Genomic DNA, 57,671 nt, shown 5'->3' on the forward strand with positions numbered 1-57,671 from the left:
TTGGTGCGAGAGGGAAGGAGGGGGGATTGCGTTCGGGAGAAAAATCGAAGAGGGGGGAAGGAAAAGAAGTTCCCCCCCCCGGTGGCCCCCCCCGGGGGCCCGGCCCTCTTCCGGCAGGGTGGGTCAGCCCGCGCTCACGCCGTCCGTCTCACCGGCGGTCGCCCCGCGCTGCCCCGGCACCGCATTGGTCAGCTCGACGGGGTCGGCGCCCGCCGGGCCCAGCCGGGACTCCTGGCCGACGTTCCGGGCCTCGGCCTTCAGGGCGAGGTCGGCCACGGCGGTGTTGAACTGGTCGATGGACTTCGGCTCGTCCGGGCCCAGCAGATAGCGCTTGAGCTCTCCGCGGTCCTGGGCCAGCGGGTCGCCGGACGGGTCGCGTACGGCGTCCAGCAGGCCGTCCAGCTCGGCGGCGCTGTTGGAGAGGATCACCGCGGCGCGCACGGCCGTGTTCTGCCGCTTGAACTCCTCCACGCCGAGTGCGGCGGAGTCCGTGACCGCGTACGGCTTGCCGCTCGCGATGAAGTCGGAGACCACGGAGGAGATGTCCGAGACCATCGCGTCGGAGACGTTGAAGCAGTCGTACAGGCGCGGCTCGGAGCCCGTGACGACCCGGTGCTCGTGCGTCGGGAAGGAGCGCCAGTAGGCCTCGTTCCACTCGGCCCGCAGCCGGGCGATCTCCTCGTGCTTCCTGACGTCGACGACACCCTCGCGGGTGGCCTCGGCCTCGTCGCCCCTGTCACCGCCGGTGCCGGTCAGCTCGGCGATCCGGGCCTCGATCCGGGCCAGGTCCGCCTTCGCCCCGGCCTGGGCGGCCGCGTCGGCGGTGAAGCGGGCGTCCGCGGCGCGCTCGGCGGCGGCCTTCTCCACCAGGGCGGTGATGCGCACGTGCGCGGCGCCGGCCTCCTTGCTGACGGTGCCGGTGAAGGGGTGCGGCTTGTACAGGACACGGACCGGCGGGTCGGCCGTCACCAGCTTCTTCACGATGTGCTCGCCGGCGAGCACGATCGAGGTGTTGCCGGGGTTGCCGTCCCAGCCCTCCCAGGTGGGCGCGTACAGAACCGTCGGGCAGCGTCCGTCCACGGCCCCGCCGTGCGGGCCCCCGGGCAGGCCCTGCCAGGTCTGGATCGGCGCCAGCTGCGGGCGGCCGACCTCGACGATGTCGTCGTCACGGACGCCGACGTCGGCGATGGCGTAGCGGTCGCGGCCCGCGCGGCCGGCGGTCCACACCTCGTCGTACGCCTTGCTGTACGGGTTGACGCTGGCCAGCTTGTCGCTGTCGCCGTGGCCGATGAAGACGTGCTTCATGGTGGGCACGCGCAGCAGGTGGATGTTCTTGCCGACGTTCGCCGCGTAGAGGGCGACCCGCACGGTCGACAGGTCCAGGTTCATCAGGTGCACGCCTCCGGGCACGCAGATGACGGGGACCGTGGTGGGCGCGAGGTTGGCGAGGATCACGCGCTCGCGGAGGATGATCAGCGGCCGGGTGTCCAGCTGCTCCATCGTCTCCAGCCACATGTTGACCTGGTACGCGGAGTCCTTGGAGCCGGAGAAGTACAGGACCGTCTCGGGCTTGTAGGCGGCCAGCCAGTCGTCGACGGCGGCGAGGACCACGTCGGCCTTCGGCGGGGTCTTCCTGCCGCGCACGTACGGCAGCAGCACCGCCACGTACAGGCAGCCGAGGCCCGCGGTGAGGCCGATCCCCACGAAGCCCTCGACGGGCGAGTCCACAAGGGCCGAGACCAGGACGCCGACGACGGCGAACAGGTCGAGATGGAGCATCTTCTCCGCGGAGCGGTGCAGCAGGCCGCGCGGCGGGGCGTCCGGGATGCGGATGCGGGTCTTCAGGTCGATGTTGCGGGTGGCGACCGGCATCCGGCGGCGATTGCGGATGAGGGTGACCAGCGCGCCGTGCGGGGCCTGGAGACCGTAGAAGGCGATGAAGCAGGCGATCGCGCCGTAGAAGATCAGGTCGTCCGCGTGGGACAGGCGGGCCAGCAGCATGATCAGCAGCAGCTGCCGGATCAGGAAGCGGATCGACAGTCCGGCCCGGACCTTGCTGAGGCGGTTGATCAGGTAGCTGCCCTTGCGGTGCAGATAGTGATCCGCCAGGTACGTCACGGCGGCCGCGGCCGCGAAGGCGGGAACGCTCGGGACGAGCGCGGCCAGCATGAGCGCCGGGAAGCCCAGGATCATGAGGGCCGCCGCGGCCAGCTCGGCCGCGCTGCCCACCCGGGCGACGCGAATAGCGGTGGATATCACGGATAACCTTTTGCTGACAAAGAGGCCGGAATGTAGACCTTGCGGATGATCTGGGCGACTTACGGATTCAGGCCTCTGTGAATGCTCCGCATACGCGCAGCCACAGAGGCCTGAATTACCGATAACTAATTGATGCCGATTATGCCACGCCGTCCTGGCGGTCCAGAACACTGGCCAGCGCCTGCTCGAAGCCGGAGGCCTGCCCCGCGGGCGCCGTCGGGTCCTGCTGGCGGACGTCGATCACATGGCCGGTCAGCTCCGACAGCAGCACGTCGAGCGAGGTCCGGGCCACGGCCTCGGAGGAGAGCAGCGAGCCCGCCGGCTCCTGGCCGAAGGCCTTGGTGCGCATCGGGGTGGCGGTGCGCTCGGGGTTGATGCAGTTGACGCGGATGCCGTCGCCGGCCCACTCGTCGGACAGGGCCTGGGTGAGGTTCACCATGGCGGCCTTGGTGGAGGAGTAGAGGCTGTACTCGGCGCGGCCGCGGGTGTAGCTGCTGGAGGTGTAGAGCAGCAGCTGGCCCTTGGTCTCGGCCAGGTACTTGTACGACGAACGGGCGATCTGTACCGGGGCCAGGTAGTTGACCTTCAGCGCCTCCTCGATGGTGGCGTTGTCGGTCTCGTCGAGCCTGCCGATGCGCAGCACACCCGCGGTGTTGACGACGTAGTCGATCCGGCCGGTCTCCGCGTACGCCTTGGACAGCGCGTCGTCGACCTCCTCCGGGTTCTCCACGTGGGTGCCGGTGGTGGAACGGCCGAGCGCGTAGACGTGTGCGCCGTAGGACTCGACGAGTTCGGCGATGTCCTTGCCGATGCCGTACGAGCCACCGAAGATCACGATCGTCTTGCCGGTGAGCAGCTCGCGGTAGGCCTCCTCGCCGTTCTGCTCGGGCGCGGCGGTGGAGGCGAGCTGGAAGAGCTTGTCGGCGATGAAGACGTCGACCGGCTGCGTCACCTTCATGTTGTACTCGTCGCCCGCGACCACGTGGATCGGCACGTCGGGCAGGTACTTGAGGACCACCGAGCAGTCGTCCGTGGCCTGGAAGTTGGGGTCGCCGGCGGCGACCTCGTAGGCACGGCGGATCGTGGACAGCTTGAAGGCCTGCGGGGTCTGGCCGCGGCGCAGCCGGGAGCGGTCCGGGATCTCGGTGATGAACTCGCCGTCCTCGCCGTGGGTGCGGGTCACGATGATGGTGTCCGCGGACGGGATGGCGACGTCGACCGCCTGGAAGCGCTCCAGCGCGGTCACGCAGTCGTCGATGACGCGCCGCGAGAGCAGCGGGCGCACGGCGTCGTGGAAGAGGACGTTGACGTCCTCGCCCTCGGCCAGGCCCTCACCGAGGGCCGAGATGGCGCGCTCGGTGGTCTCGTTCCGCGTCGAGCCGCCCTCGATGATCTTCTTGACCTTGCGGAACCCGGCCTTGGCGACGATCTTCTCGATGTCCGGCACATAGCCCGGCGCCATCAGGACGATGATGTCGTCGATCGAGTCGGCGTTCTCGAAGGTGGTCAGAGTGTGCTCGATGACTGCCTTGCCGGCGATCTTCAGCAGCTGCTTGGGGATCGACAGACCCACCCGCTGACCGGTGCCACCGGCCAGGACGACTGCGGTGGTTCGGGGCTTGGCTATGTGCTGTGACACAGGCTGACCTACCTTGGGGCGACAGGGAACCGTGAAATGGTCCCACTTCGGGTAACCGCAGTGCAAGGTGAGTGACGTCCCATGCATATGTGCGCGCAACCTGGCATTCACCTGACCGTCCTGGTGATTGGGTGCGGGCGCCGTGGAACCCCCGTGGAATTGCTGTGAGTAAGTCCACAGGTGCCGTTCGGCACCTCCCGAGCCGCTTCGGACGGCGGGGGCCGAGGGGGCGCCGGTGAGGAGCGCCTGGGCGGGGCGGAGATCCTCGCGCCCCGGGACGCGGTGCTGCACGCGTTCTTCATATGCGGCACGGCACGGTTATATACGGCACGGCACCGTTGCGGGACGGGCAGGGAATACGGCTCGCCGGGCGGCTCATTGCCGCAGAATTCCCACATAAAGATTCCGCAGCATTTCGGTCTCGGCCGGGACGAGCGGCCGATTCACACCGTGCGGAACCCGAGTGCGCCGCCTCGGGCGGAGCTGACGAGAGCCTGGGACACGGATGCGTCCCAGGCTCTCGTCAGCTCGGCGTTATACGACGCTAACGCCCGGTTCGTCCGATTCCACGCGCAGTCGCGCCAGCGTGCTCGCGGTGGCCTGCGGCTTCACGACCGTGTCGACGATCCGGACCTGGGCGTCGATGCCGTCGCGGCGGATGTCGAAGAGGTGGTAGCCGCGGTGCGCGTCGATCACCTTCCAGTGCGGGTTGTCCGCCTTCAGCGGGTCCCACTGGGCATGGAAGGCGGCCTGGTCCTGGTCTCCGTTGCTGGAGATGGAGGTGCCGACGAACTCCGCGCCGACGACGTCGGAGTCCGGGTCGGCGAAGTCCTCCTTGAGGTCGCTGATCATCGTCAGGTGCCGGTCGCCGCTGAGCACGACCGGATTGCGGATGCCGGCGAAATCCTCCAGCAGGGCGTTGCGCTCGACCTGGTAGCCGTCCCAGGCGTCGTAGTACCAGAGCTTGCCCTCGCCGAGCAGCAGGTCGGTCTCGGCCATCATGATCTGCGAGGCGATCAGGTTCCAGCGGGCCGGGGAGTCGTAGAGCCCGTCCAGCAGCCACTGCTTCTGCTGCGCGCCGAGCATGGTCATCGACGGCTCCTCGGCGCCGGCCTGGCCGGTGGCCTGGTCGCTGCGGAACTGCCGGGTGTCCAGCACGTTGAGCCGGACCAGCCGGCCGAACTCCAGCCGGCGGTACATCTGGATGTGCGGGCCGTCCGGGATCGCGGTGGCGCGGACCGGCATGTGCTCGTAGTACGCCTGGAAGGCCGCCGTCAGCCGGGCGACGAACGCGTCGTGCGACTGCTTGTCAGGGTCCTGCGGGATCTCGCCGGCCCAGTCGTTGTCGACCTCGTGGTCGTCGAAGGTGACCACCCAGGGGGTGTTCGCGTGCATCGCGGCGAGGTCGGGGTCGGTGCGGTACTGGGCGTAGCGGTTGCGGTACTGGACGAGGGTGTACGGCTCCCCCTTGCCCTCGTGCCGCCGCACGGAGGCCGCGGTGGGCGCGGACTCGTAGATGTAGTCGCCGACGAAGAGGACGAAGTCGGGGTCCTGGGCGAGCATGTCGGCGTACGGCGTGAAGTAGCCGTGCTGCCAGTTCTGGCAGGAGGCGAGGGCGACGCGCAGCGAGCCGCCCTTGCGGTGCGAGTGGGGAGCGGTGCGGGTGCGGCCGGCGGGCGAGAGCTGGCCGCCGGCCCTGAAGCGGTACCAGTACGGGCGGTCCGGGCGCAGCCCCCGTACGTCCACGTGAACGCTGTGCCCGTACTCGGGCCGGGCCTCGGCGGTGCCTCTGCGGGCGGTTCTTCTGAACCGCTCGTCCTCGGCGATCTCCCAGTCCACGGGGAACACCGCGTCGGGCATGCCGCCGCCGTTCAGCGGGTCGGGGGCGAGCCGGGTCCACAGCACGATGCCGTCGGGCAGCGGGTCGCCGGACGCGACGCCGAGGGTGAACACGCCGTCGGGCAGCGGGGTGTCGGCGGCCCGGGCGGTGGCCGGCAGCCAGAGCTGGGCGGTGGCCGCGGCGCCGAGCACGGCGGCTCCGGCGGCCAGAAAGCGGCGTCGGTCGGGGGTCAGTAATCCGGTCATTCGCTAACTCCCTTGCCACGGGGGCCTCTTGGACTTCTCTCGCGGACCTTCGGAAGCTCCCACGGCCGGCCGGTCCGCCCGCTGAACGGGAGCACGCGCGTGCATGACAACTAGGCAGACAGCAGAAGACCCGTTGCGGCACCGGAACCACAGGAAAGCGCGTGATCTTGCCACAAACGGGTCTGATCGAAGTGTCAGGGGATGTTCACGGTAACGGGTGTTCAGTGGGTGAATCCCGAACCTATCCGGCCATTCCGCTCACGCCGGAGTACGACACCGGCGGACGCGAACGCACGAGGGCCCGGGGGCAGCAGCCCCCGGGCCCCGGCAAAACCCGGCCCGATTACTCGAACGGGTCGAACTCGTCGTACTCCTGCAGAGCCTCGTCCCGCTCCGCCTGCTTGTCCCGTCGGCGCTGCGCCGCAGGCCGCGGGGCGTCGAAGCGGTGGTCCTCGCCGCGGCGGCCGAGCATCTCCGCACCCGCCATGGCCGTCGGCTCCCAGTCGAAGACGACCGCGTTGTCCTCGGGTCCGATGGCGACGCCGTCGCCGTTGCGGGCGCCCGCCTTCATCAACTGCTCCTCGACACCGAGGCGGTTGAGCCGGTCGGCGAGGTAGCCGACGGCCTCGTCGTTGTTGAAGTCGGTCTGGCGCACCCAGCGCTCCGGCTTCTCACCGCGCACCCGGAACAGCGGCTCGTCGCCGACGTCCTCGCGGGTGACCGTGAAGCCCGCGTCGTCCACGGCCTTCGGCCGGATGACGATCCGCGTCGCCTCCTCCTTCGGCTTCGCGGCCCGCGCCTTGGCGACCAGCTCGCCGAGCCCGTACGACAGCTCCTTCAGCCCGATGTGGGCCACCGCCGACACCTCGAAGACACGGTAGCCGCGCTCCTCCAGGTCGGGCCGGACCATCGCGGCGAGGTCCTTGCCGTCCGGCACGTCGACCTTGTTCAGGACGACGATCCGGGGACGGTTGTCGAGGCCGCCGTACTGCCGCAGCTCCTCCTCGATGACGTCGAGGTCGGAGACCGGGTCACGGTCGGACTCCAGCGTCGCGGTGTCCAGCACGTGCACCAGCACGCTGCACCGCTCCACGTGCCGCAGGAACTCCAGCCCGAGGCCCTTGCCCTGGCTGGCCCCCGGGATCAGACCGGGCACGTCGGCGATGGTGAAGACGGTCGAGCCGGCCGTCACCACGCCCAGGTTGGGCACCAGTGTCGTGAACGGGTAGTCGGCGATCTTCGGCTTGGCCGCGCTGAGCACGGAGATCAGCGAGGACTTGCCGGCGCTCGGGTAGCCCACCAGGGCCACGTCGGCGACGGTCTTCAGCTCCAGCACGATGTCCTGGAGGTCCCCGGGCTCGCCCAGCAGTGCGAAACCGGGTGCCTTGCGGCGGGCGCTCGCCAGCGCCGCGTTGCCGAGACCGCCCCGGCCGCCCTGCGCGGCGATGTACGAGGTGCCGTGGCCGACCATGTCGGCGAGCACATTGCCCGCCTTGTCCAGGACGACCGTGCCGTCCGGCACCGGCAGGATCAGGTCCTGGCCGTCCTTGCCGGAGCGGTTGCCGCCCTCGCCGGGCTTGCCGTTGGTGGCCTTGCGGTGCGGGGAGTGGTGGTAGTCCAGGAGCGTCGTGACCGACTGGTCGACGGTCAGGATCACATCACCGCCACGGCCGCCGTTGCCGCCGTCCGGGCCGCCGAGCGGCTTGAACTTCTCACGGTGGACGGAGGCACAGCCGTGGCCTCCGTTACCCGCGGCGACATGCAGCTCGACGCGGTCCACGAAGGTGGTCATGGTTCGGTGCCTCCAGATGAGTACGGATATGTCTTGTGTTAACACGCGAAAGGCGGACCCGCCTTCCCGACCGGGAAGTGAGGTCCGCCTCGCGAAGTGAAGCGTTCGGTCAGGCGACCGGAACGATGTTCACGACCTTGCGGCCACGGTGGGTACCGAACTCCACCGCACCGGCCTGCAGCGCGAACAGCGTGTCGTCGCCGCCACGGCCGACGCCCGCACCGGGGTGGAAGTGGGTGCCGCGCTGACGGACCAGGATCTCACCGGCGTTCACGACCTGACCGCCGAAGCGCTTCACGCCGAGCCGCTGGGCATTGGAGTCGCGACCGTTCCGGGTGGACGATGCGCCCTTCTTGTGTGCCATCTGTTCTCAGTCCCTTACTTCGCAGCCGCGGGGATCTCAGTGACCTTGATCGCCGTGTACTGCTGGCGGTGGCCCTGACGACGACGGTAGCCGGTCTTGTTCTTGTAGCGCAGAATGTCGATCTTCTGGCCCTTGTGGTGGTCCACGACCTCGGCCTGGACCTTGATGCCGGCCAGCACCCACGGGTCGCTGGTCACAGCGTCGCCGTCGACAACGAGCAGGGTCGAGAGCTCGACCGTGTCGCCAACATTGGCAGTGGAAATCTTGTCAACCTCAACGATGTCGCCGACAGCAACCTTGTGCTGGCGACCACCGCTGCGCACGATGGCGTACACGCGGATCTCTCTTTCGCTCGATGAACGGCACCCCCGCAGGCCAGCCGCCCGGGAACACCACGGGCGACCTCTCCCGGCCAACCGTGTGCCCGGGAGGAAGAGGTTTACAGGGATGTGGCGTTTCAGTGGACACGCCGACGGTCAAGGTTACGGGGCCACGGCCGAAGGGGTCAAACCGGGTCGGGCCCCCGGGGTATGCGGCCGGTCACATGAACCGGCCGCATACCCCTTCGGGCGTCAGCCCTCGTCGGTGGCTGCGGAGACCGTGGTGGTCTTCTTCGCCGTCGACTTCGCGGCGGCCGTCTTGGCGGTCTTGGCCGCCTTCTTGGCCGTCGTCTTCTTTGCGACCGTCTTCTTGGCCACGGTCTTCTTGGTGGCCGCCTTCTTCGCCGTGGCCTTCTTGGCCACCTTGCGGGCGGTCTTCTTGGCCGGCGGCACGGCCTCCTCGGCCGCCTCCGCGCTCTGCTCGGCGGCGGGCGCCTCGGCGGCCGCCTCCGGCGCGGCGGCCGGCACGACCACGACGGCCGTCTCCTCGGAGGCGGTCGGCGCGGTGGCCTTGCGCACGGCACGACGGCGCGGGCGGGCCGGGGCGGCGCTCTCGGCGGGCGCCTCCTCGACCGGCGCCGGGGCCGCGGGCTCGGGCTGCTCGACCGGAGCCGGGACCGCCGGCGCGGCCTCGGTGACCGTCACCACGGACGCCTCCGCACCCGCCGGGGAACCGGCCGGCGCCGACACCTTCCGGGTCGCACGGCGGCGCGTACGGCCCTTGGGCGCGGCCTCCTCGGCCGCGGGCTCCTCGGCGACCACCGGCTCCTCCACGGCGACCGGCTCGGCGAGCGCCTCGGCGGCCGGCACCGGCTGCACGGGAAGAGCGGCCTCCTCGGCGGCCGTGACGGCCTGAGCGGTCGGTGCCTCGGCGACCTCGGCGGTCTCGGCGGCCTCGGCGGCCTGGGCGGCCTTGCGGCTGTCGGCCCTGCGGCCCTCGGCCTTCGGCGCACCGGCCGGAGCCGAGGCCCGGCGGCCGGCGCGGCGACGCGTACGGCCGCGGGTGGCCGCCGCCTCCGCCTCGGCGACGCTGCTGTACAGCTCCTCGTCCGGCGCGAACTCCGGCTCGGGCAGCGCGACCGGCTCGGCGGTCTCGGCCACCACCTCGGCCACGGTCTCGGGCTCCGGCTCGACGGCCTCGCCGGTCTCCACGGCCACGGCGGCGGTCTCGTGCTCGTGCACGTGCCCGTCACCGCCACGCCCGCGCTTCTTGCGCTTGCCGCCACCGCCGGCGACGGCGGTCGGCTGCTCCATGTGCACGATGACGCCACGGCCGTTGCAGTGGACGCAGGTCTCGGAGAAGGACTCCAGCAGGCCCTGGCCGACCCGCTTGCGGGTCATCTGCACCAGGCCCAGCGAGGTCACCTCGGCCACCTGGTGCTTCGTACGGTCGCGGCCCAGGCACTCCAGCAGGCGCCGCAGCACCAGGTCACGGTTCGACTCCAGGACCATGTCGATGAAGTCGATGACGATGATGCCGCCGAGGTCGCGCAGCCGCAGCTGGCGCACGATCTCCTCGGCCGCCTCCAGGTTGTTCCTGGTGACCGTCTCCTCCAGGTTGCCGCCCTGGCCGGTGAACTTGCCGGTGTTGACGTCGACGACGACCATCGCCTCGGTCCGGTCGATCACCAGCGAACCGCCGCTGGGCAGCCAGACCTTGCGGTCCAGCGCCTTGGAGAGCTGCTCGTCGATCCGGTACGTGGCGAAGACGTCGACCTCGGAGGTCCACCTCGACAGCCGCTCGGCCAGATCCGGGGCGACGTGCGAGACGTAGCCGTGGATCGTCGACCAGGCGTCGTCGCCGCTGACGACGACCTTGGAGAAGTCCTCGTTGAAGATGTCGCGCACGACCCGGACGGTCATGTCCGGCTCGCCGTACAGCAGCGTCGGCGCGTTGCCGCTCTTGGCCTTCTTCTGGATGTCCTCCCACTGCGCCTGCAGCCGCTCGACGTCCCGGCGCAGCTCCTCCTCGCTCGCGCCCTCGGCGGCGGTGCGCACGATGACGCCCGCGTCCTCGGGGACGATCTTCTTGAGGATGGTCTTCAGCCGGGCGCGCTCGGTGTCGGGCAGCTTGCGGCTGATGCCGGTCATCGAGCCCTCGGGGACGTACACGAGGTAGCGGCCCGGGAGGGAGACCTGGCTGGTCAGACGGGCACCCTTGTGCCCGATCGGGTCCTTCGTCACCTGGACGAGGACGGACTGGCCGGACTTCAGGGCGGCCTCGATGCGGCGCGGCCCGTTGGCCATGCCCAGCGCCTCGAAGTTGACCTCACCGGCGTACAGGACGGCGTTGCGGCCCTTGCCGATGTCGATGAAGGCGGCCTCCATCGACGGCAGCACGTTCTGGACCTTGCCCAGGTAGACGTTGCCGACGTACGAGGTCGACTGCTCCTTGTTGACGTAGTGCTCGACGAGCACGCCGTCCTCGAGCACACCGATCTGCGTGCGCTCGCCGTGCTGGCGGACGACCATCACGCGCTCGACGGCCTCGCGGCGGGCGAGGAACTCGGCCTCGGTGATGATCGGGACACGGCGGCGGCCCTGCTCGCGGCCCTCGCGGCGGCGCTGCTTCTTCGCCTCCAGGCGGGTCGAGCCCTTGATGGACTGCACCTCGTCGGACGGCTCGGCGGCCTTGCGGGGCTCGCGGACCTTGACGACCGTGCGCTCGGGGTCGTCGGCGGTCGGCTCGGCGTCGACGCCGCTGTCACCGGCCCGGCGACGACGGCGGCGGCGCCGGCGGCTGGAGCTGGAACCGCCGGACTCATCGTCGCGAGCCTCCTCGGCGTCCTCTTCCTCCTGCTCGGCGGTGTCCTCGGCGTCCTGGGCGGCCTGCTCCACGGCCAGTTCGTCGCCCTCGGCGTCCACGCCCTCGCCCTCGCCGGTGTCACCGCGGCGGCGCCGGCGGCCGCCCCGGCGGCGACGGCGGCGCGAACCGGACTCCTCGTAGCCGTCCGCGCCCTCGGCGCCGTCCGCCTCCTCGGCGTCGGCATCGGTGTCGGCCTCGGTGTCGGCGAGGTCCTCGGCGGACTCCTCGGGCTCCCGCGCCGGCTCCTCGTCCCGCGCGGTGGCCTCCACGGCCTGCGTCTCCTCGGCGACGGCCCGGCGGCGACGGCGGCGGCCACGCGGGCCGGACTCGACGCGCTCCTCCGCGTACTCCTCGGGCTCCTCGGGCACCTCGGGCTCTGCGGCCTCGGCAGCGGCCGCGGCGGCGGCCCGCTCCGGGGTCTGGAACCTCGGCTCGGCGAACACCGGTGCCTGGAACACGGCCACGGCGGGCCGGGCCGGCCGGCGCGGCGCCTCGGCGTCCTCGGCCGAGGGCTGCGCGGGGGCGGAGAACCCGGCCGCGGCCTGGCGCACGACGCGACGGCGGCGGCGCGGGGCCGCACCCTCGGCGGCGGCCTCGGCGGCGGGGGCCTGCGGCGCTTCGGCGGCGGGGATCTCGGCGGCGACAGGCTCGGCGGCCTGCGCGGTCGCGGCGGGCTCGATCTCGGTCTCCTCGACGGGCTGGGCGGCCTCGGCAGCGGCCGCGGCGGCCTCCTCGGCGACGGGAGCACCGGCCGGCGCGGACACCCGACGGGTGGCACGGCGACGGGTACGACGCGGGGCCTCCTCAGCGGGGGCCTGGGGCTCTTCGGCGGCCGGAGCCTCGGCAGCGGGGGCGGCCTCGGTCTCCTCGACGGGCTGGGCTGCCTCGGCAGCGGGCACGGCGGCCTCCTCGGCGACGGGAGCACCGGCCGGCGCGGACACCCGACGGGTGGCACGGCGACGGGTACGACGCGGGGCCTCCTCGGCGGGGACCTCGCCGGCATCGCTCGCCTCGGTGACGGGCGCGGTTTCGGGGGTGGGTACGACGTCCGCAGCGGGCGCGGCCTCGGCGGCCGGGGCCTGCGCGGCGGGCTCGGACGCGGGCGTCCCGGCGGCCTTCGGCGCCCCGGTGGGAGCGGAGGCACGGCGGGTGGCCCGGCGGCGCGGACGGCCGGCGGACGCGGCTTCGGCCTGCACGGCCTCCGTCTCCGCCGTCTCCTCTGCCTTCTCCGCGGCCTTGCTTCCGGCCTCGGCGGCGATCGCGGTCTCGGCGGCGGCCGACGCGGCGGCGGGCAGCACGGACTCCGCCGTCGCCGGGGTTCCGGCGGGCGCGGAGGCGCGGCGGGTGGCCCGGCGCCGGGTACGACCGGCGGGGGCGGGCTCCTCGGCGGGCTGCACGGACTCGACCGCCTCGGCAGGCTCCATGGATCCGGCGGCCTCGGGGGTCCCGGAGGCCTCGGCGGCCTCGGCGGCCTCGGTCGTGGCCGTGGCGGCCGGTACGACCGTCTCGACGGTCTCCGCGGACGTGGGCGCACCGGCGGGCGCGGAGGTGCGGCGGGTGGCCCGGCGGCGCGGGCGGGCGGCCGGGGCGGGCTCTTCGACGGCGGCGGGCTCCACGGCCTCGGCTGCGGTCTCGGCCGCCTCCTCCGCCTCCTCCGCCTCGGTGATCTCGTCGGCGTCCGCGGCCGGTATGGCCGGCACGGTGACCTCGGTGGGAGCCTCCCCCGCGGCGGGCGGGCCCGCCGGGCGAGAGGCTGCACGGCGACGCCTGCGCGGCGGCAGGGTGTCGCTGGGAGTGTTCAGTTCGGAACCCTCAGTGGGTTCGGTCGGCTCGAGCATGCGGGCGTTTCTCCCGTCAGGCTCCCGGGCGCCGCACCTGGTCCGGCGCCGGTCACGGTGGACCGTTCGCCGTTGACGTCCGCGGCCCGCGCGATGCGCGATGGCCGCCGTCCGGGGCGCGGGCGCCGCACGGGAGCACTCTGTGTCCTGTCTCGCCGGTTCCGTACGCCTTGTCGGTACGGCCTGGCGAAAGTCTTCTGGTCGGTGCGCTGCCCGACCCAGGTGGCTCCCGAGTACAAGGGCTGCGCTTCGACGTCCGTCCCTACGCGGAACCTTCCGGCGTCGGCGCCGTCGCGGCGGCAGCCGGTGCGGCCTTCGGGGCCTGGGCTGCCTCGCGGTCGGGCGCGAGCGGGTCGGTCACCGTGCCGGTCTCTTCATCGAACAGCCCCTGCGCCAGCCTGGTCACCGCTGCGGGGACCGGCGGCGCCAGGTCGGCCACGGCGCGGAGACCGGACAGGACGTCGTCGGGTCGTACGGCAGGCGTCACGTGCCGAACAACCAGCCGCAGTATCGCACAGGGCTGGTCGGTCGGCCCAGCAAGGAGCGCGTCGTCGGCCGCTCCGGTGGAGCCGATGCTTGCATCGGGCTGCGAAATGTGCGTTTCCAGTTGAACGACAGCGGGGCGGGCGTCGAAGGTGCGGACGCCGTTCTTGGTCATGCGCTGCACCTCGACGGTGTCGGCCTTGGTGAAGGCCTCGACCGCACGCTCCGCGTCGAGGGGGTCCACGCCGTCCAGCCGCAGCTCCCAGACGGAGGCCGTGAGCCGGTCGGCGAGACCGGAGGTCCGTGCCTCGACCGCGTCGACGATGTCCAGCCCGGCGGGCAGGGACTCGTCGAGCAGCCCGCGCAGGGTCTCGGGGTCGCGGGGCGCGGTCAGCGCGATCTCCAGGTACTCCGCCTCACTGCCCGTGCCGGTGGGTGCGGCATTGGCGTACGACACCTTCGGGTGTGGCGTGAACCCCGCCGAGTACGCCATGGGCACCTCGGCACGGCGCAGCGCACGCTCGAAGGCGCGCTGGAAGTCACGGTGGCTGGTGAACCGGAGGCGGCCGCGCTTGGTGTAGCGCAGTCGGATGCGCTGCACCGCAGGTGCGGGCGGCGGGCCTTCGGGCTGTCGCTTGCCCAGTGTCCTAGTCCTTCGTGAGAACGGTCGTACTGCTACCAAGAGTACGTGTGTCGCGGCCCGCGGGTTCCCGGCGGCCCGACCCGCGACGCGCACGGCCCCGGGCGACGCGGGACGCGCCGCGGCGTCGCGCACGGCCCGGCGACGGGCCGCAGGACGGCGTCCGCCCGCGCGGATCCCGTTCCGGCCCGCGCGGCCGGACCCGGCTAGACCGTGCGTGCCTTGTACGACTCCGGATAGCGCTGGGTGAACTTCACGGCCCACACCAGCAGGGCGATGGGGATGACCCAGTTGAACCAGTCGTCCTGGGACGGGAAGCGGATGGCCAGCCATGTCGAGACCGTCATCAGGGCGAAGGCGGCGCCCCACACCGCCGTCAGCACCCTGTTGATGTGCTTGAAGACGGGTGTGTCCCACACGCTGGGCGGCGACTGCTCCCGGGCGTACTGCGCGGTGAAGGGGTCGGCGAGCAGCGATCCGAGGGCCACGACGGCCACCAGCCCGTTGGAGATGACCTGCGCGTACGTCTCCAGCCAGGTGAGCTGTCCGCGGTCCAGGGCCAGGGCGAGGACCGAGAGGACGGCGAAGAACACGATGCCGGCCATGTCGAGGATGCGGAGCTTTCCGTGCAGGATGTCCTGCCCCGACAGGACGATCGAGGCGATCAGTGCGGCGAGCGCCGCGTACTTCCAGGTACTGGGGCTGGCGACCACTCCGAAGATGATCCACGGGGCGAAGGAGAAGAACACGCCGCCCGTACTGACGGACTTCCGGGCCCGGGCTTTCGCCTCCGTCTGCTGAGCCATGGGCAGGCCTCCCGTCGGGTGTCGCGGCCGTCCCCCTTCTCATCGTCCTGCCGGCCGCCGCGGGTCGCATGCCGCCCGTGGCGCACCGGGCCCCGGCGGCCGGGGGCGCATCCGCGGGCCGCCCTTGTCACCGGGCGGACGCAGGACGGTAACGCCTTGGTCTGTGCACGCCAGACCTATGGCTTTCGGTCATGCCGACTGATTCGATGGGGTGACGCACATCACCACACTTGGGGGGCGACGATGAACTGGTACGTCGACGTACTGAAGAAGTACGCGGTGTTCACGGGCCGCGCGCGGCGGCAGGAATACTGGATGTTCTTCCTGTTCAACATGATCATCAGCATCGTTCTGGCGGTCATCGACCTTGCCATCGGATCGAGCATCCTGGGCATCATCTACGGCCTGGCCACCCTGCTGCCCGGGCTCGGCGTCGCCGTCCGCCGCCTGCACGACACGGACCGGTCCGGCTGGTGGATCCTCATCGCGCTGATCCCCCTGATCGGCACCATCATCCTCATCGTCTTCCTCGCCACCGAGGGCAAGGCGGAGCCGAACCAGCACGGCCCCAACCCGAAGTACGCGCCGGCCGTCTGAGCTCGCGGCACACGGAAGGCCCGCCGGAGTTCCCGGCGGGCCTTTTCGCTCTTCATCGCCGGGTCGATTAGGGTCATTTCACCAGCTTCCTCACACATGTCCCGCTCTTCGCACACATCCTGAACGGCCATCAGGGAGGGCACAACGGCGGAGAACAGTCGCCGGCACCTGGTCGGAGCGCTGACGTTCTGGCTGCGGCCCGCCTTCGCGCTGCGGGTCCTCAACCGCTTCCAGCGGGTCGCGGGCTTCGACCGCTCCATGGCTCTGGCGTCCAGCGCCCTGACCGCACTGGTCCCGGTCGCGATCCTGAGCAGCACCCTGCTGGGCAGCCTCACCTCGTACGACGCCGCGCAGCGGATCGTCAAACGGTACGGGCTCACCGGGCAGGGCGCCGAGGCGGTGAACGCCCTCTTCTCGCCCGCCGAGGGCAGCAGCACGAGCGTGAGCGTGTTCGGTGTGCTGTTCCTGGCGATCTCGGCCCTGAGCTTCACCCGGGTCCTGCAGCGCCTGTTCGAACAGGTCTGGGAACTCAAGCCGCTCAGCGTGCGCAACACACGCAACGGCCTGTGGTGGCTGCTCTCCGGCGCCGGCTACGCACTGGTCACCGGGTGGCTGAACGCCCTGCTCGGCTCGGGCCGGACCGGCCTGGCCGCCACGGTCTGCGAGGTACCGGTGACCGCCGTCTTCCTGGTCTGGAGCGGCCATGTGCTGTCCGCCCGCAGGGTCGCCTGGCGGGATCTGGTCCCCTTCGGGGTCACCGCGGCCGTCGTGACGGCGGTCTACTCCGTGGGCACCAGCGTCTACCTGCCGCATCTGTTCAACTCCTCCGCCGAACGGTACGGAGTGGTCGGCGCGGTCTTCGCGATGATCTCGGCACTCTTCGGGGCCATGCTCGCCGTCGTGGGGTCGGCCGCGCTGGGCCGCGAGGTGCAGGACGAGCTGTCCCGGATCGCCCGGGGACAGCGCACTCCGGACGACGAGGTCCGGCGTCAGTGGGACAGCCTGGTCGGGCAGACCCGCTCGCGCTGGCGCACCGTACGGCAGCAGATGTCCCGGCACCGGTCCGAGGACCCGCACGACCGCTGAGCGGGGGCGCGGTCCGCCCTCGCCCGGTGCCGCGGGCGCCGTCGCGGCACCGGAGGACACGCGGACGGCGGCGCACCCGGAAACAGGCTCACCCGGAACCGGCTCCACCGGATGAGGTTCACCGGGAACCGGCTCCACCGGATGAGGTTCGCCAGAAACCGGCTCCACCGGATCACGCTCACCGGGAACGGGCTCCCCCGGATCACGCTCACCCCGAACAGGCGAGGCGTCCCGCCGTCCGGCGGCACAGGCTGGAGGGGCCGGTACGGCACGCCCGAGGGCCCTGGAGCGAGGATGCCGAAGCAGACCCGAAGACAGGCACGCGCACGCCGAGCGGAGCGCCGGACCCACGCGGACTACACCGGCGGCCTGTACGGCTCGCTCCTCGCCGCCTCCGTCGTGGCCGGAACCGGCGCGCACGGCCCCCTCCCCCGCCTGGAACTGGCGCTGTTGCTGCTGGCGACCGGGGTGATCTTCTGGCTCGCACACGTCCACGCCCAGCTGTTCGGCGCCCGCATGGCGCAGCACCGGCTGAACCGTGCGGTCGTCGCCGAGGTGTGCCGTGAGGAGTGGCCGCTCGTGGAGGCCGCGGTTCCGCCCACGGTGGCGGTGCTCGTCAGCCCCCTGCTGGGCCTCGACCCCGTGGGCGCGGCCTGGCTGGCCCTGGCCGTCGCCCTGCTCGGCCAGGTGGGCTGGTCGACGGCTGCCGCGCTGCGTGCGGGCGCCACCCGGGGCCAGGTGATCGTCGCCGATGCCGTCAACCTCGTACTCGGACTGCTGATCGTCGCCCTGAAACTGGCCCTGAAGGAATGACCCGGGGCGCGGTGCGGGCTGCCGGCCCCGATACCACCTCGATGTCACCCGCTCCGGGTGAGGCCGCACGGGGACGCTTCGTCGAGGGTGGACGGGCACAGGTGCGGCACGCCACGCCCGCGGTACCCCGCCACAACTCACCCCTAGCGAGTTGACAGCCATGAGCGAACACACCGAACGCCTGGACGAGATGGGACCCGTCGACTACATGGTCGTGGAGTTCCCTGGCCACCGTCTGACGGGCGAGGGCTTCCCGCTGCTGCTGGATCTGGTCGACCGCGGCATCATCCGCGTCATCGACCTCCTGTTCGTACGCAAGGACAGCGACGGCACGGTCATCGCGCTGGACCTGGGCGACCTGGAGGGAGACATCGACCTGACCATGTTCGAGGGCGCCTCCTCCGGGCTGCTGGACCAGTCCGACATCGACGACGCCGGTACGGCACTGGAGCCCGGGAACTCCGCCGCGATCCTCGTCTACGAGAACGTCTGGGCGGCTCCCCTGGCCGTCGCCCTCCGGCGCGGCGGCGCCCAGCTCGTGGCGGCCGGACGCATCCCGGTGCAGGCGCTGCTCGCGTCCCTGGAAGCCGTCGAGTCCCATGACGCCGAGCACTCCTCGGCGTCCCCCAGGAGGTGAGACCATGCCCGGACTGCTCCGCGGCATCGCCCGCACCGCGGTCGTCGCGGGAACCGCCACGGCCGTGTCGAACCGTGTCTCACGGCGTCAAGCCGGCCGCTGGGCCACCCAGGCCGAACAAGAGGCCCCGCCGCCCCCGGCCGCGCCACCGCCACCGCCGCCTGCCGCGCCGCCGTCCACCGACGACGACATGGCCGCCAAGATCAACCAGTTGAAGGAGCTGGGCGAACTGCGCGACCAGGGCGTCCTGACGGAGGAGGAGTTCGCCGCTCAGAAGCGCGCGGTCCTGGGCTGACCCGGCCGCGCACCCCCTCCGCCCCGTCACCCGGACGGACACCCGGACCGTCACCCGGCCGGACGGAGGCCACGCACAACGGCCGGACGCAGGCAGCGCACGACGGCCGGACGACCCGCAGCGGGAACCGGCGACCCGGCGCCCCCTCGGACGGAGGCGACCCGACGGCCCCTCAGATGGAGCCGACGACCTTGCGCGGGGTGATGCGGACGACCACCCGTTCCGCGTCGCCCTTGGCCGCCGGGTTGAAGTCCGCGTAGTCCTTGCCCGTGTACTTGCGGGACAGCTCATCGATCAGCTGCTGTCCACCCTCGGTGGTGATCGTGGCCGTGCCCCGTACCTCGGCGTAGGTGTACGGCGCGTCCGGCGGATTGATCATGACGGACACGCGGGGGTCCCGGCGGAGGTTCTGCTCCTTGCGGCGCCCGACGGTCGTCGAGATCAGCAGGTCGTCACCGTCGCGCTTGACCCAGGTGACCGTCTGCTGGGCGGTGCCGTCGGGCTGGACGGTGGCCAGGCACACGAAGAGCGGTTGGTCGTCGATGAGGGCCTTGAGGTCGTCCGAGAGTCGAGCCGGCACAGTGCGGGTCCTTTCCTTGACTGCCCCCCGTCCGGAAACGGCCTGCTCAGCCTAGAAGATCACGTCTGCCCCCTTGGTCCAACTCGCCCACGGCCCACGGCGACGTACTCTCGACATACGCGGTGATCAATTAGGCTGAAAAGGGGCATCATGGATCTCCGGCTCAAGGACAAGGTCGCCGTCGTCACCGGGGCGAGCAAGGGCATCGGCTTCGCCATCGCCGATGCGTTCGCCCGGGAAGGCGCACACGTCGTCACCGGCAGCCGGAGCATCACTGCCGACCTCGAAGCGCTCCAGGAGAACCACGGCGTCACCGCGGTATCGGTCGACCTGTCCACCGCAGACGGACCGGACACACTCGTCCGGCACGCGGTGGACCAGCACGGCGGGCTCGACATCCTGGTCAACAGTCTGGGCGCCGGGACGCCCCGCCCGAGCTTCCTGGACGTCGACGACGCCGAGTGGCAGCGGATCTTCAACGTGACCCTGTTCAGCGCGGTCCGGACCAGCCGCGCGGCCCTTCCTCACCTGCTGGACGCGGACCGGGGTTCCATCATCAACATCAGCTCCATCAACGCGCGCCTGCCCTTCCCCATGGTCGTGGACTACTCCGCGGCCAAGGCCGCGCTGGCCAGCCTGACCAAGTCCCTGTCCGAGGAGTTCGCCCCACGAGGCGTCCGGGTCAACGCGATCGCCCCGGGACCGGTCCGCACGCCCTTCTGGACCGCTCCGGGCGGCTTCGCCGACGCGACGGCGGCCCAGGCCGGGACCACCGCACAGGAAGCCATCGACGTGGTCGTGCCGCAGCGCATGGGCATCTCCACCGGGCGGGTCACCGAAGCCCGCGAAGTCGCCGATCTGGCCCTCTTCCTCGCCTCGCCGCTCGCCGGCAACATCACCGGAGCCGAGTTCACCATCGACGGCGGCCAGGTCAAGACGGTGTGATCCGGGAAGCACGGCATCCACGAGCACGGAGGGCTCCCGCGAGCGATCCGCTCGCGGGAGCCCTCCGGTGCTGCCTGCCGGTGAGGGATGAGAAGACGGTCACGAGCAGGACATCCGTGCGACCCCGTCGTCAGGGGCGCAGGAGCAGGCTGTCGCCGCGCTCCTTCGCGGCGGCGTAGCGCTTGGCCACGTCCTGCCAGTTGACGACGGCCCACATCGCCTCGATGAAGTCCACCTTCTGGTTCTTGTACTGGAGGTAGAAGGCGTGCTCCCAGGCGTCAAAGACCAGGACGGGGGTCGAGCCCTGGCCGATGTTGCCCTGGTGGTCGTAGACCTGCTCCACGATCAGGCGGCCGCTGAGCGGCTCGTAGGCGAGCACGCCCCAGCCCGAACCCTGGGTGGTGGCCGCCGCCTTGGTCAGCTGCGCCTTGAAGCCGGCGAACGAACCGAAGGACTCGGTGATCGCGTCGGCCAGGTCGCCGACACCGTCCTGGGCCAGCGGCTCGCCGCCGCCGTCCTTCGGACCGGTCATGTTCTGCCAGTAGATGCTGTGCAGGATGTGCCCGGAGAGGTGGAAGGCCAGGCTCTTCTCCAGCCCGTTGATCGAGCCCCACGACTCCTTGTCCCGCGCCTCGGCGAGCTGCTCCAGGGTGTCGTTGGCGCCCTTCACATAGGCCGCGTGGTGCTTGTCGTGGTGCAGCTCGATGATCTCCGGGCTGATGACCGGGGCGAGCGCCGAGTAGTCGTAGGGAAGTTCCGGGAGCGTGTAGAGCGCCATGTCCAACGTCCTCCGACGTTATTGCCAATGATATGCAACTGCACGCTAACAGCAGGATCCATGACTGGCGATCAGGCCTTGGACCTAGGACCCTCACGTGTCGTACGGCGGACGACGGTTCGCGAGGTGCTACCGGCCTGCCGCCGGCGGCAGGTCCTGCTCGGTCCAGATCGTCTTGCCGGTGGGGGTGTAGCGCGTGCCCCAGTGGTGCGTCATCTGGGCGATGATGAACAGGCCCCGGCCGCCCTCGTCGTCGCTCGCGGCGTGCCGCAGATTGGGCGTGGTGTGGCCGGTGTCGGAGACTTCGCAGATCAGGGTCCGGTCGCGGATCAGGCACACCTCGATGGGACCGCCGACGTGGCGGATGGCGTTGGTGACCAGCTCGCTGACGATGAGCTCGCTGGTGAAGGTCAGTTCGTCCAGCCGCCAGTCGCGCAGCTGCTCGCCGACGGCGGCGCGGATGGTGGCCACCGCCGCCGGGTCCGGGGGCAGTTCCCACCGGGTGAACTGGTTCCGGTCGAGCAGCCGGGTGCGGGCGATGAGCAGGGTCGCGTCCTCGTCCACCGCCCCGGGCAGCAGGGTGCTCACCGCCCGGTCGCACAGCTCTTCCAGGGATGTCCGGCCGTCGGTGAGGACCTGGGACAGCTGTGCGAGTCCGGCGTCGCGGCCGTCGGCCACCTGGAGGAGGCCACCGGTGAAGAAGGCGACGAGAGTGCCCGGCGGGAACTCCAGTTCCGTGCTCCGGTAGGGCGGGCCGCCGACTCCCAGCGGTGGTCCGGGGGGCAGCTGCGGATAGTCGACGACGCCGGTGCGCGGTTCGACGACCGCCAGCACCGACTCCCCGGCCCGCGCCAGGCTGCACTTTCCCGAGACGGGGTCGTACACCGCGTACAGGCAGGTCACGCCCTGGGCTTCGTCGGCCTGTGACCTCGGACGGCCCGGGCCGTGGCCGTTTCCGCGCTCGTGCGCGGTCTGCTCGACCAGGTCGTCCAGGCGGGACAGCAGTTCGTCCGGGCTCAGGTCCAGCCGGGCCAGGACGCGCACCCCCGTACGCAGGCGTCCCATCGTCGCCGCGGCGGGCAGGCCGTGGCCGAGCACGTCCCCGACGACCAGGCCGACCCGGGTGCCCGACAGGGGAATGACGTCGTACCAGTCGCCGCCCACCCCGGACCCGCTGTCGGCGGGCAGGTAGCGGCTCGCCGAGTCGACGGCGGTGTGCTGCGGCAGGCGGCGCGGAAGCAGGCTCCGCTGGAGCTTGAGGGCCGCGGTGTGGCCACGGGTGACCACCGGCATCAGCAGGAGACCGAGGAGCAGGGCGCCCAGGCCCACGACGGTGACCCCGCCGGTCGGTCCGATCAGCGGCAGGTCGACGCTGGTCGCGCCGTACCCGGGAGCGGCGTAGACGAAGGTGGCGTAGAGGAACAGACAGAGCATGATCAGCCCGCCCAGACCGGGCAGCACACCCTTGAAGACGAGATCCTTGCCGCTGCGGGTGAGGACCTTGCGGTGGAACCAGAGGCAGGCGAACCCGGTCAGCCCGTACTGGAACGTGATCGCCAGACCGACCGAGTCGATCGAGTCGGCCAGCACATTGCCGCTGAACGAGGTCAGCAGGATGAGGAAGGCGATCGAGACCGCTCCCATGCCGACGGTGGACCAGGTCGGGGTGAGGAATCTGCGGTGGACCCGGGCGAACTGGGCGGGGACGGCCTTGTGGACGGCCATGGAGAAGACGGTCCGGGCCAGGGGCAGGATGGTGGTCTGGGTGGAGGCCAGGGCCGAGGTCAGCACCATCAGGATCAGCAGTCTCGACAGGACGAGCCCCGTGGCGTGGCTCCCGAAGACGGCCTCGCCCAGTCCGGAGAACACATCGTCCGAGTTGTCGGTGTTCCCCAGTCCGATGCCCGAGGAGCCGTCTCCCGCGAAGGCCTGGGCCGACGTGGACACCAGCCCGTACATGACCAGGAGCAGCACGGTCGACAGGACGGCGGCGCGTCCGGGGATGCGTGTGCTGTCGATCGTCTCCTCGTTGATCGAGACGGCGGTGTCCCAGCCCCAGTAGATGAAGACCCCCGCCAGGAGACCCGAGGTCAGGGCCTTCAGCGAGGGCACCTCGAAGGGGTTGAACCAGGAGCCGGAGACGTGGATCGCCGTGGGGGGAGGGTCGGTGTAGACCCTGACCAGCGCGGCCACGGCGAAGAGGATCAGCATCCCCGCTTCCAGGCACAGCAGCCAGCGCTGGACGGCGGCCGAGAACTCGATACCGACGTAGCAGACCGTGGTCATCACGGCGATCCAGATGACACCGGCCACGGTGGTCCACAGCCGGTCCTCCGCCAGCCCGTCCAGGCCCGCCAGCCGAAAGCTGTAGGTGCCGGCGATCTCGGCGAGACTCGCCATGACGATGACGTTGGCGACGACGATGCCCCAGCCGCCCATCCAGCCGGTGCGCGGGCCGAACGCGCGGGTCGCCCAGGTGAAGGTGGTTCCGCAGTCGGCGTTGCTCGCGTTCAGCTCCCGGAAGGCGTACGCGATCAGCAGCATCGGCACGAACGACAGCATGATGACGATCGGGGACTGCAGGCCGACCGCCGCGACGATGAGCCCGAGCGTGGCGGCGATGCTGTAGGCGGGCGCGGTGGACGCTATCCCGATGACCACCGAGGAGAACATGCCCAGGGCATCGCTCTTGAGCCCCTTCTTCCCGACCCCCGTCCCCGGAGCGGGGCGGGCGGCGGACACGGCGCCGTCGAAGTGCCTCACACTTGATTCCAACGCCGGGCCGCTGCCCTCCGCAACAGCGCGGGGACGACGGGGACAGCGCGGGGCCGACGGGCCCGAATACCGAATCGGCGTGGCCCGGTGCGCTGAAGCGGCCCTTCCCGAATGCCGAAGCGGCACCCCGCAGCGCGCTGAAGAAGCCCTCTCCGAATGCTGAACCGGCGCCTCGCAGCGCGCTGAAGCAGCCCTTCCCGAATGCTGAACCGGCACCCCGCAGCGCGCTGAAGAAGCCCCTTTCCGAATGCTGAAGCGGTGCTTCCCGAGTAGGGTTGGGCGCACGACGTGCTCATCGGTCGCCTTCCGCTGCCGACCTCTCCGTCGCCCCCTTCTCCTGTGCGTCCGCTGCTGGTCGTGGCGCGGCATTCCAAGCGCGGCCCGGGCACTGAACTCCCCTGAAGTGCGGAGTTCCGGACATGTGCTGGAAGGGTGAACCATGGCCTTTGCCACTGCCAAGGACGGCACACAGATCTATTTCAAGGACTGGGGGTCGGGACCGCCGGTGGTCTTCTCCCACGGCTGGCCGCTGACCGCGGACGCGTGGGATCCCCAGCTGAAGCTGATGGCGGACAACGGCTTCCGGGCCGTTGCCCACGACCGGCGCGGCGGCGGACGTTCCGACCAGCCGTGGGAGGGGAACGACCTGGACACGTACGCCGACGACCTGGCATCGGTCATGGAGACCCTCGATCTTCGGGACGCCGTCCTGGTCGGCCACTCGACGGGCGGCGGAGAGGTCACGCGCTACCTCGGCCGCCACGGTTCGAACCGCGTCGCCAAGGCGGTTCTGCTCGGCGCGATCCCCCCGTTGATGCTCAAGACGGAAGCAAATCCGGAGGGGCTTCCGATCGACGTCTTCGACGGGCTCCGAAATGGCGTCCTGACGGACCGCTCCCAGTTCTACAAGGACCTCAGCGTCTCCTTCTTCGGCGCCAACCGCGAAGGATCGAACGTCTCCCAGGGAACCCGCGACGAGTTCTGGCTCTGGAGCATGACGGTGGGCATCAAAGGTGCCCATGACTGCATCAAGGCGTTCTCCGAGACCGATCTCACGGAGGACCTCAAGACGTTCGACGTCCCCACGCTGATCATTCACGGCGACGACGACCAGATCGTTCCCATCATTGCCTCCGGGGACAAATCGTCGAAGCTCGTCAAGGACGTGGTCTTCAAGGTCTACCCGGGTGCGCCGCACGGCCTGTCGATGGTGCCGGAGTACGCGGAACGGTTCAACGCGGACCTCCTCGAATTCGTCCGCGGCTGAGGCCGGTCGAAGCCGGCGTGCTGATACGGGTGCGTGCCGCACTGCGTATGGCGTGCTGTGCGTGATGAGCTCATGAGGACGGGCTCGGCAGCCGGAACGACGGAGCGTGAACCGGACGAGCCGGATGAGCTGGACGAGGATTCCTTGACGTAGGTGCGGTCGGTTGTAGGCCGACGGCGTTCGCGGCCGCCCGGGCCGGGGCAAATTCACCCGGCCCGTGTGAGGCCGCCGTTTCTCGCCGCGTGCAGCGTGGACACAGGAACACCTCCTGGGTGCACGCCCAGGAGGGACGAGAAGGGAACACGTGGATGTACCTCGCGTACGACTACCCCCTGCTGAGCGCGTTCTGGACCATGCTGTGGTTCTTCCTGTGGATCATGTGGTTCTTCCTGCTCTTCAAGGTCGTCTTCGATATCTTCCGTGACGATTCGCTGGGTGGCTGGGGCAAGGCCGGCTGGCTGGTGTTCGTGATCGTACTGCCGTTCCTCGGCGTCTTCGTGTACCTGATCGCCCGCGGCAAGGACATGGGCCGCCGCGAGATGGCACAGGCGATCGAGCAGCGCAACGCCTTCGACTCCTACGTCAAGGAGACGGCGGGCGGCGCCCGGCCGAGCAGCGCCGAGGAACTCACGAAACTCTCCGAGCTGCGCGCCCACGGCGACATCTCGCAGGAGGAGTTCGAGAGGGCGAAGGCGCTGGTCCTGAGCGACAGCGGCGCACCGGGCCGTGCCGGCTCGGGAACCACGCCCACCCCTCACTGATCATCGGACGAAATCAATCGAGGCAGAGACATGGCCACCACACACACCACACACGCCCGCAAGCAGCAGTGGGCCGGCGGGCTGATGCTCTTCGCCGCTGTCATGCTGATGGTCGCCGGAGTGCTCGACATCTTCCGCGGCATCATGGGAATCGCCCAGGACGACGTGTTCGTCGTGGCGAACGGATACGTCTTCCAGTTCGACCTGACCGGCTGGGGCTGGGTCAACCTGATCCTGGGTGCCGTCGCCGTGGTGGTGAGCATGGGGCTGTTCCAGGGCGCGAAGTGGGCGCGGATCTCCGGCGTCGTCATCGCCGGACTGATCATCATCGCCAACTTCCTGTCCCTGCCGTACTCCCCCGTGTGGTCCACCCTGATGATCGCCTTCTCGGGAGTCGTCATCTGGGCCCTGTGCGTGGTGCAGCCCAAGGCGGTCACCCCCCGCCAGGAGGCGGCTACGGCCCCTTCGAGCGGGGCTGGGCCGTCGGGATCGCCGAGGTGAAGAACATCGCCAGGACAGCGGCGAGGGCAAGGATCGCGAGCGCGGCGCGCAGGCCGTCCAGCCTGGCGTCGGCGTTCGCCTCCAGGGCGGCCCGAGCCACCCTCTCGTTCGTGCCCGCCGCGTCGAGAGCGGTCTTGAGCTGCGCGTCCGACAGGAACGTCACACCGCTCTGGAGCTCGACGGCCGCCTGATTCTTGACCACGGCCGGGACCGCCGGATTTTGCTCGACGTTGGCCAGGAACGAAGAGGCGAGCACGGCGATCAGGATCGACCCGGCCAGTGCCGTGCCGATCGAGGAGCCGAGGTTGGTGACGGCGTTCTGGATGCCGCCGACCTCCGCACTCTGCTCGTCCGGCACCGCGGAGACGGTGACGGCTCCGAGCTGGGACGCCAGTGCGCCCATGCCGAGCCCGATCAGCAGCAGCGGTACGGTGACGACCTCCGCCCCGGCACCGGCGTCGAGCGCGGCCATCAGGACGACCGCGCCGGCGAGCAGCGCGAGGATCCCGAGCCGCACCACCCGCCTCGGTGAGACGTCCGGGAAGAGGCGCGGGATCAGGGTCGCGGCCGCCAGCAGTGCCAGCGAAAGCGGCAGCAGCCGTGCGCCGGTGGCGAGCGCGGACAGGCCGAGGGCGACCGACAGATAGAGCGGTACGACGAAGAACACGCCCATCTGGACGAGGTACTGGAAGAAGAACATGGTCAGGCCGCCGACCAGCTGGTTGTTCCGCAGCAGGGCCGGGTCGACGAGCGGCTCCCTGTGCTGCTTCACGAGGCGGGCCTCCCGGCGGAGGAAGAGCCAGACCAGAAGCAGACCCGCCAGGATCAGCCACACGACCAGCGAGACCCCGAGCCACGCGGGAGCGCCGGGCTTCGGCCGGAACCAGCCCCACTCCGCCGAGCGGAGCACGCCGTAGACGAAGATTCCCAGCCCCAGCGCGGACAGCACGGTACCGATGAGATCGATGCGCGGGCGTGTGCCGCTCACCACGTCGGCGATGCGGCGGCCGAGCACCAGGATGCCGAGCACGACCAGGACCTCACCGGCGAACACCCATCGCCAGGAGAGGTACGTCGTGGCGAAGCCACCGATGAGCGGCCCGAGCGCGATCGCCACGGCACCCGCGGCCGCGACGAGTCCGTAGGCGGCGGGACGTCGTTCGACGGCGAAGTTGCCGGCCACCAGTGCCACGATCGCCGGCAGGATGAGCGCCGCCCCGATGCCTTCCAGGAGCGACCAACCGAGCAGCAGCACGGGCAGGTTCGGCGCGAGCGCCGTGGTGAGGGAGCCGCACCCGTAGATACAGCAGCCGATCATGAACGCGCGTCTGCGGCCGATCAGCGCCCCGATCTTGCCGCCGGGGATCATGAGCATGGCCATCACGAGCGTGTAGGCCGTGATGGCGCCCTGGATCCCGGTCACCGTCGTGCCGACGTCATCGGCCACCGTCGCGATCGAGACGTTCATGACGGAGCTGTCGAGCGCCATCAGGAACTGACCGGCCGCAAGTGTCCACAGGACGAGCCCCGCCCTCGCCGAACCGCCGGCAGCGCCTGTCCTGGGTGTCATGGGCGAAGCATTCCAGCCGCCCGGAGACGGATCCCCGGCCCGGCACGGAGATCAGCCGCTTGGCGGGCAGGGAGCGGCGAAGCCGGGCCGGGCGAATGCCGCCACTGCCTTCCATGCCTTCCGGGCCGGGGCGATGCCTCCCGGGCCGCCTCAGGGGCGTCGGACCACCACTCGGCGCGACGCCGCACGACCACTCGGCGCAGCGCCGCACGACCACTCGGCGCGGCGGCGCACCACCACGTGCGGCGGACGCGGCGGCGTTCAGCGTGGAAGCACCCAGCTCGGCACCCAGGTCCCGGCCGCGTCGTGGCCGGCCACCGTCGCGGCGAGGTGGGCGCGGAGGGCGGCCAGCGCCGGGTGGGGGTTGTCGCGGTGCCAGAGGAGCGAGTGCGGGTAGACGGGCGTCGGGTCGGTCACCGGGATGCGGCGCAGGCCGTGGCCGGCGGGCCAGACGAGGCGGGTCTGCTCGCTCATGAAGGTGGCCAGGGCCGGGGTGTCGGCGATGGTGTCGAGGAGCGCGTCGGAGCCGAAGTTGGGGCCGGTCGCCTCGATGGTGAGACCGAACTCGGTGACGAGGTCGTCGTAGTAGGCGGCCCATTCGGTACCGGGGACGATGCCGGGCATCCAGATCCGGTGCCCGGCCAGCTGAGCGACGGTCACCGACCGGGCATTCGCCAGCGCGTGGGCCGGGCCGGTGAGGAGCTGGAGCGGCTCGTCGAGCACCCGGACGGACTCGATGTCCTCGGGAAGGGGCCGACCGGGCATGGCGACGGCTCGGAAGGAGGCGTCGATCGCACCGGACCGGATGGCGGCGACGGCCGTCTCGACGTCGAACAGCATCACCACGTCGAGGTCGATCTCGGGGTGCACGTGGTGGAAGCCCCGCATCAGACCCGACGGCGCGACGCGCGAGGCGATCACGTCGACGCGCAGCGGACGGCGGCCGGAGTGCACGGACGCGACCGCGCGCTCGGCGACGCGCAGCAGCTCGCGCGCGTGGGGCAGGAACGCCTGCCCGTCGATGGTGAGCTCGGCGCCGCGCGCGGTGCGGGTGAACAGCCGCACGCCGAGGTTGCGCTCCAGCGCGGCGATGCGCTTGGAGACGGCCTGCTGGGTCACCGCCAGCTCGGCGGCGGCCTCCTGGAACTGCCCCGCGTCCGCGGCGGCGACGAAGGTCCGGACGGCGTCGAGGTCCATGCCGGTCACCCTAAGCGCACAACCGTTGATTGTGGCTGATGGCGCCGTGGTTGTTTGATCCCCAGGTGTGGCTCCCGTTTTGATGCCCACGATCGCGGATCGGTTGTACGGGTGAGTGTTTGGAGGCGTCGAGCATGAGGAGCGGGCACCGGCCGGGACATCTGCTCGGACATCGGCTGGGGCGGCGGTTCGGGTGGCTGTGGGGAGCGTACGGAACCAGCGCGCTCGGGACGTGGCTCGCCTTCGGCGCGTTCCCGCTGATCGCCATCCGGGTGCTGCACGCCGGACCGGCCGAGGTCGCCGCGCTCTCCGCCGCGGGGGCCGCGGTGGGCGCGGCCGTGGCGGTGCCGCTCGGCCCGTGGGTGGAGTTCCGCCGCAAGCGGCCGGTGCTGATCGCGATGGACCTGGTGCGGTTCGCGGCGCTGCTGACGATCCCCGCCGCGTTCGCGCTCGGCGTGCTCACCTTCCTTCAGCTCCTGCTGGTCTCGGTCGTCGTCGCGGCGGCCGACATCACCTTCCGCTCCGCTTCCGGCGCGTACCTGAAGACGCTGCTGCCGGCCGAGCACCTGCTCGTCGCCAACGCGCGATTCGAATCGACGGCCTGGACGACGACGATCGTCGGACCGCCGCTGGGCGGCGCGGCGATCGGGCTGCTCGGTCCGGTGGCGACGGTGGTGGCCGACGCGGTCAGCTACCTGCTCTCGGCCCTGGGCATCCGCGCTACGGGCGGGGACGAGCCGCGGCCCGAGCGCCGGGAGGCCGCCCGGATGCGGGCGGGGGACCTGCTCGACGGCTGGCGGTACATCCTCGCCGACGCGGCGCTGCGTCCACTGTTCTTCAACACCGCCCTGTTCAACGGCCTGGTGATGGCCGCCGAGCCGCTGCTGGCCGTCCTGATGCTCGGCCGGCTCGGGTTCCCCCTGTGGCAGTACGGCCTCGCCTTCGCCGCGCCCTCGATCGGCGGACTGCTCGGTTCGCGGCTGGCCCGGCCGCTGGTCACCCGGTTCGGGCAGCACCAGGTCCTGGTCGCGACCGGGACCCTGCGCGCGCTCTGGTCCGTCGGCCTGGCCTTCCCGGGGCCGGGGGCCGGAGGGCTGCTGCTGGTGATGGGCGTCGAGCTGGGGCTGATCTTCTGCTGCGGGGTCTTCAACCCCGTCTACGCCACCTACCGCCTCGAGCGCACCGCGACCGACCGGGTCACCCGCACGCTGTCCGCGTGGGCGGTGACGACCAAGGCCTCGACCGCGCTCCTGACGGCCGTCTGGGGCGTGCTGGGCGTCCTGCTCGGCCCGCGGACGGCCATCGGCCTGGCCGGCGTGCTCCTGCTGGCGACCCCGCTGCTGCTCCCCCGCCGCGCGGCAGCGCGGCTCCCCGCCCCGAAGCCGTCGCCGAGCCGCACCTGACCGACCACCGGGGCGGCTCTTCGCCACTGCCGCCCCCCGCCCCCCGAGCCGCACTCGACGGGCCGTGAAGAACCGCCCTGGTCGCCCGCGCGCGGATGCTGCGCCCGGCCGAGCAGCCTGCTCGGGTCCTGCGGAGCCGTTCAGTCCAGAAAGCAGGACCAGAACGGGATCGTGACGTACTGATGGTCTTCGGGCGTCGGCACGGGCCGACCGAACTCGTGGTGGAAGTAGTCGACCAGATCAGTGCCGTAGTAAATGATGTCCGTCTGGTACATCGACAGCACCGGCATACCCGTGCGGTCCGGATCGGCCGGCAGGTACCGGTGCGAGTAGACCGGCACCATGACCGGGACCTTGGCCAGGCAGGTGCGGGCCGTCTCCAAGGCGTCCTGGGTGCCCGTCGGCCGCGCGTCCCAGTCCGGATGCCAGAATCCGCCGTGCTCCACGTCGAACAGCACTCCGTCCACCGGCCAGGACAACCGATCCGCCAGGTCCTCCGGAGCCCCGTTGCGCCAGTCGGGCCAGCCGCGGCTCCCCGTCGGCAGTCCCGCGCCGAGCAGCGTCCGGTGCTCGGGAGCGAAACGGAAACCCCAGCGCTCCTCGACCTGATCGAGTTCCCGCTCGCTCATGCCCGGTTCGATCTCGACCTGCCCGGACAGCATGGCGAGCAACGCCCGAGCGTTCTCTGAAGTCAGCGGGGTCTCGGGGCTGATCGAAGTCATGCGTGGAACGGTAGGGCACTCAAGGACCCCGGGCAGACGGCTCCCACCGGGACCTCGGCACGGGAAGCCCGGGTGGTGCTTCCGGAGGCGGTGACGGTCCCCTCGCCCGGCGCCGCCCTTGCCCGGGACCATGGAGCAAGGCGTTCGCGGGCTCACAGGGGGTGCCGCCCTCGGGCGTACGAGGGCGACACCCCCTGCTGTCGCGCTGGTCACCCCATGCTCTTGGCGCCGTCCAGGGACTCACGGATGATGTCGGCGTGGCCGGCGTGCTGGGCGGTCTCGGCGATGACGTGCATCAGCACCCGCCGGGCGGACCATCGCGTGTCCGCCTCGAACCAGGGTGCCTTCGGCAGGGGTTGCGTGGCACCGAGGTCGGGCAGCGCGACGACCAGTTCGTCGGTCCTGCGGGTCACCTCGGCATACTCGGCGAGCACGCCGGCCAGCGTCTCGCCGGGCAGCATCCGGAACTCGTCGGCCCGCCTGGCCCAGTCGGCCTCGGTCATGGCGGTGAAGTCGCCCATCGCCGACGGGCCCTCCAGGATGAACTGCGCCCAGTTCCGTTCGACCGAAGCAACATGCTTGATCAGGCCGCCCAGACACAGCTGACTGGCAGTGGGCCGACTCCCGGCCTGCTCGTCGGTGAGGTCACGGGTGGTGAAACGCAGGAAGTGCCGATGCTTGGCCAGCATCTCCAGCAGGTCGGCGCGCTCGCCGCCGACGGCCGGCGCATGGGCGGCCAGGTCGTGGTCGGCCGACTCGTCGACGGTTCCGGTCTCGTTCATGGTGGCTGCCTTCCGTGGTGGTGTTCCTGCGGACAAGAAGCACGGTAGAGGCCATAGCGGTCAGATCTTGACCTAAATGGAGGAGGAAGCGAGTCACGGCACCTTGAAGCAGTTCTCCGAACGCCCCACCGCTACGGGGCCGACGGTCGGTCCGGTGAATGCCTCACGCGGGCAGGTTCAGTTGCCAGGAGACGCCGTACCGGTCATTGACCCAGCCGAACTTGGCGCTGAAGCCGTAGTTTCCCAGCGGCATCAGTTCCGTGCCCTGCTCGACGAGTGCCTCGTAAAGGCGTTCGATCTCGGTCTCGTCCTCGCATTGCACGAAGAGCGAGACCGCGGGCGTGAAGGTGAAGTTGTGTTTCGCGGGACTGTCGACACACATAAACGACTCGCCGGCCAGTGAGAACGTCGCGTGCTGCACACTCCCCTCCTTGCCCGGACCATCGGCACCGTAGCGGGTGACGTGGACGACCTCGGCATCGTCGAAGAGCGAGATGTAAAAACTCATCGCGTCCTCGGCATTGCCCTCGAACATCAAGAATGTGGTGATCTTCTGCGACGCCTCGATCTCCATGCCACTTGCTCCTTCGGTGCTGCCGGACAGTCGGAATACGGCTACGGTAGCCGCCCGGAAATCCAATACTCCCGGCCCGTGGGTTTCCACTGTTCCCCGTTTGCGTTTGCCGTTTAGGGCACATGGGGGACATGCCTGGGGCCGGGGCGTACCCTCCGATCATTCCGATCGTTACAGCGGGCATGCGAAAGATCATCATCACTGCCGCGCTCGCTCTGGCCACCGCGGCCATGGCCGCTCCCGCACATGCCGACGACACCAACCTCGGCGGTGGCGTCACCGGCGGAAACCACTGGACCTTCTCGCCCGCACCCGCCTGCCTTTCGGGAACGGTCGGTGTCCCCATCCTGAGTGCCTACCTCCCCTCCGCCGCCAACAAGTGCGGAAACGGCACCGTGATCGACCACTTCGGCTTCTAGGCCGAACGGTCGCCTCACCCCACCCCTCTCCCCCACTCCCGTCCCGTACGCCGCCCCCCGGGTCGATGGCGTACGGGACGGGAGCACCCCGCGCACGCCACCGCGCCGGGCGATGCCGGCGACCCTTGCGGCAGCAGGCCTTCGTCCCGGTCGCGGCGCGCCGGCGGTCCGGCGCCGGCGGTCCAGCGGCAGCGGCAGCGGCAGCGGCAGCGGCAGCGGTCCAGGGTGGGCAGCCCGGCGGCAGCGGTCCGGCGGCAGCGACCCAGCGTTGGCAGCCCAGCGGCAGCGGTCCAGGGTCGGCAATCCGGCGTCAGCGGTTGCCGGTGATCGGTTGCCGGTCGACGCACATGGAGTCCGGGGCCGCGCTCGCGCCCTGCCGGCCCTTGATCTCCACACGTGCGCCGGGCTTGATGGCGTCGTACACCCGCTTCCCGGCTCCGGGCGCGAGGGCGACGGCGCCGAGGATGCTGTCCTTGCCGAGGGTGGCGAGATCGGCGGGGTCCAGCTCGAACATCAGTAGCCGCTGGTGGTGAGCGCGGTCGGTGAAGGTGACCGCCCACCGCCTGGTGTCCGCATGCGTGACGAGCCTGCTGTGGGGCACCCGCACGACGGGGTACTTGGCGGTGACCGTGACCGTCGTCTCGCCGATCGGGCAGTTCCCCATCGGCGTACCGATGGGGAGCCTCCGGCCCTCGACGGTCAGCGTGTGGGCGTCCAGGTCGACCGTCACCCGCTGGACGGGCGCCGGGGACGGGGACGGTGGCGCGGCCGGCCCGGTGGGGGAAGCGAGGGCGCCGGAGGTGACGGCGGTGAGGGCCGCTGCCGCCAGCGCGCCGGTGGAGAGCAGAACGCGTCGGCCACGGCGGCGGCGTGCCGCCCGGCTCCTCACCTGCGCCCCTGTGGCCGGGGCGAGCGGCGCGCCGTGCGCGGCCAGGCCGCGGAGCCGGGCGGACAGCTCCGCGTCGGACAGGGGACGCGGTGGCGGCTGATCAGACACAGGCTTCCTCCGTCGGATGGGATTCCTCGCTCACCAAGTGAGCGGCGAGCGCCGAACGGCCGCGTGACAGGCGCGCCTTGACGGTGCCGACGGCCACGCCGGTCTCGGCGGCTATCTGCTCCACGCTCAGATCGCACAGGTGATGCAGCACGATCGCGGTCCGCTGGGCTTCGGGCAGGCGTCGCAGCGCGGCGACCAACGCCACGTGGTCCGGGCTCGGTTCGGGCACCGGCCGCGGCGCGGACTCACCCCGGACCAGTTCCCACCAGTGACGCGCCCGCCGCCAGCGGCTCATCGCCAGGCGGTGCGCCACGGTGCGGATCCACCCCTCGGGAGACTGCTCACCGGTCAGGACGGACGAACGCCGGTCCCAGGCACGTACGAACGCCTCCTGGACCACGTCCTGGGCCTCGGCGTAATCGCCCGTCAAGGCGTACAGCTGGCCGACCAGACGCGGGTAGGCGGCCGTGTAGAAGAGGTCGAACTCGTCCTCGGTCACCTTGTCGTGCTCTCTCTCACGGCGCGGGGCGCGTGGTGTACGGCCGCTGCGGCGGGGGTCATGCGGTCGTGGTGGCCCCGGCGGCGCTGTGCGCGAGCCACTGCTTCCAGGTGAGGTTCCAGTCGCCGTAACCGTTGCCGGCGGCGACGGCGTCCTTCTTCGACCCGGTGACCGTGACGACGTCGCCCACCATCACCTGGTCATAGAAGCGCCTGGCGGTGCCGTCGGTGGCGAGGCCGACACAGCCGTGGGTGACATTGCGGTGTCCGGCCTCGGTGTCCGCTCGCTTGTTCTGGTGCACGTACGTCCCCGACGTCGTCAGGTGCACGGCCCAGTAGTAGTTGCCGCGGTACTCGTCACCGAGACCCACGGTGCGGGAGTCCATGAGCACCTTGGGCTGCTTGTCCATCACGACCATCGTCCCGCCCCAGGTGTCCAGCCCCGGCTGCCCGGTGGTGACCGGGATGCGCCGCGTCGTCCCGCCGGTCCCGCCGGTGCGGACGGTCATCATCTGCGTCTTCACATCGATCGTGGCGACCAGGGCCCGGCCGACGGTGAAGCGGCGGACGCCGTGCGAGCCGAGGCGGAGGGCGACCTGGGTGCCGGGCCGCCAGTAGGCGGTACCGGGGCGGAAGTCGACCCGCTCCCCGTCCAGACGGCTCTGGTCCTTCACCCAGCTCCAGGCGCCGGCCGTGCCGGACGGGGTCTGCACACGCAGCCAGCTCTCCACGGCCTTGCGCTCGGCGGCGGGGACCGGCTGGGAGAAGGTGACGGATATCGGCATGCCCACGCCGACCGTCTGCCCGTCGGATATGTTCACCCGCGCCTGCGCGAGCACGGCGGGCTCCGGCATGGACGGAGCCGGGCGCGCCTCGGACGCCTTGCCCGTGCCGTCGTCGTTCCCGCCCTTGGCGTTCGCAGCCGCCGCGGAGGCCCGGGCATCCGGTGCGTCGGCGGCGGACCGGACGCCGGCACCCGCGTCCGCCGAGCAGCCGACGGCCGAGAGCAGGGCGATGCAGGCCGCGACAGCGGCGCCGAGACGGCCGGCGGTCCGACCGGCCGAACGGTCCAAGTACATGAAATCCCCCATGTGAAGTGCGGTATCGCCTCGTATACGCACAGGCTCGGCACTCGGTTGCATCGCATGGGGGACTTTTCCCGGAGCGACGGAGTTCGGATCGTCGCGGGCCGCTTGCACACAGTTCGGATCGCCGCGGGCCGCTTGCACGCAGTTCGGATCGCCGCGAGCTGCGTGCACGGAGTTCGGATCGTCGCGGGCCGCTTGCACGGAGTTCGGATCGCCGCGGGCTGCTTACGTGGCTGCAGGCCCTCGCAGCCGGCTCGCTGGGCCGTGCTCGGAACCGTGGCGGCGATCGTCGCCCGTGGGACTGGAACCGTCTGCGGAATCGCATGCCTGTTCCGAGCGGTGGCTAGAATGAGCCATGGAATCGAACTCGGCACATTCTGATACGAGTTGGGCACGGCGACGTGCAGCAGTTCTGACTTCCTTGCTGAGTGCGGCGGCCCTCGGATGGATTGCGGTTGTACTGAGCGTGCACTCGACCGACTCGACCGCACTGGACCCCGACAGCGTGACCAATGCCGATCTGGCCCGGCTGGGCGCTGCCGCGATGGCCGGCCTCGCGGCGGTGGCTGCCGGACTGTGGTGGCGCCACTGGGCGACCGCACGTCGGCCGGTGATCGGCGGAGGCTGGGCACGGGGGGCCTTTGCCGTCTCCGCCGTCCACTCGCTGCTCGTCGTACCGGTGATTGCGGTGGCCTCCTGGGGCTGGAAGGCCCCTTTGATCGCGTTCACGTGCGCGGTGCTCGCCGCCGGTGTGCGGGAGGCCGCCGTGGTGACTGCACGAGCCGACGGCCGGACGGGCTCACCGATCCCGATGTCCGGCTGACGACGTCCTGTTACGCGAGGACAGCAGGCCTTGCCGTCCGTGCGGCTCGTTTCCGATGGGGTTCACACGCAACCGAACCTCACCCACGGCGTCACCTACAAATTGTCGGTGGCCTGCGCTGGGAAGGGAACTGCGGAGCTTGAGTTCACACCGGCCGCCGCGGGCTCGAAGAAGCAAGTCCCCTGCGATCAGTCGGTAGTTTTCGAACGACTCACAGCGAAAGCCCCGCTCCGTCTCGACATCCAGGCCAAGTCTGGCGCGACAGGGATGATCGCTTGGCGTATCAACAAGAGGTGAACCGGCGACTGCAAGGCACGTAGTCACTGCTGAATGGGCAGCACTCAGGCCACCTACGAAGACTTGTAGGTGGCCTGTTTCCTTGACGGCACCTGGTGTTTGACGGACGGATCCTCACCTATCCCAATCACGAGACCATCAATCTTGGGCGCACGTAGCGAAAGAGGGACATCAGAGAAGGGCTGGTTCCACGGGCGAAAAGCAGCGCTTCTCCGAGTTCGATCCGAGCCTGCCCCGACTGCCGCCGGTGTCCGAATGCACCGGCCGGACGCAGACACTGGTGTGAGGGCGTCCGGGAGTTGCTGTCGGTCGTGGGGCCGTCGCGGCCGTCACGTGGTGCCCTGCGCCCGACGCGAGCGATACCCCTGCCTGAGGTAGAAGCCCAGAACCGTGATTGCCAGCCCGAAGCCGAGCGTGTCGAAGACCTCGACGACGAGGTGGGGTGCGCGAAGCAGGCCCGGCATCCTGGCGCAGATCATTCCCAGGCCCATGAGGAGGGGTTGCCACACCCGGAGGAAGCGCGTGTCCTGGTCGGATTGCGCGTTCCCCCGTACCCGGGTCCGCTCCCACCATCGGCTGCCCAGGCCACCGACGACCAGCACACATCCCATGGCGACCACGGACCAGTCCATGAACCGCAGCATCACGTCTCCCTCGATCCGGAAGGATCTTCCTCCGGCAGGTGACCGCGGGCAAGGGGCTTGGCGCTGCAAGTCCGGTTGAGCCGGGACTGCTGAGCCGGGGTCAGGCATAACCCGCCTGTGGGGCGCTGAGTGTGTAGGTGGTTCCGACGCTGGTCTGCACCCATGCGTCCGGGAGGGCTGCGGCGAGGGTGTGCTGGGCGCGCCAGCCGGTGCAGTGACTGGGGACGATCAGCTCGGGTGCGAGTTCGGTGAGCGCGGCCACCGTCGGGCCGATGACCGGCTCGAAGGCGGGGCCGCTCAGGTGGAAGCCGCCGATGAGCGCCAGCAGTCTGCCGACGCCGGTCAGCCTCATGGCGTGCCGGATGATGTTGACCACTCCGGCGTGGCCGCACCCGGTGATGACGACAAGTCCCCGGCCGCGCACGTTGATGACGAGTGCCTGGTCGTCGATGACGACGGGGTCGTGTCGCCAGCGGTTCCCGTCCCAGGCTTGGTGTGCCTTCGGCATGCCGTGCTCGAACTCGGTGACGCGGTCCACCTCGCCGGTGATCAGGATGCCGCCGGCCAGCAGCGACGGCTGCCGCCGCTCGATCACCTCGAACCCTTCGCGCTCCAGGGCACCCCGCGACAGCGTGGGCATCTCCAGCCCCTGGCCGGCGGGCAGTTCCAGGCGGCGGCGGGTCCAGACCGCGGGGTGGACGGTCAGCGGCAGGCCGGAGCGCCCGCGCAGCCGGGCCAGACCGTCGAAGCCGCCCGCGTGGTCGAAGTGTCCGTGGCTGAGCACGACGCCCTGCAGGCCGCCGACATCGATGCCGAGACGCTCGGCGTTCACCGCCAGCCCGTCCGGCGACGCGCCGGTGTCGAACAGCAGCGTGCTGCTCGCGTTCCCGCTTTCAACGGTGACCAGGGCGGAGAAGCCGTGCTCGGCACGCAGCCCCGCGATGGCCTCGCCGTCGGCGAACTGCCGCGCGGCGGTCCGCCCGGCGCCCTTCGACGCCCGGGTGACGCCCTCGGCAGAGGCCAGCAGGGCGTCGAAGGTGTTGTCGACCATCGTCGTGACCCTGACCTCGTCGACCTCGGGCAGTGTCACCGGGTCGACGGCCGTTCCCTCCGCGACGCGAGGCGCCGACCACGCCGCCTCGGCCGCCGAGTGCCCGTGATCGTCGCACATGTCAGAAAGCACCTCCCCGCCGATACGACCGCCCAGGGAGGCAGATCCCGGTACGAGCCGCAGGCCCACGGCGGTCGCACCGGCTGGACCGGCCGGACCGGCCGCAGGCGCAGCGCGGTGTCATGCTTCCACTCGCACGGGCGGGACGACGATGTCGATGAGCCCGGTGGCCACGTCGTACACGAGCCCTGAGACGAAGACTCCGGCCGGAAGCTTCTGCTTGAAGATTTCGACGTCGACACGGACGGCGGCGACCGGGTCGGCGACCGCCTTGGCGTCCAGGTCTCCGGCCGGAACGTCGAAGTAGTCCGCCAGCAGCTCGGGGAACGCGGCCAGGTCCGTGATCCCGCAGTCGGTGTGGTGCAGGACCGCATAGTGGACATCGCCCCGACGAGGGCCGCCCGTGCGAGCCTGGACGACCTTCGAGAGCATCTCCAGCGTCCGGAGTGTCGCGGGCGTGACCCGCCCTCCGACGTTGCGGATCACCGCCGCCTCGCCGAGCTTGAGCCCGAGCACGTCGGACGGGTCGACACGAGGGTCGACGCATCCGATGACCGTCAGACCGCCACTGGGCATGAGCCTGAGGCCGGCGAATGATCCGCCGCCGGCGAACCCGGCGTTCCGCTCGGCCAGCTCGTCCGTGTCGATCACTGTGACGGTAACCCCTCGCTGCTCGAAGCCGGGCCCCCGGTAACGCCGACGGCGACCTCCGGTTGCCGTCCATCCTGGCCCGCCGCCGCCTCCCATACCACTCGGCTTTGCGGCACATCGTGATCATGCAGGTCAACGCCTTGCGTGATCCGGCACGGCGAGTCGGCGCCGTACGGTTCATACCTGAATGAGCACCGGCCGCAGACAGCACCGCAGCCACCCCGTCCTCGAGCACCCCCACCGGCGCCTCGACCACCCGATCGAGTGCCCGCCCGCCCCAGTGCGCGTGACAGCTCGCAGCCGGCGTCGGACCTGCGTTCTTGACCGTCAGTGGCAGCAGGTTCTTGTCGGTCGGGCCCATCTGGATGTTGGTGTCCATCTGCAGGAAGACGACTTCACAGAAGCCTTCTGATACGTCTTCGTAGGCACGCACGGGGCCGGAGTCATCATGGACTCCGGCCCCGTGCAACGACCTCAGCGTGTCAGCGTCGCGCTGTCCTGTTCATCAAGAACTCGGCGGCCACGCCCGCCAGAAGGGCCAGGCTCAGCCCCAGCACGCCGGCGTTGATGACAGACGGCCCCTGGGACCATGCCCAAGCGCACCCCGCGAGGAAGGCCACCGCGACGGCGATACGGCCGGACATGGTGGACGTGACCCGCAACGGCTGCCGTCCGACCAGGCGCCGGCGGTACTTGACTGCCAGGATGACCGCCGCGGCCAGGATGAGGATGGACGGTCCGGCGAAAGCTTCCATGTCCTAGGTCCCCTCTCTACGGACAGATGCCCGATCTACGACGCAGTCTACTTGCAGTTTCCGCCAGAGTATTCATACGGAAGGAACGTGGGCACCTTTACCTCGACGCACTTGTGGTCGGAGTTGGCGTTCCAGGCAACCCGGGAAATATTCGCTGCGTTGAGGATGCCGTACGCGTCGAACGGCGGCGGTGCTGCGGCAAAGAGGACGCCCACGAAGGCCGAGTTCGCGGCCAAGTGGGCCGTTTCCTTTTTGTTGAAGTACACCGTGCCGCTGATGATTCCCCACGTCCACTTGGGGTCCGCGACCACCGGGAAGGCCGTGTCGGCGTTCGGGGTCACCGTCTGCGTAACGGTGTCGCCGTCAACGGCGTAGGTCGTGGGTACAGCGTTGCCGTTAGCATCCTTGGCCCACGGGGTCTCCAGGCCGCCGATGATCGCTCCATCAGCGTTGAAGACGACCAGTCCACCCTCGGCGGTTTGACGGATCGTAGCCCCGATGGGCAGGGCGAGCGTGAACGACTGTTGGCGGGGAGCGTTGGCGTCGTTGAGTGTGAACAGGGCTCGGAAGCCCCCATCAGTGGTCGCCTGTGCGGCCGCGGTCACGGACGCGTCGTTCCCCGCGAAGACACTCGTGTCGTCTGTGCTGGACTGCTGCTTAGCCCCGGTTGCCGGCAGCGTGAGGGAGACGGTCGCGTCACCCTTCGTTGCAATGATGGGCTCATCGCCGCGAGCGGGGAGCGTCACCTGGGCGCCGTTCACCGGCGAGCCCAGGGCAGTCGAGCGCAGGTTGGCGGTCCCGGTTGCTTTTTCGATCACCACCGCGGCACGAGAGGCAGCCTGGTTCGTGTCGGCTGCCGCGACGGGTGCCAGTGTCGTGGTCAGAGCGGCTGCACCGGCCAGGATGGAAAGGCCGGCTATTGCACGCTTGCTCATGAAGTTGTCCCCCAGAAGATGTTGCGGTCCGCCGGTCAATGCGGACTGCTCAACTTCTACACGATCAAGCGCAAACGTTCGAAGCGGAATACACCTCCTCCACCTGACAGCGGACTCAAGTCTTGACCTGAGCTTAGCCATTGGATGGTGAACTTGCGCTTTCTTAACAGGGACGATTTCGGGCAATCGACAGTATTCATTGAATGGGGTTTGCGCCTGGCGAGTCCCGCGTGACGTCGGTCACTTGAACCATGACGTAAGGTCGAATGGTTGCTCCGTGCCGTCATCGTCAATGACCACGATCTCGCTCTCAATGCGGCTCGCGGTCCTGTCATCGGCTGTGCGGCGCGCTAACGAGCACAGAAGATGCCGAGGTTCGGGTTCGGTGATGTCGGCAAGCCACAGCCGGTTCGGGCCGGTCGCGGTGAAGTTGCGGCTCACGAGATCGTCGTGCACCGGCGGGCCGGCCTGCTTGACCCGGCCGCGCTTCTTGCCGAACACGCTCCACCAGCGGTTGTCCCGGCAGATCCGCCACGCGGTCCGGTCCGCCATCCGAGCCCCGGCACCACACGCTTCATCGGCCAGGAAGCGGTAGCCGAACTCCGGGTCGTCGCGGTGCGCGTCGAACAGTGCGTTCGCGCGATACGACTCCTCCAGTACGGCGTCGGCCACCGGCTTGCCGAGCCAGCGGTAGTAGGGCTGTCTGGCGAGCTTCAGCACCCGGCACGTCACCGTGACGGGCACCCCGTCCACGGCCAGCTCCTTCACGAGCGGGTAGATCCTTTTCCCGGCAGATGCGCCTGCGACAGATAGGCCGCGGCCCGGCGCAAAACCTCGTTCTCCTGCTCCAGCAGCTTGATCCGCCGACGTGCTTCCCGCAGTTCCGCGCTCTCCTGGCTGCTCACCCCGGGCTTGGACCCGTCATCGATGTCCGCCCGGCGCATCCACTTCCACAACGTCATCGGGTGAACCCCGAAATCGGTGGCCACCTGCTCGACCGTGACACCCGGGCCGCGGTTCCTCGCGACTCGCACGACGTCCTGGCGGAACTCTTCCGGATAGGGCTCGGGCACAGCGACATCCTTCCCACCCGCCCCACAGGGCAAGCCAGTTCAGATGCGTCGCGGTATGAGACGGAAACCGACACGGACAAGTCCGGGCCGTCAGACGCTGGTGCATCGAGCACCCCATTCAGCCCGCGCGGCTTCACGAACGGGTCGTGCAACCTTCCCGATCCCTCGGGTGTCTGAGCATCACTGGGAGCTGAAGGAGCAGTGGAAAGTGGACGGCACTGTGTGCAGGTCTCTCGTCTTTGCGGGCCAGCCGGTAGTTACGCCCGTTAATTGGGCAGAAGCTCTCTTTGTGCTGAGCTGGGTCGCCCTGCTTGGAGGCCTCTGTCTCCTCGTTGCTGTCGACTATCGCAATCTTGGTCTCTGGGTCTATGACTACTTGGATCGGATGAACCCCGTTACTGCCAGGCCGAGGATGACTCCGGATCGCTTCAGGTTCGTGGCAGGTGTGATGGCAGCGGTCCTGCTGTGCGTGCTCATCTATCTGCTGGGCGGACTCGTAATGGACGCTGGCGCCGGTAGTCACACGTAGCCAGTTTGCAAGATCGCGTATGCGGGTGCTGTCCGACCTGCAAGAGCCGTGACCTGTGCGTTCCTGGAAAGCTTGCCGACGTTCCCCCGGTGTTCCCCGTGGTGCGCTGCCTGATCGGGCACGCAAGGGGCACGTAACCCGATGCCAACCTGTCAACCCTCAGCTGAGACTCGACATGTGGGCACTCCACCGCGCCGCCCACGGACTCACGAGTCACCGAACGCCAACGAGCCCCCTCCCAATCAGGACAGGGGGCTCACAGGGGCAGACAGTCGCGCACAAACCTGGAATGGACCTCAGACCCACTCCACCTCGGTAACGATGTGCGGGGAGCGTCCAGGGCCCGGCAAGGGTGTCCGAAGGGACACCGACGGCGCTTGCGGAGAAGGAAGCGAAGCACCGGCCACAGACAGCACCGCAGCCACCTCCTCCTCGCTCACCCCCGCCAACGCCTCAATCACCCGATCGAGTGCCTCGCCCACCTCAGTGCGTGTGACCACTCGAAGCGGGCGCCGGCGCAGCGTTCTTGACCGTCAGAGGCAGCAACTTCTTGCCGGTCGGGCCGATTTGAATGGCCGTATCCATCTGCGGGCAGACGCCGCAGTCGAAGCACGGGGTCCAGCGGCAGTCCTCGACCTCGGTCTCGTCGAGGGCGTCCTGCCAGTCCTCCCAGAGCCAGTCCTTGTCGAGGCCTGAGTCCAGGTGGTCCCAGGGGAGGACTTCCTCGTACGTACGCTCGCGCGTCGTGTACCAGTCGACGTCCACGCCGAAGGGGGCCAGCGCCTTGTCGGCGCACTGCATCCAGCGGTCGTAGGAGAAGTGCTCGCGCCAGCCGTCGAAGCGGCCGCCGTCCTCGTAGACCGCGCGGATGACCGTGCCGATGCGGCGGTCGCCGCGCGAGAGCAGGCCCTCGACGATGCCGGGCTTGCCGTCGTGGTAGCGGAAGCCGATCGAGCGGCCGTACTTCTTGTCGCCGCGGATCTTGTCGCGCAGCTTCTCGAGGCGGGCGTCCGTCTCCTCGGCCGACAGCTGCGGGGCCCACTGGAAGGGGGTGTGGGGCTTCGGCACGAAGCCGCCGATCGAGACCGTGCAGCGGATGTCGTTCGACTTCGACACCTCACGGCCCTTCTGGATCACGTGCATCGCCATGTCGGCGATCTGGAGGACGTCCTCGTCGGTCTCGGTGGGCAGGCCGCACATGAAGTACAGCTTCACCTGGCGCCAGCCGTTGCCGTAGGCGGTGGAGACCGTGCGGATCAGGTCCTCCTCCGAGACCATCTTGTTGATGACCTTGCGCATGCGCTCGGAGCCGCCCTCGGGGGCGAAGGTCAGGCCGGAGCGGCGGCCGTTGCGGGTCAGCTCGTTCGCCAGGTCGACGTTGAAGGCGTCGACCCGCGTGGAGGGGAGGGAGAGGCCGATCTTGTCCTCCGTGTAGCGGTCGGCCAGGCCCTTCGCGATGTCGCCGATCTCCGAGTGGTCCGCGGAGGAGAGGGAGAGCAGGCCCACCTCCTCGAAGCCGGTCGCCTTGAGACCCTTGTCGACCATCTCGCCGATGCCCGTGATCGAGCGCTCGCGCACCGGGCGGGTGATCATGCCCGCCTGGCAGAAGCGGCAGCCCCGGGTGCAGCCCCGGAAGATCTCGACGGACATGCGCTCGTGGACCGTCTCGGCCAGGGGGACGAGCGGCTGCTTGGGGTACGGCCACTCGTCCAGGTCCATGACCGTGTGCTTCGACACGCGCCACGGCACGCCCGACTTGTTGGGGACCACACGGCCGATCCGGCCGTCGGGGAGGTACTCGACGTCGTAGAACGCCGGGATGTACACCGAGCCCGTCCTGGCCAGGCGGAAGAGGACCTCCTCGCGGCCGCCGGGGCAGCCCTCCGCCTTCCACTCGCGGATGATCTTCGTCATGTCCAGGACGGCCTGTTCGCCGTCGCCGATGATCGCCGCGTCGATGAAGTCCGCGATCGGCTCGGGGTTGAAGGCCGCATGGCCGCCCGCCAGCACGATCGGGTCGTCCAGCCCGCGGTCCCTGGACTCCAGCGGGATGCCGGCCAGGTCCAGGGCCGTCAGCATGTTCGTGTAGCCCAGCTCGGTGGAGAAGGACAGGCCGAACACGTCGAAGGCCTTCACCGGGCGATGGCTGTCCACCGTGAACTGGGGGACGTCGTGCTCCCGCATCAACGCCTCCAGGTCCGGCCACACGCTGTAGGTGCGCTCGGCGAGGACGCCGTCCTGCTCGTTGAGGACCTCGTAGAGGATCATGACGCCCTGGTTGGGCAGACCGACCTCGTACGCGTCCGGGTACATGAGTGCCCAGCGGACGTCGCACTCGTCCCAGTTCTTGACGGTGGAGTTGAGCTCTCCGCCGACGTACTGGATCGGCTTCTGCACGTGCGGGAGCAGAGCTTCGAGCTGCGGGAAAACCGACTCGACAGGCATCTCGCGAACCTTCATGAGCTGACAGGGGTGACCATCAAGCGTAACCCGACCGGAGGCCTCCCTCGGACGCTCAGACGGACGCCCCGGACGTGATCTCCCGCCACAGTCCGGGCAGCTTCGCCTCCACTTCCACCGCCTGCCGCTCCTCGCGCCCGTACAGCAGCCCGTAGGTGAAGGCGCTCTCCCCCTCCGCGTGTGCCGTCGTGGCCAGCTCCTGCAGGGTGTGGCGGGCCATGACGCTGTCCTGGTGGTCGCCGAGCAGGCTGGTCAGGGACTTCATGGACTTCGCCAGGGCGCGGGCGGTGCCGCCGAGGGCGGGGATGGCCGTCTCGCCCGCGTACCGGGTGCGCTTGGCCTTCTTGCGGGCCTCGTGCACGGCGACGTCGCGTTCCTCGCCGGGCGGCAGTTCCAGTGCCTGGCCGATCAGGCGGGAGACCTTCGCGAAATCCTTCCGTGCGGCCTTGGCGAGCACCTTCTCCGGCTTCCCGCGGGCCTTCTCCAGCAGCGGCGGGTCGGCGAGAACGGCGTCCAGGGTGTCGAGCAGGGCCAGGTAGCGGGCGGAGTCCAGGGTCGCGACGAGGTGATCGCGGGCGCTGCCGTGCCGGGCGTCCGACCAGGCGGTGAAGCGTTCATGCACGGGCCCGGAGACCAGGGCGGGCGGGAGGCCGTCGAGTGCGTTCGTCAGGCGCTCGGCCAGGACCTCCTGGTCGCGGTCCGCGCCCAGCTCGTCGGCCAGCCACTTCAGCTCGGCGGCGACCGGGTCGGTGACGCCGGGGTCGAGGACCGCGCCGAAGGTGCGGAAGGTGCTGCGCATACGGCGGGTCGCCACCCGCATCTGGTGGACGGAGTCGGGCACGTCCCGGCGGACGGCCGGGTCGTACGCGATGATCGCGTCGCGCTGTTCACGGACGTAGGCGAGAACGTGGTCGCCGGCGGTCACGGGCTTGGGGTGCCGTTCGGAGCCGGGCCGTCGGCCGCCGGTCTGCTCCAGGGCCCGGGCCAGCTTGGAGGGCGACTTCGACGGGCGTACGCCCGCCTTGCCCAGGCGCTTTTCCACCTGGTCGAGCAGGGCCGGATCCACGTCGTCCGCCAGCTCCACCTCGATCTCGGTCCACTGGGTGCTTCCGCCCTTGCCGACGAGCCGCTCGGCGGTCACGGCGTCGACGCTCGCCTCGGCCAGCAGCGCGCCGTCGACGTCCACCAGGTGGCGTACGTCGCGGGCGGAGCGGAGCCGGACGACGGGGATCAGCTCGGCGCAGCGGACCCGGGAGCGGACCAGTGCGGCGATCTCGTCGGGGACGGCGTCGGACAGGGGCGACCTGATCTCGTCGCGGACCCCTGGGGCGACCGGGAACTTCAGGTGCCAGCCGGCGTCCGAGCCTCCGGTGCGGCGCCGCAGGGTGAGTCCGGCGGCGGCCAGGCGCTGGTCGGCGGTGTCGTAGTAGGTGGCGTCCAGCTCGACCAGGCCCTTGTCGTGGACGTCCGCCACCCGGCCGACGCCGGTCAGGTCGGGCAGCCCACTGTCGTCGGATTCGTACTTGCGCTCGATCTCACGCTTCGTATCCGCCATGAACCGAATCTAGTGGCAGACCGGCCCGGACGGCAGGGTCCACCTCGGGTGAATGGCGGGAAAACTCCCGCCATTCACCCGGTGAACGTCCTTAGGCGGACATCGGTCGCTGCACCTTGATCGACTGGAGCAGTCCCACCGCCACCCACACCGCGAACATCGACGAGCCGCCGTAGGACACGAACGGCAGGGGCAGACCGGTGACCGGCATGATGCCGAGGGTCATGCCGATGTTCTCGAACGCCTGGAAGGCGAACCAGGCGACGATGCCGGCGGCGACGACCGTGCCGTACAGCTCGGCCGAGTCGCGGGCGATCCGGCAGGCGCGCCACAGGACCACGCCGAGCAGGAAGATGATCAGGCCCGCGCCGAGGAAGCCCAGCTCCTCCCCCGCGACCGTGAAGACGAAGTCCGTCTGCTGCTCGGGGACGAACTGGCCGGTGGTCTGCGAACCGTGGAACAGGCCCGCGCCGGTCAGACCTCCGGAGCCGATGGCGATGCGGGCCTGGTTGGTGTTGTAGCCCACGCCCGCGGGGTCCAGGTCCGGATTGGCGAAGGCCGCGAAGCGGTTGATCTGGTAGGCGTCCAGGATGTGCAGCTGCCAGACGGCGATCGCACCGATGGCGCCCGCGGCGATCAGACCGAAGACCCACCGGTTGGAGGCCCCGGAGGCGAGCAGCACGCCCAGGATGATGATCACCATGACCATGACCGAGCCGAGGTCGGGCATGAGGAGCACGATCAGGATCGGTACGGCGGCCAGTCCCAGGGCCTGCACCACCGTGCGGTGGTCGGGGTGCTTCTTGTCGCCGGCGTCCACCCGGGTCGCGAGCAGCATCGCCATGCCCAGGATGATCGTGATCTTCACGAATTCGGAGGGCTGCAGCGAGAAGCCGCCGCCGAGCACGATCCAGGAGTGCGCGCCGTTGACGGTGGAGCCGAGCGGGGTGAGCACGGCGAGGATGCCGAAGACCGACAGGCCGTAGAGGATCGGCACCGCGTTGCGCAGGGCGCGGTGGCCGAGCCAGACCGTGGCGATCATCAGGGCGAGCCCGATGCCGGTGTTCATGATGTGCCGGATCAGGAAGTAGTACGGGTCGCCCTGGTTGATCTCGGTGCGGTTGCGGGTGGCCGAGTACACCAGCAGGGAGCCGATCAGCGACAGCGCCACGGCGGCGAGCAGCATCGGCCAGTCGAGCCTTCGGGCCAGGGAGTCACGGGCGAAGACCCTGGTCCAGCCGGCCCGCTCGGGGCCGTAGCCGGAGACGGAGAAGCTGTTGCCGGTCATGTGAGCATCCTCCGGCTTCCCCTCCGGCGCGGCCGCCTGCGGGTGTTGCTGTTGCCCGTGGTGGGCGAGGGGCTGGTGGCGGGCTGCTGGTCGTCCCCGTTGGTGGGGTTGTCCTTCTGGAAGGCCTCGGCGTCCTTGCCCGGGTCACCGGTGATCTTCGGGGCGCTGATCGTGCCGTCCGTGCGGACCTTCGGCAGGCTCTTCTGGGGCTCGGGCAGCAGCGCCTTCTTGGTGTCGATGGAGCCGTCGCCCTGGACGCCGTAGAGCGCGCTGTAGATGTTGCGCACGGCCTCACCGGAGGCTCCGGAACCCGTACCGGCCTGGGCGATCGTCATGATCACCGTGTAGTCCTTGGAGTAGGTGGCCAGCCAGGACGTGGTCTGCTTGCCGTAGACCTCGGCGGTACCGGTCTTGGCGTGCAGCGGGATCTTGTCCTGGGGCCAGCCGCCGAACTTCCAGGCGGCGGTACCGCGGGTGATGACGCCGGCGAAGGCGTCGTTCATGCCCTTGAGGGTGGCCTGGCTGACCGGCAGCCTGCCCTTCTTCGTCGGCTTGATCTCCCGCACGGTCTTGCCGTCCGCGCTGATGACCGCCTTGCCGATGGTGGGCTGGTACATGGTGCCGCCGTTGGCGACGGCGCCGTAGATCGCGGCCTCCTGGATCGGGGTGACGAGGGTGTCGCCCTGGCCGATGGAGTAGTTGATCTCGTCACCCTCGCGCATCTTGTTGCCTTCGAGGCAGTTCTCGTACGCGATCTTCTCGACGTAGGTGCCGTCCTTCTTGCCGGACTTGCACCAGGCGTCCTTGTTGGCCTTCCAGTAGTCCAGCTTCCACTGGCGGTCGGGGACGCGGCCGGTGACCTCGTTGGGCAGGTCGACGCCGGTCTCCTTGCCGAGGCCGAACTGGTGGGCGGTCTTGAAGAAGTAGTCCTTGGGCTCCCCCTTCTTGGGGTTGATGCCGCCGTCCTTCTTCCACTCCCGGTCCGCGAGGCCGTAGAAGACCGTGTCGCAGGAGACCTCCAGGGCGCGGCCGAGGGAGATCGGGCCGAAGTTCTCGCCCTCGAAGTTCTTGAAGACCTGGCCGCCCACCGAGTAGGAGCTGGTGCACGGGTAGCCGCCGTCCCAGACGTAGCCGGCCTGGACCGCGGCGGCCGTGGAGACCACCTTGAAGGTCGAGCCGGGCGCGGCCTGGCCCTGTATGGCCCGGTTCAGCAGCGGGTAGTCGGAGTTCTTGCCGGTGAGGGCCTTGTAGTCCTTGGCGGAGATGCCGCCCACCCACACGTTCGGGTCGTAGGTCGGGGCGGAGGCCATGGCGACGATCCGGCCGGTCTTGGCCTCCTCCACGACGACGGCACCGGAGTCGGCCTTGTAGTTCTCGCCGGTGATCTTGTCGAACTGCTCGCGGGCCTTCTTCATGGCCTTGTTCAGCTCGTACTCGGCGACGCGCTGCACCCGGGAGTCGATGCTGGTGACCAGGTTGGAACCGGATTCAGCGGCGTCCGACTTGGCCTTGCCGATGACCCGGCCGAGATTGTCCACCTCGTAGCGGGTCACGCCGGCCTTGCCGCGCAGCACCTTGTCGTACTGGCGCTCCAGGCCCGAGCGGCCGACCATGTCGGAGCGCAGATAGGGCGAGTCGGTGTCCTTGGCCTGCTGGATCTCGTCGTCGGTGACCGGCGAGAGGTAGCCGAGGACCTGGGAGGAGTTGGACTTGCCCGGGCCCGGGTAGCGGCGCACGGCCTCCGGCTCGGCGGTGATGCCGGGGAAGTCCTCGGCGCGCTCGCGGATCTGCAGGGCCTGCTTGGGCGTGGCCTCGTCGGTGATCGGGATCGGCTGGTACGGCGAGCCGTTCCAGCAGGGCTGGGGGGTCTTGGCGTCGCACAGCCGGACCTTCTGCATGACGTCCTCGGGCTTGATGCCGAGGACGCCGGCCAGCTTGGTGAGGACGGCTCTGCCGTCGTCCTTCTGCTTGAGCAGGTCGGTGCGGGACGCGGAGACGACCAGACGGGTCTCGTTGTCGGCGAGCGGCACGCCCCGGGCGTCCAGGATGTCACCGCGCACGGCCGGGTCGACGACCTGCTGGACGTGGTTGCCGGAGGCCTCCCTCTGGTACTCGGCGCCCTGGCGGATCTGGAGGTACCACAGACGGCCGCCGAGCGTGCCGAGCAGGGAGAGGACGAGGATCTGGATCACGACGAGCCGGGTCTGGACGCGTGGGGTCCGTCCGGTCTCGGGAATGTTGGTCACTGCGGCTGTCTCCCCCTCTCAGTGCGCGGATGCGTGTGCGCGTACGAATGATGAACGACCAGCCTGTGAGGCCGCGTTCCACCGTGGCTTCCCCGTTCGGGTGAACTCATCCGTGCTCACAGCCGCTTGACCCCCTTGATGCGGCCGACCCGGGTCGAGCGGGTGCGGGCCTTGGCCTTCAGCGCGCCGAGGCCGCCGCGCTGGCTGCCGATCCGCAGGCCGGTGCCCGAGGAGAGCCAGCCGGAGGAGATGTCGCCGGCCTTGGCGGCGGGGCCCCCATCCGCGAGCGGGTCGTTGTCGGAGCGGCGGGCCAGCCACATGATCCCGGGGACCACGAACGGCGCGAGCAGCAGGTCGTACAGGGCGGCCGAGAACAGCAGGCCGGTCAGGCCGACATGGCGGGCGGCCGTGTCGCCGACCAGGGCACCGACACCGGCGTACAGCAGTGTGGAGCCGACGGCGGCGGCGACCACGACGGCCATCGGGCCGGTCGCCGACTTCAGACGGCCGTTCTCCGGCTTGACGAGTCCGGCGAAGTAGCCGATGACGCACAGCACGAGCGCATAGCGGCCGGCCGCGTGGTCGGCGGGCGGGGCGAGGTCGGCGAGCAGGCCGGCGCCGAAGCCGACGAGGGCCCCGCCCACATGGCCGTACACCATGGCGAGGCCGAGGACGGTGAGCAGCAGCAGGTCCGGGACGGCGCCCGGCAGATGCAGCCGCGCCAGGACGCTGACCTGGATCACCAGGGCGACGACGACCAGTGCGCTGGAGAGCAGGATCCGGTTGACACGCATGGGAAAAGCTCAGCTCCTACTGCTGCTCGCCGTCTTCGGGTGCGTTGGCCGACGGGGTGACCGTGACGGTCACCGTCGGCGTCGGGATCGGCTTGGGCTTGGTCGGCAGGACCTCGTCCCGCGGGTCCTGCTTCGGGGCCTCGACGACCACGCCGACGATGTCGAGCTTGGTGAAGCCGACGTACGGCGTGACGTACAGCGTGCGGGTGAGGCCGCCGCCGGAGGGGTCGACGCGGGAGACCACGCCGACCGGCACACCGGGCACGAACGGCTTGTCGGCCTGGGAGCCGAAGGTGACGAGCCGGTCGCCCTTCTTCACCTCGGCCTTGCCGTTGAGGAGTTCCACGCGCAGCGGGCGGTCGCCCTGCCCGGAGGCGAAGCCGAGTTCGTCGCTGCCCTCCATGCGGGTGCCGACGGTGAAGTCGGGGTCGTTGGCGAGGAGCACGGTGGACGTGTTCGGGCCGACCGTCGTGACCCGGCCGACCAGACCGTCGCCGTTCAGCACGGTCATGTCGCGCTTGATGCCGTCGCTCGCGCCGACGTCGATGGTGATGGTCCAGGAGAAGCCCTGCGCCGACCCTATGGCGATGACCTGGGCGCCCTTGATGCCGTACTGGCCCTCGCCGGCGATCTTCAGCATCTTGTCGAGCTGCTTGAGGCGGCTGCGGCTGCGGTCGTCGCTGCCGAGCTTCGCCTTGAGGGCCGCGTTCTCCTTCTCCAGCGTGGCGAGCCGGTCGTGGCGGCCGCCGGAGTCGCGGATGGCGGAGACGGCGTTGCCGACCGGGTCGACCGCCGAGGACAGCCCGTTCTCGATCGGGCCGAACGCCGCGGCCGCGGCCTGCCGGGCACCGTCGACCGGTGAGTTCCGGCCTCCGCGGATGTCCACCGTGATCAGCGCGAACGCGATGGCGATCAGCAGGACCAGGAGCAGCCGGCTCTCTTTCGTGTCCCTCACGTGCGGCGGCCGTGCCCTTCCTCAAGTAGGAATTCGGGGACCCCTCGAGGCGCCACTTGCGAGGCGCAAGCCCAAGGGGCCCATTTGTGGGAGCTTATGCCTCAATATCAACGATCCGCCGTACGAGAGGAGATCATCTCGTACGGCGGAACCGAAGAGTTGCTTCATCTGCGGGGCTGGGCGTCCAGCACCTGCTGGAGTGCCTCGAACTCCTCGACGCACTTGCCGGAGCCGAGCGCCACGCTGTCCAGCGGGTCCTCGGCGATGTGGATCGGCATGCCGGTCTCCCGGCGCAGCCGCTCGTCCAGGCCGCGCAGCAGCGCTCCGCCGCCGGTCAGAACGATTCCCCTGTCCATGATGTCGCCGGACAGCTCCGGCGGGCACTTGTCGAGGGTCGTCTTGACCGCGTCGACGATCGCGTTGACCGGCTCCTCGATCGCCTTGCGGACCTCGGCGGCCGAGATGACGACGGTCTTCGGCAGTCCGGAGACCAGATCCCGGCCCCGGACCTCGGTGTGCTCGTCGGAGTCGAGTTCGTAGGCCGAACCGATGGTGATCTTGATCTGCTCGGCCGTCCGCTCGCCCAGCAGAAGGCTGTACTCCTTCTTGATGTACTGGATGATCGCGTTGTCCAGTTCGTCGCCCGCGACGCGGATGGACTGAGCGGTGACGATGCCGCCGAGCGAGATGACCGCGACCTCCGTGGTGCCGCCGCCGATGTCCACCACCATGTTGCCCGTGGCCTCGTGGACCGGCAGGCCGGAGCCGATGGCCGCGGCCATGGGCTCCTCGATGATGTGCACCTGGCGGGCACCGGCCTGGGAGGACGCCTCGATGACGGCACGGCGCTCGACGCCCGTGATGCCCGAGGGCACACAGACGACGACCCTCGGCCGGGCGAGATAGCGCCGCTTGTGGATCTTCAGGATGAAGTAGCGGAGCATCCGCTCGGTGATCTCGAAGTCGGCGATCACGCCGTCCTTCAGCGGGCGCACCGCGACGATGTTGCCCGGCGTCCGGCCGATCATCTTCTTCGCTTCGGCACCGACCGCGAGGATGCCGCCGGTGTTGGTGTTGATCGCGACGACGGACGGCTCGTTGAGTACGATTCCGCGACCCCTGACGTACACCAGCGTGTTGGCGGTCCCGAGGTCGACAGCCATGTCACGGCCGATGAACGACATTGAGTTCCCCATCCGGATTCATCTGGCCTTCCCGAACTTTTGAGGGCATGTCAGGACGGCTAGGCGGGCGCTGTGACGTGAAGGCTTCCATCGTAAACGCGCCTGCACGAACACTGCGCGAGGGTCTCCGCCATTGTCATCAGATGGCGCGTCGCCTCGCTTGTGGAGACGGCCCTTCGGGGGCACACGTTCCCCCGATCGGCAACGCATATGCCAAAGGACGGCCGAAAACGTACGGCCGTCCCAGGTCAGGGTCCCCGAGCAGGGCTGACGCCCCCTCAGAAAAATTCGCGGAAAATCCGCCGGGTGGCCTCTCAGGCGCGGCCGGGGAAGAAGATCTTCACCTCGCGTTCGGCGGACTCCTCCGAGTCGGACGCGTGGATCAGGTTCTCGCGGACGATCACGCCGTAGTCACCGCGGATGGAGCCGGGGGCGGCCGCGATCGGGTCGGTCGGGCCGGCCAGGGCGCGCACGCCCTCGATGACCCGCTCGCCCTCGGCGATCAGGACGACCACCGGGCCGGAGGACATGAACTCCACCAGCGGCTCGTAGAACGGCTTGCCGACGTGCTCCGCGTAGTGCTGCTCCAGCGTGGCCCGGTCCAGGGAGCGCAGCTCCAGCGCGGTGATCTGCCAGCCGGCCTTGCGCTCGATCCGGCTGATGATCTCGCCGGTCAGGCCGCGACGGACGGCGTCGGGCTTGAGCAGGACGAGGGTGCGCTGAGTCACGGGGGCTCCTTACGACTGACGTGTGCGGTGGGACGAGGTTACAGGGCGTGTTCGCGTTGCCGTCACGCAGCGTCAGGTGCAGGGGAGGAAGCCGAGGAGGACTCGGCCTGCGCCGCGAAGCGGGCCTTGGCCTCGTCGATCTTTCTGCCGTAGTGCACCGACGCCCACCACAGGGCCGCGAAGACCGCGCCCATGAAGTACATCGTCGGGACGAAGACGCCGGAGGCGATCAGGGCGAGCTGCAGGGCCCAGCCGAGGGCGACACCGCCCGGCCGGGTCACCATGCCGCACAGCAGCACGCACAGGGCCATGGCGATACCGCTGACCAGCCACACCGTCGACGAGGACAGATCCGGGTCCTTCATGGCCACGAGCCCGGCGAACCCGATGATGCAGAACTCACCGATCAGCGTCGATGAACAGAGCGTACGCACGGCGGAACCTCAGCCCTTCCCCAGCAGCAGGCGGGCCTCGCCCACCGTGATGACCGAGCCGGTGACCAGCACGCCACCGCCCGTGAACTCGCCCTCCTCCTCGGCCAGCGTGATCGCGGCCTCCAGAGCCTCGGGCAGCCGCGGCTCGACCTGGACCCGGTCCTCTCCGAACACCTCGACGGCGATCGCGGCCAGCTCGTCCGCGTCCATCGCCCGGTGGGTGGAGTTCTGTGTGACGACGACCTCGGCGAAGATCGGCTCGAAGGCCTCCAGCAGCCCCCGGACGTTCTTGTCGGCGCTCGCCCCGACCACACCGATCAGCCGGCTGAAGTCGAACGCCTCGCGCACGGCCTCGGCGGTGGCCTCCGCACCCGCCGGATTGTGCGCGGCGTCCAGCACGATCGTCGGAGACCGCCGTACGACCTCCAGACGGCCCGGCGAGGACACGGCGGCGAAGGCCTTGCGGACGGAGTCGATGTCCAGCGGCTCCGCCCGCAGCGCGCCGACGCCGAAGAACGCCTCGGCGGCGGCGAGCGCCACGGCCGCGTTGTGCGCCTGGTACGCGCCGTGCAGGGGCAGGTACACCTCGGGGTACTCGCCGCCCAGACCGCGCAGGGTGAGCAGCTGCCCGCCGACCGCGACCTGCCGGGCCACGACGCCGAACTCCAGGCCCTCCCGGGCCACGGTGGCGTCCACCTCGACGGCCTTCTTCAGCAGCACCTGCGCCGCGTCCACCGGCTGCTGCGCCAGGATCACGGTCGCGTCCTGCTTGATGATGCCGCCCTTCTCACCGGCGATCTCGCCCGGCGTCTCCCCCAGCCGGTCGGTGTGATCGAGCCCGATGGGGGTGATCACGGCGACATCGCCGTCGATCACGTTCGTCGCGTCCCAGCTGCCGCCCATGCCGACCTCGACCACGGCGACGTCGACCGGCGCGTCCGCGAAGGCGGCGTAGGCCATGGCGGTGAGCACCTCGAAGAAGGACAGCCGGTACTCCTGCTGCGCGTCGACCATCTCGATGTACGGCTTGATGTCCTGGTACGTCTCGATGAACCGCTCGGCGGAGATCGGGGCGCCGTCCAGGCTGATCCGCTCGGTGATCGACTGCACATGGGGGCTGGTGTACCGGCCGGTGCGCAGATCGAAGGCGCCCAGCAGGGCCTCGATCATGCGGGCGGTGGAGGTCTTGCCGTTCGTCCCCGTGATGTGGATGGAGGGGTACGAGCGCTGCGGCTCGCCCAGCACGTCCATCAGCGCGGCGATGCGGCTGACGGAGGGCTCCAGCTTGGTCTCGCCCCAGCGGGTGGCCAGGTCCGTCTCGACCTCGCGCAGGGCCTTGTCGACCTCCGGGTCCTCCGGCCGCGCGGGTACGTCGGCCTGCAGCGGCCCGCCCTGCGTCCGCAGGGTGCGGCTGCCGGCCTCGATCACGGCGAGGTCGGGGTCGCGGTCGGTTTCCTCGGCGATCAGTTCTTCGAAGGCGTCGAGGGGGTCGGGGGTGTCGCTGGTGCCGGGATGGTCGCTCACGGGGCCAGTCTACGGAGCCGCGGTGACAAAGGGTGCGGTGGCTCTTCGGGCCGGTTCGGGGCGGCGTGGCATGCCGTCCGGGTGCGGGCCGTCGGGGGCCGGCCGCGCGGTTCCCCGTGCTCCTGAGGGCCGGCGAAGGTTCCCGGTGGTGTCGGCGAAGGCCCCGGGTAGGGCCGGCGAAGGCCCCCGGCGGCTGTGCGCACCGGGGGCCTTCGTGGACGTTGCGGACCCTACGCCTGCGGGAGGCGGTCCAGCTGGGCCTGGATGCGGGCGATGTCCTCGTCCGCCTTGGCCAGGCGGGTGCGGATCTTGTCGACCACCTGGTCCGGGGCCTTGGCCAGGAACGCCTCGTTGCCGAGCTTGGCCGTGGCCTGGGCCTTCTCCTTCTCGGCGGCGGCCAGGTCCTTCGCGAGGCGCTTGCGCTCGGCCGCCACGTCGATCGTGCCGGAGAGGTCGAGGGCGACCTCGGCGCCGGAGACCGGCAGGGTGGCCGTGGCCGTGAAGGACTCGCCCTCCGGCTGCAGGCGCAGCAGCTGGCGGATGGCCGCCTCGTGCGGGGCCAGTGCCGTGCCGTCGAGGGTCAGGCGGGCCGGGACCCGCTGGCCCGGCTGCAGACCCTGGTCGGCGCGGAAACGGCGGACCTCGGTGATGACGGACTGGAGGCTCTCGATCTCCCCCTCGGCCGCCGCGTCGCGGAAGCCGCTGTCCTCGGGCCACTCGGCGATGACGACCGACTCGCCGCCCGTGAGGGTGGTCCAGAGGGTCTCCGTGACGAACGGGACGACCGGGTGCAGCAGCTTGAGGGTGACGTCGAGGACGTGGCCCAGGACCCGCTTGCTGACCTCGGCAGCCTCGCCGCCCGCCTGGAACGTCGTCTTGGACAGCTCGACGTACCAGTCGAAGACCTCGTCCCACGCGAAGTGGAAGAGGGCGTCGGACAGCTTGGCGAACTGGAAGTCGTCGTAGTACGCGTCGACCTCGGCGATCACCGAGTTGAGGCGGGACAGGATCCAGCGGTCCGTCGCCGACATCGCCGACGGCTCCGGCAGCGGGCCGTCCACCGTCGCGCCGTTCATCAGCGCGAAGCGCGTCGCGTTCCAGATCTTGTTGGCGAAGTTGCGGGAGCCCTGGACCCAGTCCTCGCCGATCGGGACGTCGACGCCGGGGTTGGCGCCGCGCGCGAGGGTGAACCGGAGCGCGTCGGAGCCGTACTTGTCCATCCAGTCCAGCGGGTTGACCGCGTTGCCGAAGGACTTCGACATCTTCTTGCCGAACTGGTCGCGGACCATGCCGTGCAGGGCGATGGTGTGGAACGGCGGGGTGCCGTCCATCGCGTAGAGGCCGAACATCATCATCCGGGCGACCCAGAAGAAGAGGATGTCGTAGCCGGTGACCAGGACGGAGTTCGGGTAGAACTTCGCGAGCGACTCGGTCTGCCCGGGCCAGCCCAGCGTGGAGAAGGGCCACAGGCCGGAGGAGAACCAGGTGTCGAGGACGTCGGTGTCCTGGTGCCAGCCCGCGCCGCCGGGCGGCTCCTCGTCGGGGCCGACGCAGACGACTTCGCCGTCCGGGCCGTACCAGACGGGAATCCGGTGGCCCCACCACAACTGCCGCGAGATGCACCAGTCGTGGAGGTTGTCGACCCAGTCGAAGTAGCGCTTCTCCATCTCCTGCGGATGGATCTTGACCTTGCCCTCGCGGACGGCGTCACCGGCGGCCTTGGCCAGCGGGCCGACCTTGACCCACCACTGCATGGACAGACGGGGCTCGATCGTCGTCTTGCAGCGCGAGCAGTGCCCGACGCTGTGGACGTACGGCCGCTTCTCGGCGACGATCCGGCCCTCGGCGCGCAGCGCGCCGACGATGGCGGAGCGGGCCTCCAGCCGGTCCAGGCCCTGGAAGGGGCCGGGGGTGGTGATGACGGCGTGCTCGTCCATCACGGTGATGGACGGCAGGTCGTGCCGCTGCCCGATCTCGAAGTCGTTCGGGTCGTGGGCCGGGGTGACCTTGACGGCGCCGGTGCCGAACTCGGGGTCGACGTGCTCGTCCGCGACGACGGGGATGGAACGGTCGGTCAGCGGCAGCTTGATGAGCTTGCCGATCAGGTGCTTGTACCGCTCGTCCTCGGGGTGAACGGCGACGGCGGTGTCACCGAGCATGGTCTCGGCACGGGTGGTGGCGACGACGATGGTCTCGTCCCCGTCCCCGTACGTCATGGAGACCAGCTCGCCGTCGTCGTCCTGGTACT

50 protein-coding genes (1 of these 50 cut by a window edge) are annotated in these 57,671 nt (G+C 70.0%); 12 read left to right on the forward strand and 38 right to left on the reverse strand.

What is annotated here, in order from left to right:
• Positions 1-123: 123 nt before the first annotated feature.
• The 9 genes from ACZ7P3_RS08725 to ACZ7P3_RS08765 form a co-directional block, all read right to left on the reverse strand.
• On the reverse strand, positions 124-2,229 hold the full coding sequence (locus tag ACZ7P3_RS08725) for a hypothetical protein (protein WP_472080316.1): 2,106 nt from the start codon (positions 2,227-2,229) through the stop codon (positions 124-126).
• A 169-nt stretch (positions 2,230-2,398) separates the two neighbouring features.
• Complete coding sequence (locus ACZ7P3_RS08730; protein ID WP_472079975.1) at positions 2,399-3,898, reverse strand: SDR family NAD(P)-dependent oxidoreductase; 1,500 nt, start codon at positions 3,896-3,898, stop codon at positions 2,399-2,401.
• A 534-nt stretch (positions 3,899-4,432) separates the two neighbouring features.
• Entirely contained in the window at positions 4,433-5,983 is a 1,551-nt protein-coding gene (locus tag ACZ7P3_RS08735) for an alkaline phosphatase D family protein (protein ID WP_472079976.1), read from the reverse strand.
• Positions 5,984-6,326: 343 nt separating this feature from the next.
• Complete coding sequence (gene obgE, locus ACZ7P3_RS08740) at positions 6,327-7,775, reverse strand: GTPase ObgE (protein ID WP_472079977.1); 1,449 nt, start codon at positions 7,773-7,775, stop codon at positions 6,327-6,329.
• Between the two features lie 109 nt (positions 7,776-7,884).
• Positions 7,885-8,139 (reverse strand): 50S ribosomal protein L27, encoded by a 255-nt coding sequence (gene rpmA, locus ACZ7P3_RS08745; RefSeq protein WP_023550764.1) that lies wholly within the window; start codon positions 8,137-8,139, stop codon positions 7,885-7,887.
• A gap of 14 nt (positions 8,140-8,153) precedes the next feature.
• Positions 8,154-8,474 carry a 50S ribosomal protein L21 gene (rplU, locus tag ACZ7P3_RS08750; protein ID WP_033525816.1) on the reverse strand — a complete coding sequence of 107 codons (321 nt, stop codon included), beginning with the start codon at positions 8,472-8,474 and terminating at the stop codon, positions 8,154-8,156.
• Between the two features lie 237 nt (positions 8,475-8,711).
• A complete protein-coding gene (locus tag ACZ7P3_RS08755; RefSeq protein WP_472079978.1) occupies positions 8,712-13,163 on the reverse strand; it encodes an Rne/Rng family ribonuclease in 4,452 nt (1,483 codons plus the stop codon).
• Between the two features lie 262 nt (positions 13,164-13,425).
• Positions 13,426-14,247 (reverse strand): TIGR03936 family radical SAM-associated protein, encoded by an 822-nt coding sequence (locus ACZ7P3_RS08760; protein ID WP_472079979.1) that lies wholly within the window; start codon positions 14,245-14,247, stop codon positions 13,426-13,428.
• A gap of 245 nt (positions 14,248-14,492) precedes the next feature.
• Positions 14,493-15,092 carry a hypothetical protein gene (locus tag ACZ7P3_RS08765; protein WP_472079980.1) on the reverse strand — a complete coding sequence of 200 codons (600 nt, stop codon included), beginning with the start codon at positions 15,090-15,092 and terminating at the stop codon, positions 14,493-14,495.
• Positions 15,093-15,335: 243 nt separating this feature from the next.
• Here ACZ7P3_RS08765 and ACZ7P3_RS08770 point away from each other — a divergent pair, with 243 nt between their 5' ends.
• The 5 genes from ACZ7P3_RS08770 to ACZ7P3_RS08790 all read left to right on the forward strand — a co-directional run bounded on the left by ACZ7P3_RS08770 (position 15,336) and on the right by ACZ7P3_RS08790 (position 18,520).
• Positions 15,336-15,689 carry a DUF805 domain-containing protein gene (locus ACZ7P3_RS08770; RefSeq protein WP_472079981.1) on the forward strand — a complete coding sequence of 118 codons (354 nt, stop codon included), beginning with the start codon at positions 15,336-15,338 and terminating at the stop codon, positions 15,687-15,689.
• A 210-nt stretch (positions 15,690-15,899) separates the two neighbouring features.
• Positions 15,900-16,775, forward strand: coding sequence for a YhjD/YihY/BrkB family envelope integrity protein (locus tag ACZ7P3_RS08775; RefSeq protein ID WP_472080317.1), 876 nt, complete (start codon positions 15,900-15,902; stop codon positions 16,773-16,775).
• 294 nt (positions 16,776-17,069) lie between these two features.
• Positions 17,070-17,588, forward strand: a complete 519-nt coding sequence (locus ACZ7P3_RS08780) for a hypothetical protein (RefSeq protein WP_472079982.1) — start codon at positions 17,070-17,072, stop codon at positions 17,586-17,588.
• 160 nt (positions 17,589-17,748) lie between these two features.
• Entirely contained in the window at positions 17,749-18,225 is a 477-nt protein-coding gene (locus ACZ7P3_RS08785; protein WP_472079983.1) for a DUF6325 family protein, read from the forward strand.
• A 4-nt stretch (positions 18,226-18,229) separates the two neighbouring features.
• Entirely contained in the window at positions 18,230-18,520 is a 291-nt protein-coding gene (locus ACZ7P3_RS08790) for an SHOCT domain-containing protein (RefSeq protein WP_472079984.1), read from the forward strand.
• 172 nt (positions 18,521-18,692) lie between these two features.
• Here ACZ7P3_RS08790 and ACZ7P3_RS08795 read toward each other — a convergent pair whose 3' ends face one another.
• A complete protein-coding gene (locus ACZ7P3_RS08795) occupies positions 18,693-19,100 on the reverse strand; it encodes a PPOX class F420-dependent oxidoreductase (protein ID WP_472079985.1) in 408 nt (135 codons plus the stop codon).
• A 150-nt stretch (positions 19,101-19,250) separates the two neighbouring features.
• Here ACZ7P3_RS08795 and ACZ7P3_RS08800 point away from each other — a divergent pair, with 150 nt between their 5' ends.
• Positions 19,251-20,045 carry an SDR family NAD(P)-dependent oxidoreductase gene (locus tag ACZ7P3_RS08800; protein WP_472079986.1) on the forward strand — a complete coding sequence of 265 codons (795 nt, stop codon included), beginning with the start codon at positions 19,251-19,253 and terminating at the stop codon, positions 20,043-20,045.
• Between the two features lie 130 nt (positions 20,046-20,175).
• On the opposite strand, the gene ACZ7P3_RS08805 is transcribed toward ACZ7P3_RS08800, so the two are convergent.
• Both ACZ7P3_RS08805 and ACZ7P3_RS08810 read right to left on the reverse strand, forming a co-directional pair.
• Positions 20,176-20,823: a superoxide dismutase gene (locus tag ACZ7P3_RS08805; protein WP_472079987.1), complete on the reverse strand. Its 648-nt coding sequence runs from the start codon at positions 20,821-20,823 to the stop codon at positions 20,176-20,178.
• 129 nt (positions 20,824-20,952) lie between these two features.
• Positions 20,953-23,586, reverse strand: a complete 2,634-nt coding sequence (locus ACZ7P3_RS08810) for an amino acid permease (RefSeq protein ID WP_472079988.1) — start codon at positions 23,584-23,586, stop codon at positions 20,953-20,955.
• Between the two features lie 451 nt (positions 23,587-24,037).
• Here ACZ7P3_RS08810 and ACZ7P3_RS08815 point away from each other — a divergent pair, with 451 nt between their 5' ends.
• The 3 genes from ACZ7P3_RS08815 (at position 24,038) to ACZ7P3_RS08825 (ending at position 26,127) form a co-directional block, all read left to right on the forward strand.
• Positions 24,038-24,865 carry an alpha/beta fold hydrolase gene (locus ACZ7P3_RS08815; RefSeq protein WP_472079989.1) on the forward strand — a complete coding sequence of 276 codons (828 nt, stop codon included), beginning with the start codon at positions 24,038-24,040 and terminating at the stop codon, positions 24,863-24,865.
• A gap of 308 nt (positions 24,866-25,173) precedes the next feature.
• A complete protein-coding gene (locus ACZ7P3_RS08820; protein WP_472079990.1) occupies positions 25,174-25,626 on the forward strand; it encodes an SHOCT domain-containing protein in 453 nt (150 codons plus the stop codon).
• A 30-nt stretch (positions 25,627-25,656) separates the two neighbouring features.
• Entirely contained in the window at positions 25,657-26,127 is a 471-nt protein-coding gene (locus ACZ7P3_RS08825) for a DUF7144 family membrane protein (protein WP_472079991.1), read from the forward strand.
• On the opposite strand, the gene ACZ7P3_RS08830 is transcribed toward ACZ7P3_RS08825, so the two are convergent.
• Both ACZ7P3_RS08830 and ACZ7P3_RS08835 read right to left on the reverse strand, forming a co-directional pair.
• On the reverse strand, positions 26,081-27,697 hold the full coding sequence (locus ACZ7P3_RS08830; RefSeq protein ID WP_472079992.1) for an MFS transporter: 1,617 nt from the start codon (positions 27,695-27,697) through the stop codon (positions 26,081-26,083). The two genes, ACZ7P3_RS08825 and ACZ7P3_RS08830, sit on opposite strands and share 47 nt — an antisense overlap.
• Positions 27,698-27,958: 261 nt before the next feature.
• Positions 27,959-28,894: a LysR family transcriptional regulator gene (locus ACZ7P3_RS08835; RefSeq protein ID WP_472079993.1), complete on the reverse strand. Its 936-nt coding sequence runs from the start codon at positions 28,892-28,894 to the stop codon at positions 27,959-27,961.
• Positions 28,895-29,028: 134 nt separating this feature from the next.
• Between ACZ7P3_RS08835 and ACZ7P3_RS08840 the strand changes: the two genes are divergently transcribed.
• Positions 29,029-30,297, forward strand: coding sequence for an MFS transporter (locus tag ACZ7P3_RS08840; RefSeq protein ID WP_472079994.1), 1,269 nt, complete (start codon positions 29,029-29,031; stop codon positions 30,295-30,297).
• Between the two features lie 140 nt (positions 30,298-30,437).
• Here the strand turns inward: ACZ7P3_RS08840 and ACZ7P3_RS08845 are convergent, their stop codons facing one another.
• From ACZ7P3_RS08845 to ACZ7P3_RS08855, 3 genes are all read right to left on the reverse strand, one after another.
• Positions 30,438-31,019: a hypothetical protein gene (locus ACZ7P3_RS08845; protein ID WP_472079995.1), complete on the reverse strand. Its 582-nt coding sequence runs from the start codon at positions 31,017-31,019 to the stop codon at positions 30,438-30,440.
• Positions 31,020-31,228: 209 nt separating this feature from the next.
• Complete coding sequence (locus tag ACZ7P3_RS08850) at positions 31,229-31,801, reverse strand: DinB family protein (RefSeq protein WP_472079996.1); 573 nt, start codon at positions 31,799-31,801, stop codon at positions 31,229-31,231.
• A 163-nt stretch (positions 31,802-31,964) separates the two neighbouring features.
• On the reverse strand, positions 31,965-32,375 hold the full coding sequence (locus ACZ7P3_RS08855; protein WP_472079997.1) for a VOC family protein: 411 nt from the start codon (positions 32,373-32,375) through the stop codon (positions 31,965-31,967).
• Positions 32,376-32,557: 182 nt separating this feature from the next.
• Between ACZ7P3_RS08855 and ACZ7P3_RS08860 the strand changes: the two genes are divergently transcribed.
• On the forward strand, positions 32,558-32,794 hold the full coding sequence (locus tag ACZ7P3_RS08860; protein ID WP_472079998.1) for a hypothetical protein: 237 nt from the start codon (positions 32,558-32,560) through the stop codon (positions 32,792-32,794).
• Positions 32,795-33,104: 310 nt separating this feature from the next.
• On the opposite strand, the gene ACZ7P3_RS08865 is transcribed toward ACZ7P3_RS08860, so the two are convergent.
• Genes ACZ7P3_RS08865 through ACZ7P3_RS08875 form a run of 3 tightly spaced genes read right to left on the reverse strand, consistent with a single transcriptional unit; the run spans position 33,105 to position 35,368 of the window.
• On the reverse strand, positions 33,105-33,791 hold the full coding sequence (locus ACZ7P3_RS08865) for a hypothetical protein (protein WP_472079999.1): 687 nt from the start codon (positions 33,789-33,791) through the stop codon (positions 33,105-33,107).
• The gene (locus ACZ7P3_RS08870) at positions 33,784-34,290 is read right to left on the reverse strand and encodes a SigE family RNA polymerase sigma factor (RefSeq protein WP_472080001.1); all 507 of its coding nucleotides are present in this window, start codon (positions 34,288-34,290) and stop codon (positions 33,784-33,786) included. The genes ACZ7P3_RS08865 and ACZ7P3_RS08870 overlap by 8 nt, the downstream gene beginning before the upstream one ends.
• A 58-nt stretch (positions 34,291-34,348) precedes the next feature.
• On the reverse strand, positions 34,349-35,368 hold the full coding sequence (locus ACZ7P3_RS08875) for a L,D-transpeptidase (protein ID WP_472080002.1): 1,020 nt from the start codon (positions 35,366-35,368) through the stop codon (positions 34,349-34,351).
• A gap of 475 nt (positions 35,369-35,843) precedes the next feature.
• Between ACZ7P3_RS08875 and ACZ7P3_RS08880 the strand changes: the two genes are divergently transcribed.
• On the forward strand, positions 35,844-36,200 hold the full coding sequence (locus ACZ7P3_RS08880; RefSeq protein ID WP_472080004.1) for a hypothetical protein: 357 nt from the start codon (positions 35,844-35,846) through the stop codon (positions 36,198-36,200).
• Between the two features lie 626 nt (positions 36,201-36,826).
• On the opposite strand, the gene ACZ7P3_RS08885 is transcribed toward ACZ7P3_RS08880, so the two are convergent.
• From ACZ7P3_RS08885 to ACZ7P3_RS08970, 18 genes are all read right to left on the reverse strand, one after another.
• Positions 36,827-37,141 carry a hypothetical protein gene (locus tag ACZ7P3_RS08885; protein ID WP_472080005.1) on the reverse strand — a complete coding sequence of 105 codons (315 nt, stop codon included), beginning with the start codon at positions 37,139-37,141 and terminating at the stop codon, positions 36,827-36,829.
• A 100-nt stretch (positions 37,142-37,241) separates the two neighbouring features.
• Positions 37,242-38,312 carry an MBL fold metallo-hydrolase gene (locus ACZ7P3_RS08890; RefSeq protein ID WP_472080006.1) on the reverse strand — a complete coding sequence of 357 codons (1,071 nt, stop codon included), beginning with the start codon at positions 38,310-38,312 and terminating at the stop codon, positions 37,242-37,244.
• A 120-nt stretch (positions 38,313-38,432) separates the two neighbouring features.
• Positions 38,433-38,963: a carbonic anhydrase gene (locus ACZ7P3_RS08895; protein WP_472080007.1), complete on the reverse strand. Its 531-nt coding sequence runs from the start codon at positions 38,961-38,963 to the stop codon at positions 38,433-38,435.
• 482 nt (positions 38,964-39,445) lie between these two features.
• The gene (locus ACZ7P3_RS08900) at positions 39,446-39,718 is read right to left on the reverse strand and encodes a hypothetical protein (protein WP_472080008.1); all 273 of its coding nucleotides are present in this window, start codon (positions 39,716-39,718) and stop codon (positions 39,446-39,448) included.
• 47 nt (positions 39,719-39,765) lie between these two features.
• Entirely contained in the window at positions 39,766-40,653 is an 888-nt protein-coding gene (locus tag ACZ7P3_RS08905) for a hypothetical protein (RefSeq protein ID WP_472080009.1), read from the reverse strand.
• A gap of 240 nt (positions 40,654-40,893) precedes the next feature.
• The gene (locus tag ACZ7P3_RS08910) at positions 40,894-41,421 is read right to left on the reverse strand and encodes a hypothetical protein (protein WP_472080010.1); all 528 of its coding nucleotides are present in this window, start codon (positions 41,419-41,421) and stop codon (positions 40,894-40,896) included.
• Positions 41,418-41,726, reverse strand: coding sequence for a transposase (locus ACZ7P3_RS08915; RefSeq protein WP_472080011.1), 309 nt, complete (start codon positions 41,724-41,726; stop codon positions 41,418-41,420). Before ACZ7P3_RS08915 ends, ACZ7P3_RS08910 begins: the two co-directional genes overlap by 4 nt.
• Before the next feature lie 1,012 nt (positions 41,727-42,738).
• On the reverse strand, positions 42,739-44,700 hold the full coding sequence (locus tag ACZ7P3_RS08920; protein ID WP_472080012.1) for a TIGR03960 family B12-binding radical SAM protein: 1,962 nt from the start codon (positions 44,698-44,700) through the stop codon (positions 42,739-42,741).
• 70 nt (positions 44,701-44,770) lie between these two features.
• Positions 44,771-46,270 (reverse strand): CYTH and CHAD domain-containing protein, encoded by a 1,500-nt coding sequence (locus ACZ7P3_RS08925; protein ID WP_472080013.1) that lies wholly within the window; start codon positions 46,268-46,270, stop codon positions 44,771-44,773.
• Between the two features lie 91 nt (positions 46,271-46,361).
• Positions 46,362-47,558, reverse strand: a complete 1,197-nt coding sequence (rodA, locus tag ACZ7P3_RS08930) for a rod shape-determining protein RodA (protein ID WP_472080014.1) — start codon at positions 47,556-47,558, stop codon at positions 46,362-46,364.
• Complete coding sequence (mrdA, locus tag ACZ7P3_RS08935; protein WP_472080015.1) at positions 47,555-49,804, reverse strand: penicillin-binding protein 2; 2,250 nt, start codon at positions 49,802-49,804, stop codon at positions 47,555-47,557. Before mrdA ends, rodA begins: the two co-directional genes overlap by 4 nt.
• 116 nt (positions 49,805-49,920) lie before the next feature.
• On the reverse strand, positions 49,921-50,598 hold the full coding sequence (mreD, locus tag ACZ7P3_RS08940) for a rod shape-determining protein MreD (protein ID WP_472080016.1): 678 nt from the start codon (positions 50,596-50,598) through the stop codon (positions 49,921-49,923).
• A gap of 16 nt (positions 50,599-50,614) precedes the next feature.
• Entirely contained in the window at positions 50,615-51,553 is a 939-nt protein-coding gene (mreC, locus tag ACZ7P3_RS08945; protein WP_472080017.1) for a rod shape-determining protein MreC, read from the reverse strand.
• Positions 51,554-51,717: 164 nt separating this feature from the next.
• Positions 51,718-52,737: a rod shape-determining protein gene (locus ACZ7P3_RS08950; protein ID WP_086693298.1), complete on the reverse strand. Its 1,020-nt coding sequence runs from the start codon at positions 52,735-52,737 to the stop codon at positions 51,718-51,720.
• Between the two features lie 314 nt (positions 52,738-53,051).
• A complete protein-coding gene (ndk, locus tag ACZ7P3_RS08955) occupies positions 53,052-53,465 on the reverse strand; it encodes a nucleoside-diphosphate kinase (RefSeq protein ID WP_472080018.1) in 414 nt (137 codons plus the stop codon).
• Between the two features lie 62 nt (positions 53,466-53,527).
• The gene (locus ACZ7P3_RS08960; protein ID WP_472080019.1) at positions 53,528-53,899 is read right to left on the reverse strand and encodes a DUF4233 domain-containing protein; all 372 of its coding nucleotides are present in this window, start codon (positions 53,897-53,899) and stop codon (positions 53,528-53,530) included.
• 9 nt (positions 53,900-53,908) lie between these two features.
• On the reverse strand, positions 53,909-55,423 hold the full coding sequence (gene folC / locus ACZ7P3_RS08965; protein ID WP_472080020.1) for a bifunctional tetrahydrofolate synthase/dihydrofolate synthase: 1,515 nt from the start codon (positions 55,421-55,423) through the stop codon (positions 53,909-53,911).
• Positions 55,424-55,653: 230 nt separating this feature from the next.
• Positions 55,654-57,671, reverse strand: the 3' portion of a protein-coding gene (locus ACZ7P3_RS08970) for a valine--tRNA ligase (RefSeq protein ID WP_472080021.1). The gene runs 607 nt beyond the window's last position; the window shows 2,018 of its 2,625 coding nt (coding positions 608-2,625); its start codon lies off the right edge, out of view; its stop codon occupies positions 55,654-55,656.

It is taken from the genome of Streptomyces sp. NPDC107581 (assembly GCF_055657175.1).

Excerpts from the sequence above, each read along its gene's own strand:
- ACZ7P3_RS08735 (WP_472079976.1), bottom strand. The coding sequence starts at position 5,983 with ATGACCGGATTACTGACCCCCGACCGACGCCGCTTTCTGGCCGCCGGA.
- obgE (WP_472079977.1), bottom strand. The coding sequence starts at position 7,775 with ATGACCACCTTCGTGGACCGCGTCGAGCTGCATGTCGCCGCGGGTAAC.
- rpmA (WP_023550764.1), bottom strand. The coding sequence starts at position 8,139 with ATGGCACACAAGAAGGGCGCATCGTCCACCCGGAACGGTCGCGACTCC.
- ACZ7P3_RS08755 (WP_472079978.1), bottom strand. The coding sequence starts at position 13,163 with ATGCTCGAGCCGACCGAACCCACTGAGGGTTCCGAACTGAACACTCCC.
- ACZ7P3_RS08765 (WP_472079980.1), bottom strand. The coding sequence starts at position 15,092 with ATGGCTCAGCAGACGGAGGCGAAAGCCCGGGCCCGGAAGTCCGTCAGT.
- ACZ7P3_RS08770 (WP_472079981.1), top strand. The coding sequence starts at position 15,336 with ATGAACTGGTACGTCGACGTACTGAAGAAGTACGCGGTGTTCACGGGC.
- ACZ7P3_RS08780 (WP_472079982.1), top strand. The coding sequence starts at position 17,070 with ATGCCGAAGCAGACCCGAAGACAGGCACGCGCACGCCGAGCGGAGCGC.
- ACZ7P3_RS08785 (WP_472079983.1), top strand. The coding sequence starts at position 17,749 with ATGAGCGAACACACCGAACGCCTGGACGAGATGGGACCCGTCGACTAC.
- ACZ7P3_RS08790 (WP_472079984.1), top strand. The coding sequence starts at position 18,230 with ATGCCCGGACTGCTCCGCGGCATCGCCCGCACCGCGGTCGTCGCGGGA.
- ACZ7P3_RS08800 (WP_472079986.1), top strand. The coding sequence starts at position 19,251 with ATGGATCTCCGGCTCAAGGACAAGGTCGCCGTCGTCACCGGGGCGAGC.
- ACZ7P3_RS08805 (WP_472079987.1), bottom strand. The coding sequence starts at position 20,823 with ATGGCGCTCTACACGCTCCCGGAACTTCCCTACGACTACTCGGCGCTC.
- ACZ7P3_RS08815 (WP_472079989.1), top strand. The coding sequence starts at position 24,038 with ATGGCCTTTGCCACTGCCAAGGACGGCACACAGATCTATTTCAAGGAC.
- ACZ7P3_RS08820 (WP_472079990.1), top strand. The coding sequence starts at position 25,174 with ATGTACCTCGCGTACGACTACCCCCTGCTGAGCGCGTTCTGGACCATG.
- ACZ7P3_RS08825 (WP_472079991.1), top strand. The coding sequence starts at position 25,657 with ATGGCCACCACACACACCACACACGCCCGCAAGCAGCAGTGGGCCGGC.
- ACZ7P3_RS08830 (WP_472079992.1), bottom strand. The coding sequence starts at position 27,697 with ATGACACCCAGGACAGGCGCTGCCGGCGGTTCGGCGAGGGCGGGGCTC.
- ACZ7P3_RS08835 (WP_472079993.1), bottom strand. The coding sequence starts at position 28,894 with ATGGACCTCGACGCCGTCCGGACCTTCGTCGCCGCCGCGGACGCGGGG.
- ACZ7P3_RS08840 (WP_472079994.1), top strand. The coding sequence starts at position 29,029 with ATGAGGAGCGGGCACCGGCCGGGACATCTGCTCGGACATCGGCTGGGG.
- ACZ7P3_RS08845 (WP_472079995.1), bottom strand. The coding sequence starts at position 31,019 with ATGACTTCGATCAGCCCCGAGACCCCGCTGACTTCAGAGAACGCTCGG.
- ACZ7P3_RS08850 (WP_472079996.1), bottom strand. The coding sequence starts at position 31,801 with ATGAACGAGACCGGAACCGTCGACGAGTCGGCCGACCACGACCTGGCC.
- ACZ7P3_RS08855 (WP_472079997.1), bottom strand. The coding sequence starts at position 32,375 with ATGGAGATCGAGGCGTCGCAGAAGATCACCACATTCTTGATGTTCGAG.
- ACZ7P3_RS08860 (WP_472079998.1), top strand. The coding sequence starts at position 32,558 with ATGCGAAAGATCATCATCACTGCCGCGCTCGCTCTGGCCACCGCGGCC.
- ACZ7P3_RS08875 (WP_472080002.1), bottom strand. The coding sequence starts at position 35,368 with ATGTACTTGGACCGTTCGGCCGGTCGGACCGCCGGCCGTCTCGGCGCC.
- ACZ7P3_RS08885 (WP_472080005.1), bottom strand. The coding sequence starts at position 37,141 with ATGCTGCGGTTCATGGACTGGTCCGTGGTCGCCATGGGATGTGTGCTG.
- ACZ7P3_RS08890 (WP_472080006.1), bottom strand. The coding sequence starts at position 38,312 with ATGTGCGACGATCACGGGCACTCGGCGGCCGAGGCGGCGTGGTCGGCG.
- ACZ7P3_RS08900 (WP_472080008.1), bottom strand. The coding sequence starts at position 39,718 with ATGGAAGCTTTCGCCGGACCGTCCATCCTCATCCTGGCCGCGGCGGTC.
- ACZ7P3_RS08905 (WP_472080009.1), bottom strand. The coding sequence starts at position 40,653 with ATGAGCAAGCGTGCAATAGCCGGCCTTTCCATCCTGGCCGGTGCAGCC.
- ACZ7P3_RS08920 (WP_472080012.1), bottom strand. The coding sequence starts at position 44,700 with ATGCCTGTCGAGTCGGTTTTCCCGCAGCTCGAAGCTCTGCTCCCGCAC.
- ACZ7P3_RS08925 (WP_472080013.1), bottom strand. The coding sequence starts at position 46,270 with ATGGCGGATACGAAGCGTGAGATCGAGCGCAAGTACGAATCCGACGAC.
- rodA (WP_472080014.1), bottom strand. The coding sequence starts at position 47,558 with ATGACCGGCAACAGCTTCTCCGTCTCCGGCTACGGCCCCGAGCGGGCC.
- mreD (WP_472080016.1), bottom strand. The coding sequence starts at position 50,598 with ATGCGTGTCAACCGGATCCTGCTCTCCAGCGCACTGGTCGTCGTCGCC.
- ACZ7P3_RS08950 (WP_086693298.1), bottom strand. The coding sequence starts at position 52,737 with ATGTCGTTCATCGGCCGTGACATGGCTGTCGACCTCGGGACCGCCAAC.